The organism is Microbacterium sp. NPDC055312, assembly GCF_053645675.1.
The window spans coordinates 1-56787 of sequence record NZ_JBSHMU010000006.1; the positions used below are offsets into that span (position 1 = coordinate 1).

Annotated in this window: 51 protein-coding genes and 1 tRNA gene; 18 read left to right on the plus strand and 34 right to left on the minus strand. The window is 70.6% G+C overall.

Translation table 11 applies throughout. The annotated features are described in order from the left end of the window. Positions 1–157: 157 nt before the first annotated feature. From ACWIDW_RS12810 to ACWIDW_RS12840, 7 genes are all read right to left on the minus strand, one after another. On the minus strand, positions 158–961 hold the full coding sequence (locus ACWIDW_RS12810; RefSeq protein WP_454125707.1) for a carbon-nitrogen hydrolase family protein: 804 nt from the start codon (positions 959–961) through the stop codon (positions 158–160). 14 nt (positions 962–975) lie between these two features. Beyond that, on the minus strand, positions 976–2388 hold the full coding sequence (locus tag ACWIDW_RS12815) for an MFS transporter (protein WP_454125708.1): 1413 nt from the start codon (positions 2386–2388) through the stop codon (positions 976–978). Positions 2389–2392: 4 nt separating this feature from the next. Next, positions 2393–3889: a glycoside hydrolase family 5 protein gene (locus ACWIDW_RS12820; protein WP_454125709.1), complete on the minus strand. Its 1497-nt coding sequence runs from the start codon at positions 3887–3889 to the stop codon at positions 2393–2395. Between the two features lie 147 nt (positions 3890–4036). Next, positions 4037–4110, minus strand: a tRNA-Met gene (locus ACWIDW_RS12825). A 64-nt stretch (positions 4111–4174) separates the two neighbouring features. Next, positions 4175–4378 (minus strand): DUF1918 domain-containing protein, encoded by a 204-nt coding sequence (locus ACWIDW_RS12830; RefSeq protein ID WP_313356358.1) that lies wholly within the window; start codon positions 4376–4378, stop codon positions 4175–4177. A 125-nt stretch (positions 4379–4503) separates the two neighbouring features. Beyond that, positions 4504–7416 (minus strand): UPF0182 family membrane protein, encoded by a 2913-nt coding sequence (locus ACWIDW_RS12835; protein ID WP_454125710.1) that lies wholly within the window; start codon positions 7414–7416, stop codon positions 4504–4506. Between the two features lie 46 nt (positions 7417–7462). Then, complete coding sequence (locus ACWIDW_RS12840; protein ID WP_454125711.1) at positions 7463–8557, minus strand: YlbL family protein; 1095 nt, start codon at positions 8555–8557, stop codon at positions 7463–7465. Positions 8558–8674: 117 nt separating this feature from the next. Here ACWIDW_RS12840 and ACWIDW_RS12845 point away from each other — a divergent pair, with 117 nt between their 5' ends. Continuing rightward, on the plus strand, positions 8675–10054 hold the full coding sequence (locus ACWIDW_RS12845) for a zinc-dependent metalloprotease (protein WP_454125712.1): 1380 nt from the start codon (positions 8675–8677) through the stop codon (positions 10052–10054). Positions 10055–10884: 830 nt separating this feature from the next. On the opposite strand, the gene ACWIDW_RS12850 is transcribed toward ACWIDW_RS12845, so the two are convergent. Together ACWIDW_RS12850 and nudC are read right to left on the minus strand one after the other, a co-directional pair. Next, positions 10885–12609, minus strand: a complete 1725-nt coding sequence (locus ACWIDW_RS12850) for an ATP-dependent helicase (protein WP_454125713.1) — start codon at positions 12607–12609, stop codon at positions 10885–10887. Next, a complete protein-coding gene (nudC, locus tag ACWIDW_RS12855) occupies positions 12606–13487 on the minus strand; it encodes an NAD(+) diphosphatase (protein WP_454125714.1) in 882 nt (293 codons plus the stop codon). Before nudC ends, ACWIDW_RS12850 begins: the two co-directional genes overlap by 4 nt. Positions 13488–13591: 104 nt before the next feature. On the opposite strand from nudC, the gene ACWIDW_RS12860 reads away from it, so the two are divergent. Next, positions 13592–14980: a phosphotransferase gene (locus ACWIDW_RS12860; protein WP_454125715.1), complete on the plus strand. Its 1389-nt coding sequence runs from the start codon at positions 13592–13594 to the stop codon at positions 14978–14980. On the opposite strand, the gene ACWIDW_RS12865 is transcribed toward ACWIDW_RS12860, so the two are convergent. Both ACWIDW_RS12865 and ACWIDW_RS12870 read right to left on the minus strand, forming a co-directional pair. Next, a complete protein-coding gene (locus ACWIDW_RS12865; RefSeq protein WP_454125812.1) occupies positions 14926–18408 on the minus strand; it encodes a UvrD-helicase domain-containing protein in 3483 nt (1160 codons plus the stop codon). The genes ACWIDW_RS12860 and ACWIDW_RS12865 overlap by 55 nt on opposite strands. Further along, the gene (locus ACWIDW_RS12870) at positions 18405–21638 is read right to left on the minus strand and encodes an ATP-dependent helicase (RefSeq protein ID WP_454125716.1); all 3234 of its coding nucleotides are present in this window, start codon (positions 21636–21638) and stop codon (positions 18405–18407) included. The genes ACWIDW_RS12865 and ACWIDW_RS12870 overlap by 4 nt, the downstream gene beginning before the upstream one ends. A gap of 148 nt (positions 21639–21786) precedes the next feature. On the opposite strand from ACWIDW_RS12870, the gene ACWIDW_RS12875 reads away from it, so the two are divergent. Continuing rightward, positions 21787–22011 (plus strand): DUF3107 domain-containing protein, encoded by a 225-nt coding sequence (locus ACWIDW_RS12875; RefSeq protein ID WP_101187211.1) that lies wholly within the window; start codon positions 21787–21789, stop codon positions 22009–22011. 1 nt (position 22012) lies between these two features. Beyond that, positions 22013–22300 carry a hypothetical protein gene (locus tag ACWIDW_RS12880; RefSeq protein WP_454125717.1) on the plus strand — a complete coding sequence of 96 codons (288 nt, stop codon included), beginning with the start codon at positions 22013–22015 and terminating at the stop codon, positions 22298–22300. 37 nt (positions 22301–22337) lie between these two features. Here ACWIDW_RS12880 and ACWIDW_RS12885 read toward each other — a convergent pair whose 3' ends face one another. Beyond that, positions 22338–23048 (minus strand): ferritin-like fold-containing protein, encoded by a 711-nt coding sequence (locus ACWIDW_RS12885; RefSeq protein WP_454125718.1) that lies wholly within the window; start codon positions 23046–23048, stop codon positions 22338–22340. Positions 23049–23210: 162 nt separating this feature from the next. On the opposite strand from ACWIDW_RS12885, the gene ACWIDW_RS12890 reads away from it, so the two are divergent. Continuing rightward, positions 23211–24731 carry a DEAD/DEAH box helicase gene (locus tag ACWIDW_RS12890; protein ID WP_454125719.1) on the plus strand — a complete coding sequence of 507 codons (1521 nt, stop codon included), beginning with the start codon at positions 23211–23213 and terminating at the stop codon, positions 24729–24731. 72 nt (positions 24732–24803) lie between these two features. On the opposite strand, the gene ACWIDW_RS12895 is transcribed toward ACWIDW_RS12890, so the two are convergent. Beyond that, a complete protein-coding gene (locus ACWIDW_RS12895; RefSeq protein ID WP_454125720.1) occupies positions 24804–25682 on the minus strand; it encodes a PHP domain-containing protein in 879 nt (292 codons plus the stop codon). A gap of 54 nt (positions 25683–25736) precedes the next feature. Here ACWIDW_RS12895 and ACWIDW_RS12900 point away from each other — a divergent pair, with 54 nt between their 5' ends. The 4 genes from ACWIDW_RS12900 (at position 25737) to ACWIDW_RS12915 (ending at position 30084) form a co-directional block, all read left to right on the plus strand. Then, the gene (locus ACWIDW_RS12900; RefSeq protein WP_454125721.1) at positions 25737–26759 is read left to right on the plus strand and encodes an endonuclease/exonuclease/phosphatase family protein; all 1023 of its coding nucleotides are present in this window, start codon (positions 25737–25739) and stop codon (positions 26757–26759) included. 119 nt (positions 26760–26878) lie between these two features. Beyond that, the gene (locus ACWIDW_RS12905) at positions 26879–28378 is read left to right on the plus strand and encodes a S8 family peptidase (protein ID WP_454125722.1); all 1500 of its coding nucleotides are present in this window, start codon (positions 26879–26881) and stop codon (positions 28376–28378) included. Positions 28379–28465: 87 nt separating this feature from the next. Continuing rightward, a complete protein-coding gene (locus ACWIDW_RS12910) occupies positions 28466–29884 on the plus strand; it encodes an aminopeptidase P family protein (protein ID WP_454125723.1) in 1419 nt (472 codons plus the stop codon). Further along, the gene (locus tag ACWIDW_RS12915; protein ID WP_454125724.1) at positions 29860–30084 is read left to right on the plus strand and encodes a hypothetical protein; all 225 of its coding nucleotides are present in this window, start codon (positions 29860–29862) and stop codon (positions 30082–30084) included. Before ACWIDW_RS12910 ends, ACWIDW_RS12915 begins: the two co-directional genes overlap by 25 nt. A gap of 143 nt (positions 30085–30227) precedes the next feature. Here ACWIDW_RS12915 and ACWIDW_RS12920 read toward each other — a convergent pair whose 3' ends face one another. After that, positions 30228–30830 carry a helix-turn-helix transcriptional regulator gene (locus ACWIDW_RS12920; protein WP_454125725.1) on the minus strand — a complete coding sequence of 201 codons (603 nt, stop codon included), beginning with the start codon at positions 30828–30830 and terminating at the stop codon, positions 30228–30230. A gap of 46 nt (positions 30831–30876) precedes the next feature. Between ACWIDW_RS12920 and ACWIDW_RS12925 the strand changes: the two genes are divergently transcribed. Continuing rightward, the gene (locus tag ACWIDW_RS12925) at positions 30877–31554 is read left to right on the plus strand and encodes an alpha/beta fold hydrolase (RefSeq protein WP_454125813.1); all 678 of its coding nucleotides are present in this window, start codon (positions 30877–30879) and stop codon (positions 31552–31554) included. 300 nt (positions 31555–31854) lie between these two features. Here the strand turns inward: ACWIDW_RS12925 and ACWIDW_RS12930 are convergent, their stop codons facing one another. The 4 genes from ACWIDW_RS12930 to ACWIDW_RS12945 are packed head-to-tail and all read right to left on the minus strand — an operon-like array spanning position 31855 to position 34149. Continuing rightward, positions 31855–32001, minus strand: coding sequence for a hypothetical protein (locus tag ACWIDW_RS12930; RefSeq protein ID WP_454125726.1), 147 nt, complete (start codon positions 31999–32001; stop codon positions 31855–31857). After that, positions 31998–32675, minus strand: a complete 678-nt coding sequence (locus tag ACWIDW_RS12935) for an alpha/beta hydrolase family protein (protein WP_454125727.1) — start codon at positions 32673–32675, stop codon at positions 31998–32000. The genes ACWIDW_RS12930 and ACWIDW_RS12935 overlap by 4 nt, the downstream gene beginning before the upstream one ends. Next, the gene (locus ACWIDW_RS12940) at positions 32675–33082 is read right to left on the minus strand and encodes a hypothetical protein (RefSeq protein ID WP_454125728.1); all 408 of its coding nucleotides are present in this window, start codon (positions 33080–33082) and stop codon (positions 32675–32677) included. Before ACWIDW_RS12940 ends, ACWIDW_RS12935 begins: the two co-directional genes overlap by 1 nt. Continuing rightward, complete coding sequence (locus ACWIDW_RS12945) at positions 33079–34149, minus strand: general stress protein (protein WP_454125729.1); 1071 nt, start codon at positions 34147–34149, stop codon at positions 33079–33081. Before ACWIDW_RS12945 ends, ACWIDW_RS12940 begins: the two co-directional genes overlap by 4 nt. 76 nt (positions 34150–34225) lie before the next feature. Between ACWIDW_RS12945 and ACWIDW_RS12950 the strand changes: the two genes are divergently transcribed. The 3 genes from ACWIDW_RS12950 to ACWIDW_RS12960 are packed head-to-tail and all read left to right on the plus strand — an operon-like array spanning position 34226 to position 37123. Beyond that, the gene (locus ACWIDW_RS12950) at positions 34226–35485 is read left to right on the plus strand and encodes a magnesium transporter MgtE N-terminal domain-containing protein (protein WP_454125730.1); all 1260 of its coding nucleotides are present in this window, start codon (positions 34226–34228) and stop codon (positions 35483–35485) included. After that, positions 35485–36015, plus strand: coding sequence for a DUF1003 domain-containing protein (locus tag ACWIDW_RS12955; RefSeq protein WP_454125731.1), 531 nt, complete (start codon positions 35485–35487; stop codon positions 36013–36015). The genes ACWIDW_RS12950 and ACWIDW_RS12955 overlap by 1 nt, the downstream gene beginning before the upstream one ends. Then, complete coding sequence (locus tag ACWIDW_RS12960) at positions 36002–37123, plus strand: Mrp/NBP35 family ATP-binding protein (RefSeq protein ID WP_454125732.1); 1122 nt, start codon at positions 36002–36004, stop codon at positions 37121–37123. Before ACWIDW_RS12955 ends, ACWIDW_RS12960 begins: the two co-directional genes overlap by 14 nt. Positions 37124–37129: 6 nt before the next feature. Here the strand turns inward: ACWIDW_RS12960 and ACWIDW_RS12965 are convergent, their stop codons facing one another. Continuing rightward, positions 37130–37519, minus strand: a complete 390-nt coding sequence (locus ACWIDW_RS12965; protein WP_454125733.1) for a Sec-independent protein translocase TatB — start codon at positions 37517–37519, stop codon at positions 37130–37132. Positions 37520–37605: 86 nt separating this feature from the next. On the opposite strand from ACWIDW_RS12965, the gene ACWIDW_RS12970 reads away from it, so the two are divergent. Beyond that, a complete protein-coding gene (locus ACWIDW_RS12970) occupies positions 37606–38238 on the plus strand; it encodes an O-methyltransferase (RefSeq protein WP_454125734.1) in 633 nt (210 codons plus the stop codon). A 64-nt stretch (positions 38239–38302) separates the two neighbouring features. Here the strand turns inward: ACWIDW_RS12970 and ACWIDW_RS12975 are convergent, their stop codons facing one another. The 3 genes from ACWIDW_RS12975 to dapE form a co-directional block, all read right to left on the minus strand. Then, on the minus strand, positions 38303–38473 hold the full coding sequence (locus ACWIDW_RS12975) for a DUF3117 domain-containing protein (RefSeq protein ID WP_071644972.1): 171 nt from the start codon (positions 38471–38473) through the stop codon (positions 38303–38305). An 80-nt stretch (positions 38474–38553) separates the two neighbouring features. After that, the gene (locus ACWIDW_RS12980; protein ID WP_454125735.1) at positions 38554–39768 is read right to left on the minus strand and encodes a hypothetical protein; all 1215 of its coding nucleotides are present in this window, start codon (positions 39766–39768) and stop codon (positions 38554–38556) included. Then, the gene (dapE, locus tag ACWIDW_RS12985) at positions 39750–40823 is read right to left on the minus strand and encodes a succinyl-diaminopimelate desuccinylase (RefSeq protein WP_454125736.1); all 1074 of its coding nucleotides are present in this window, start codon (positions 40821–40823) and stop codon (positions 39750–39752) included. The genes ACWIDW_RS12980 and dapE overlap by 19 nt, the downstream gene beginning before the upstream one ends. Before the next feature lie 65 nt (positions 40824–40888). Here dapE and dapD point away from each other — a divergent pair, with 65 nt between their 5' ends. Beyond that, positions 40889–41842 carry a 2,3,4,5-tetrahydropyridine-2,6-dicarboxylate N-succinyltransferase gene (dapD, locus tag ACWIDW_RS12990; RefSeq protein ID WP_454125737.1) on the plus strand — a complete coding sequence of 318 codons (954 nt, stop codon included), beginning with the start codon at positions 40889–40891 and terminating at the stop codon, positions 41840–41842. A gap of 198 nt (positions 41843–42040) precedes the next feature. Then, on the plus strand, positions 42041–43546 hold the full coding sequence (locus ACWIDW_RS12995; RefSeq protein WP_454125738.1) for a DEAD/DEAH box helicase: 1506 nt from the start codon (positions 42041–42043) through the stop codon (positions 43544–43546). 120 nt (positions 43547–43666) lie between these two features. Here ACWIDW_RS12995 and ACWIDW_RS13000 read toward each other — a convergent pair whose 3' ends face one another. From ACWIDW_RS13000 to ACWIDW_RS13025, 6 genes are all read right to left on the minus strand, one after another. Further along, positions 43667–44956, minus strand: coding sequence for a citrate synthase (locus ACWIDW_RS13000; protein ID WP_454125739.1), 1290 nt, complete (start codon positions 44954–44956; stop codon positions 43667–43669). 157 nt (positions 44957–45113) lie between these two features. Next, positions 45114–46226: a succinyldiaminopimelate transaminase gene (gene dapC, locus ACWIDW_RS13005; RefSeq protein ID WP_454125740.1), complete on the minus strand. Its 1113-nt coding sequence runs from the start codon at positions 46224–46226 to the stop codon at positions 45114–45116. Further along, positions 46227–46547 carry a ferredoxin gene (gene fdxA, locus ACWIDW_RS13010; RefSeq protein ID WP_452322888.1) on the minus strand — a complete coding sequence of 107 codons (321 nt, stop codon included), beginning with the start codon at positions 46545–46547 and terminating at the stop codon, positions 46227–46229. 19 nt (positions 46548–46566) lie between these two features. Further along, a complete protein-coding gene (locus ACWIDW_RS13015; RefSeq protein ID WP_454125814.1) occupies positions 46567–46959 on the minus strand; it encodes a histidinol dehydrogenase in 393 nt (130 codons plus the stop codon). A gap of 53 nt (positions 46960–47012) precedes the next feature. After that, positions 47013–47327: an AzlD domain-containing protein gene (locus tag ACWIDW_RS13020; RefSeq protein WP_454125741.1), complete on the minus strand. Its 315-nt coding sequence runs from the start codon at positions 47325–47327 to the stop codon at positions 47013–47015. Further along, positions 47324–48052 (minus strand): AzlC family ABC transporter permease, encoded by a 729-nt coding sequence (locus ACWIDW_RS13025; protein ID WP_454125742.1) that lies wholly within the window; start codon positions 48050–48052, stop codon positions 47324–47326. Before ACWIDW_RS13025 ends, ACWIDW_RS13020 begins: the two co-directional genes overlap by 4 nt. 65 nt (positions 48053–48117) lie before the next feature. Between ACWIDW_RS13025 and ACWIDW_RS13030 the strand changes: the two genes are divergently transcribed. Next, entirely contained in the window at positions 48118–48663 is a 546-nt protein-coding gene (locus tag ACWIDW_RS13030) for a helix-turn-helix domain-containing protein (RefSeq protein WP_454125743.1), read from the plus strand. Positions 48664–48680: 17 nt separating this feature from the next. On the opposite strand, the gene ACWIDW_RS13035 is transcribed toward ACWIDW_RS13030, so the two are convergent. Together ACWIDW_RS13035 and typA are read right to left on the minus strand one after the other, a co-directional pair. Then, on the minus strand, positions 48681–49562 hold the full coding sequence (locus ACWIDW_RS13035; protein ID WP_454125744.1) for an aggregation-promoting factor C-terminal-like domain-containing protein: 882 nt from the start codon (positions 49560–49562) through the stop codon (positions 48681–48683). A 265-nt stretch (positions 49563–49827) separates the two neighbouring features. Then, on the minus strand, positions 49828–51738 hold the full coding sequence (typA, locus tag ACWIDW_RS13040) for a translational GTPase TypA (protein ID WP_454125745.1): 1911 nt from the start codon (positions 51736–51738) through the stop codon (positions 49828–49830). A gap of 124 nt (positions 51739–51862) precedes the next feature. Between typA and ACWIDW_RS13045 the strand changes: the two genes are divergently transcribed. Beyond that, positions 51863–52621, plus strand: a complete 759-nt coding sequence (locus ACWIDW_RS13045; RefSeq protein WP_454125746.1) for a CPBP family intramembrane glutamic endopeptidase — start codon at positions 51863–51865, stop codon at positions 52619–52621. Between the two features lie 9 nt (positions 52622–52630). On the opposite strand, the gene ACWIDW_RS13050 is transcribed toward ACWIDW_RS13045, so the two are convergent. Genes ACWIDW_RS13050 through ACWIDW_RS13065 form a run of 4 tightly spaced genes read right to left on the minus strand, consistent with a single transcriptional unit; the run spans position 52631 to position 56703 of the window. Further along, positions 52631–53200 (minus strand): PH domain-containing protein, encoded by a 570-nt coding sequence (locus tag ACWIDW_RS13050; RefSeq protein WP_454125747.1) that lies wholly within the window; start codon positions 53198–53200, stop codon positions 52631–52633. Next, positions 53197–54846 (minus strand): dipeptide ABC transporter ATP-binding protein, encoded by a 1650-nt coding sequence (locus tag ACWIDW_RS13055; RefSeq protein WP_454125748.1) that lies wholly within the window; start codon positions 54844–54846, stop codon positions 53197–53199. The genes ACWIDW_RS13050 and ACWIDW_RS13055 overlap by 4 nt, the downstream gene beginning before the upstream one ends. Next, complete coding sequence (locus ACWIDW_RS13060; RefSeq protein ID WP_454125749.1) at positions 54843–55784, minus strand: ABC transporter permease; 942 nt, start codon at positions 55782–55784, stop codon at positions 54843–54845. Before ACWIDW_RS13060 ends, ACWIDW_RS13055 begins: the two co-directional genes overlap by 4 nt. Continuing rightward, on the minus strand, positions 55771–56703 hold the full coding sequence (locus tag ACWIDW_RS13065; RefSeq protein ID WP_454125750.1) for an ABC transporter permease: 933 nt from the start codon (positions 56701–56703) through the stop codon (positions 55771–55773). The genes ACWIDW_RS13060 and ACWIDW_RS13065 overlap by 14 nt, the downstream gene beginning before the upstream one ends. Positions 56704–56787 lie beyond the last annotated feature (84 nt).

Consider the following 56787-nt stretch of genomic DNA (forward strand, 5'->3'; position numbering starts at 1 on the left):
ACACTCCAGATGTCGGACGCTTCACGCGGATCGGTCCGACATCTGGAGTGTCGGCCCCCGTTTCGTACGCGATCGGGAGGGCGGGCGGCCCGGTTCGTGCGCGGACGGGAGGGTGCGGGCGCGGGGGCGGGCGCGGTTCGCGTGCGCGGGGAGGGGGTCAGCGGGGTACGACGCGGTAGCGGCGCAGCCGCAGTGACGGGTTCGCCTCGCGGGTGCGGGCGATCAGGCCGGGGTCGAGGGATGCCACGGCCACGCCCTGCCCTGCGCTGACGCCGGCGACGACCACGCCCTGCGGGTCGATCACCTGCGAGAAGCCGACGCCGATCGGCGCCGGATGGTCGGCAGCGATCACGTACGCCGTGTTCTCGATCGCGCGAGCTGCGAGCAGCGTGTTCCAGTGGTGCTCCTTGAGCGGGCCGCGCACCCATTCGGCCGGGACGATCAGGGCATCGGCCCCGGCATCCACGAGCGTCCTCGCCACCTCGGGGAACCGCAGGTCGTAGCAGGTCATCAGCCCGAACCGCAGGCCGGCCGCGTCGAACACGGCCGCGTCACCGAGCTCGCCCGGCTCGATCCAGTCCGACTCCCGATGCCCGAACGCGTCGTACAGGTGCTGCTTGCGATAGGTCGCCTGCACACCGGCATCCGTCACGGCGACGACGGTGTTGTGCACCCGGCCGGCGTCGGCGTTCTCGACCATCCCGGCGACGACCACGACGCCGTGCGCGGCGGCGAGCGCGCGCAGCGTCTCGACGAACACGCCGTCGAGACGCTCGGCGTTGCGTGCGAGGGCGTCGTCCATCTCGGGCGTGAAGTAGTTCGAGTACTCCGGCAGCACGACGACATCCGCACCGCGTTCCGCCGCGGTGGCGACGAGCACGGCGATCCGCTCCCGGTTGCGCTCGGGTTCGGCATCCGGAGCGAACTGGCACACGGCGACGAGAGGAGCGGCTGCGGTCATGCTGCCATCCTCCCTCACTCCCGCGGGGCGAGCGCGCGCGTCTCGGGTGCGGAGAAAGCCGTGCGCGCGCCGCGGCGCTCGCGCGAGAACGCACTGAGCTCGGCTTCGACCTTTCGCGTGTACGGCAGGAAGAGCAGCGCGACGGCGCCGACCAGCGCGAAGGCGATCGGCACGAGCGCCGTCGCGATCCGGATGCCCAGCTGCGCACTCTCGGACTGCACGGCCGCGCCCTGGTCGTAGCCGAACGCGCTGATCAGCCAGAGGAACAGCGCGGTCTGACTGCCGCTCAGGGGCGCCGAGATCAGGGCGCGCAGTGCGGCGAACGAACCGGTCTTGCGTGTGCCCGTGGCCCGTTCGTTCTCATCGACCAGCGCGGCCTCCAGCGGAGCCCCGGCGGTCATCATGATGTGCCGCCCGCTCATCAGCACGATGTAGCACAGCAGCGCATGCCACCACTGCGTGGCGAAGAACAGGGCCGCCAGCCCCAGCACGTAGGGCACCAGGCCGATGAACAGGCTCGTCCGGCTGCCGATGCGCTTGATCGCGCGGGCGAACAGCGGCAGCAGCAGAAGCACCACGGCCATGGACCCCACGTCGGTGATGGTCGCCTCGGTGCCCGAGCTGCGGATCACGTGATCCATGAAGTACAGGAAGGCGGTGAAGTACATCCCCATCGGCGCGAGCGCCGTCGTGCCCCACGCGAACCACGCCCAGAACGCTCGCATGCCCAGGATCGAGCGGGCGTCGGCGACGAGCTGACGCCAGGTGACGATCTGCTCCCCCGCGTCGCCCCGCTCGTACAGCTCGGGCGGATCCTTCAGCCGCAGCACCGGAATGAGGTAGAGCAGGGCGTTCAGGGCGACCACGCCCATCAGGATCGTGGCCATCGTGGTGTGCTCGGTGACCGTGTCGCCGACCAGCAGCTGGGTCGCGACGATCGTGGCGAACGCGGAGGTGACGTTGCCGATCCAGGTCTTGCCCACCTCGATGTCGATGCGGTCCTCGCGCGTGGGAGCCGCGAGATAGACGTAGCTCGTGGTGGCGATGAGGTAGAACGTCGACGCGACGTCGAACAGGAACAGCTCGATGAGGAACACCCAGAGCAGGGTCGCCTGCGACCACGACGGGTCGCTCCACGCCATGGCGACGAGACCGAGCAGCATGAACGGCACCGTCGTGCGCATCACCCGCAGGAACTTGCCGCGCCCCGGCTTGTAGCGCATCTTGTCGAGGATGACCCCGAAGACCGGGTCGTTGATGACGTTCCAGATGTTGAAGGCCAGGTAGACCCAGCCGACGTAGGCGGGATCGAGGCCGATGACGTCGGTGTAGAACTTCACGTACACGTTGTGGATGACCACGTTCGACATCCACGTCGCCGGCAGGGGCGTCGACAGCAGCGCCTTCTGGCGGAAGGTGAGGGCCATCGCGCTACCCCACCGTCAGCTCGTACTCGCCCGTCCCCGCGGGCACCGTGATCCAGGCGCCATCGCGCTCGGCACGCACCGGATGCCCGTCGCGCGTCGCCCGCGGCTCTCCGTCCGGCGCGAAGAACACCGAGGGTGCACCGGTGTCGGCGCCCTGCCACCGGGCGTGCAGCGCCCCACCGTCGACCCGCCAGCGCAGCCCGTCGCCGGCGAACGCGACCGGACGCGGCCGGGTCAGGGCCCGGGCCGCCTCGGAGCCCGCGAATCCCTCCTGCCAGCACCAGTACGTCCACGACCAGCCGCGCCGGTCGAACAGATCCTGCAGGGCGGTGGCATGCCCCGCCACGCCGGTGCCCAGATCGAGCGCTCCCCATTCGCCGACGATCACGGGCACCCCGAGCCGTTCGGCGGTCTCGGCGTGCCGGGCGAAGATGGTCGCCGCTCGGGTGTCGCTCGACAGGGAGATCGCCGGGGTGTCGACGGTGAGGTCGTACCCGTGCGGCGAGTACACCTCTCCCGGATCATCGAGCGGCGGCTGCCCCGACGGGATGCCCAGGTTGGCGAAGTAGCCGTGCTCGCGCAGGATCAGTGTGTGCGGGTCGACGGCACGCACGGCTCGGGTGACGCGCGCCATGAGCGGCGCGACGCTCTGCTGCTCGAATTCGGCGACGAGCGGATGCACGGCATCGCCGATCGCGCGGTGCACCGCCTCGTCATCGAGTCGTGCGAGCTGGCGCAGCTTCGCCTCCGGGTCGGCGAAATCGGCCAGCAGCTGCTCGAGATGCTGGCCTGTCGCCTGCGCGAAGGCGCCGATGACCGCGCCGAAGATCTCGGGGGCGGCGCTGCCCGGCGCCGGCTCGTTGAGCAGGTCGTACCCGGCGACGGCGGGATGCGCTCCCAGGCATGCGGCCACGTGCGCCCACATGGCTGCGAAGCGCTCCTGCAGCCCGACGCCGCCCGGCCCCGGGTCGTTGCGCCAGAACGCATCAAGAGCCTCGTGCACGGCGCCACTCGTCAGATACGCGTCGCTCCACAGCTCGGTCGGCTCGAACGGCTGGTCGGTGAGCGTGGCCCAGTGCGGCGCGCCGTCGCTGAAGAGCTGCGAGTAGAGATCCTGATGCGCGTCGAGCACCGCGAGCATCCCCGCCTCGTGGATCAGATCGAGCTGCTCGGCGATCCAGTCGAGGTAGCCGTCGTCGTACTGCCCCGGGCGCGGCTCGACGGCCGCCCAGATCACGCCGAGCCGCACGAGGGTGAATCCGCGCGCCGCGAGATCCGCGATGTCCTCGGCTGTCCAGCTGCCGGTGAACCCCCGCTCGACGAAGTGGCCGTGTTCGCTGCTGCCGCCCTTCGCGACGAGGTTGATGCCGTGCAGCACACGGTGACGCCCGTGGGCGTCGCGCAGTCGCGGTCCGTCGCTGCGCAGCGGCGGGATGCCCAGCCGGGGCGTGAACCCCTCGGCGATGTCGCGGCGGACGGGAAGGCTGATCTCGTCGGGCATGTCGCTCTCCGGCGGACCGCATCGTCCGCGTGCTCATGTCAAGAGTGGGACAGACGTCCCACTTCTCGGAGGCTAGCCTGTCCGCTGCGCGCGGACAAGGGCCGACATGCAGAAGGCCCGATCCTTGCGGACCGGGCCTTCTTCTTGTTGCGGGGGCAGGATTTGAACCTACGACCTCCGGGTTATGAGCCCGGCGAGCTACCGAACTGCTCCACCCCGCGGCACATCAGAAAGCCTAACACGGCTTCAGAGAGAGGGCCAATCGATGGGTGCGCCCCGGGTGTGTCACGGCGCGTCTGGGCCTTGAGGCGCGTGCTCGAGCTCGCAATCCGGGCCGGGAAAGATCAGCGACTCGCCGCCATCGTCGAAGCGCACCAGGTACGGCGGTCCGCCGTCTTCTCCCCGCGCCTCGAGCACCTCACCGCGACGCTCCGCACTGTCGACGTGCGCGCCGTGGATCACGATCCTCGAACCTGCTGCTGCTCGCATCGCGATCGCCCTCCTCGAAGAGAATCCGAATGCTCCCATTGTGCGTGCGGAATCGTCCCGGCGCCAGAGGGCGGGAACGCAGAAGGAGGGCACCCCGACGGGATGCCCTCCTTCTGCGTTCGGCTCTACTTCTTCGCGGCCTCGTCTTCGAGAGCGAGCAGCTTCTCGATGGCGGCGGTGAGCTTCTTGTCCTCGGCGGCGAACTTCTCGAGGTCACCGGACTTCAGCGCTGCTTCGCGCGCCGACAGCGCGGCACGCGCCTCCTCCAGCGCGGTCAACGTCTCGCCGGTGGGCGGAGTGCTGCCCGTGTCGGGCTCGGTCGGGGCATTCGGGTCCGCAGGAGTGTCGGGGGTGGGCTCGACATTGTCATCGCCGCCCGACGCCCCGGCGTTGCCGCCGAAGAGAACGTCGAGCGCTTCGGTCAGCGTGTCCTCGAAGGCCACCCGATCACCGAACGCGACGAGCACCTTGCGCAGGTTCGGCAGCTTCGTCCCCTCGGACGACTGCACGAACACCGGCTGCACGTACAGCAGTCCGCCGCCGACGGGAAGGGTGAGCAGGTTGCCGTACTTCACGTCGGACTTGCCGAGCGTCAGCACGTTCAGCTTGTTGGCGATCTCGGTGTCGGAGTCGAAGGTGTTCTGCACCTGCCCCGGGCCGGGAACCGTGGTGTTGGTGTCGATCTCCAGCAGGCGCAGCTTGCCGTAGTTTTCGGATTTCTCGCCCTTCTTGTTTCCGGCATCCGAATCGACGGCGAGGTAGCCCATCAGCACCTCACGGCTCTCACCCTGCTGCGCGGCGGGGATGAACGTCGAGAACATCGAGAAGCGCGGCTCGTCCTGACCCGGCATCTTCATCGACAGGTAGTACGGCGGCTGCAGGCGGTCCTTGGCGCGCGGGTCGTCCGGCGTCTGCCAGCGGTTGTCCTCCTGCGCGAAGGAGCGCGCGTCGTCGATGTGGTACACCCCGAGCACGTCGCGCTGCACCTTGAACAGGTCGGTCGGGTAGCGCACGTGGCTCATCAGCTCGCCCGACATCTCGCTGATCGGCTCGACGGTCGACGGGTACACCTTCTGCCACGCCTTGAGGATCGGGTCCTCGTCGTCCCACGCGTACAGCTTCACCGAGCCGTCGTACGCGTCGACCGTCGCCTTGACCGAGTTGCGGATGTAGTTGATGTTGTCGAACGAGACGACGGATGCCGGGGTGCGGGAGTCCGCGATGGCATCGCGCAGGCTCACCGTCTTCGAGTACGGGTAGCTGGCGCTGGTGGTGAAGCCGTCGACGATCCAGACGATGCGACCGTCGACGACGCTCGGGTACGGGTCGTTGTCGAGGGTCAGGTAGGGCGCGACCTTCTCGACGCGCTTCTTCGGGTCGCGGTCGTAGAGGATCTGCGACTCGGAGTTCACCAGGTTCGAGAACAGGATCTGCTCGGACTGGAACTTCATCGCGTACAGCAGCTTCACGAACGTGTTTCCGATGCGCGGGCCGCCGTCGCCGGTGAAGGTCGTCTTCGTGTCGCTCGCGCCGTCCTGGCCGCGCGGGTAGTCGATCTCGACGGGGTCGGTGCTCTTGGGCGCGCCGACGATCGAGTACTCCGGCGAGGACTCGCCGAAGTACACCCGCGGCTCGAACTTCTCGGTGTCGCTGAGGAAGCCGGAGGTGGGGATGCCCTGCTCGAGGAACACCGGCTCGCCGTCGCTGGTGCGCTGGTTGCCGGCGAGCGCGACGAGGCCGTAGCCGTGCGTGTACACCGCGGCGCGGTTGTTCCAGCTGTCGCCGCCGCCGAGCTTGGTCAGGTCGAGGTCGCGCACCGAGACGACGGTGTCCTGCGACTTGCCGTCGATCTCGTAGCGGTCGACGTCGAGCTCGGGAGCGAACTGGTAGTACGAGCGGTACTGCTGCAGCTGACGCACGGTCGGGCTGATGATGGCCGGGTCCATGATGCGCACGGATGCCGTGGTGTCGGCGTCCTCGCGCAGCTGCCCCGGCTCGGTGTCGGTCGTCGCGGCGAACGGAGTGACCTCCATGTCGGCGACGCCGTACGCCTCCTTCGTGCTCTCGATGCTGCGGTCGTAGAACTCGGCCTGGTAGGCGTTCTCGTTCGGCTTCACCTGGAAGGTGGTAACGACCCACGGGTAGCCCATGCCGACGACCAGCGACGCGACCACGAACAGCGCGGTGGCGGCCAGCGGGAAACGCCAGCGGCCGATCACGGCCGTCACGAGGAAGAGCACCGCGACGACCGCCGCGATGATCGACAGGATCGCCAGCCCCGGGATGGTCGCGTTGACACCGGTGTACGCGGCGCCCGTGATGCGCCCCTCGGGCTGCACGAGCGTGAGATAGCGGTCGAGCCAGAGGCTCACCGCCTGCACGGCGAGATAGAGCCCGGCGAGCACGGCCAGCTGGATGCGCGCCGGCTTCGAGATGCGCAGCTCACGCTGCCCGATGCGCACCGAACCGTAGAGGTACGACACGAGAGCGGTGATCACGAGGCAGAGCAGCAGCACGGCGGATGCGAAGGCCAGCAGAGCGGAGTAGAACGGCATCGCGAACAGGTAGAAGCCGGTGTCGACGCCGAACTGCGGGTCGAGCGTGTCGGTGGTCACGCCGTTCGCCCACAGCCACACGGTCTTCCAGTTGCCCGCGGCGGCGAAGCCGGCGAACACGCCGAAGAACACCGGCATGCCCCACATCGCGAGGCGGCGCAGCGGCTCGATGACCTCCTGGTAGCGGTCGAGCTGCGAGCTGAGCCGCACGTAGACGGGGCGCAGCCGGTACGCCAGCTGGATGCACAGGAAGATCGGCAGCGCCATGCCGAGGAAGCCCACCGCGAACATCGTGGCGGTGGCGATCCACTGGGTGGTCAGCACCGACGCGAAGTCGAGCTGGTCGAACCAGAGGAACTCGGTGTAGAGCGAGGAGAACACGAAGAACGCCGCGATGATGGCAGCGATGATCGCCACCGAGATCGCGAGTATCCGTCGTGATGTGCTGGGCGTGGCCGGCTGCGGCGCTGAGGTCGAGGTCACCGTTCCATCCTAGGCAGGCCACCTATGACGCGGCCCCGGATGCGGCTCAGGAACCCTTCGCGGTGCAGACGGGAAGCGTCGACGTGTCGCCGCCTTCGGCGACCACCTCGAGGATGTCGAGCGACTCCTCCAGGGTGCCGGTGCGGAACACCTTCAGTCCGTCGGGGATGTGGCCGACGACCTCGTCGCAGTTGCCCTCCGGCGCGAGGAAGACGGTCGCACCGGCATCCCGCGCCCCGTACAGCTTCTGGCGGATGCCGCCGATCGGCCCGACGGTGCCCGCGGCGTCGATGGTGCCGGTGCCGGCGACGTCCTCGCCGCCGTTGAGCTCGCCGGGGGTGAGCGTGTCGATGATCCCCAGGGCGAACATCATGCCGGCGCTGGGGCCGCCCACGTTGTCGAGCTGCAGCCGCACGTCGACGGGGAAGTCGTAGTCGGTGGTGAGGGAGATCCCGATCAGCCACACGTCCTTGCCGCCGGCGTCGGTGGACTTCTCGGGGGTGACCGCGACGGTCTTCTCCTTGCCGTCGCGCTGGATCGTGAGGGTGACCTCTGCTCCCTGTGCCTGCTGGATGGCATCCCGCAGTCCGGTGGCCGAATCGATCGCATGGCCGTCGAGCGCCAGCACCAGGTCGTCGGCGCGCAGCTTCCCGTCCGCCGGGCTGTCGGCCACGGCCTCGACGACACGCACCTTCGCACCGACGTCGTAGCCGAGCTCGGTGAGCGCCGCCGCGGTGGCCTCGTGCTGCGAGTCGACCATCAGGGCGGCGTTCTGCTCGTCGCGCTCGTTCGAGCTCACGCCCTGCGGGAAGACCGTGTCGATCGGCACCACCGCGCGCGTCGGGTCGGTCCACGCCATGGCGAGCTCGAACCACGTGGGTGTGCGCTCGCGGTTGCCGATCACCTGCACCGTCGTGAGGTCGAGCGTTCCGCCGGTGGGGTAGGTCTTGGCGCCGTCGATCTCGATCAGCGGCACCTTGTCACCGTCCGCGCTGCGAGCGGTGCCGAGGGTGTCGTACACCGGACCCGGCCGCTGGATGACGTACGGCGTCGGCACGAAGGTGAGCGCGACCAGCGCGACCAGCGCGATGCTCAACGCCACGATGCCGGTGACCGTGCCGTTGCTGCGGCGTGATGACACGGAACCTCCGGGCGTTCGCGAGCGGCGTACAGCGATCCGCGCGCATCGGGTACGAGCACAGGATCGTGTGACTAGCGTAGAGCGCACACGCTACGGGCATGCTGAGAGGGCTATCGCATGGCAGATGACGATCGGGATCCGTCCGACTTCGAGGAGATGCTCCGGCGCATGATGTCGGGTGGGCAGCTCGACCCGGAGGCGCTGCGCGACGCCCTGTCGGGAATGGGCGGGATGTCGATCGACCCGGCCCAGATGTCGGGATTCATGTCGCAGCTGCAGGGCATGTTCGGCGGCGATCCGTGGCAGAGCGCCCGGCAGAGTGCGCTGCACATCGCGAACCGCGACGGTCTCGGCATCGCCGACGGCTCGCGCGCATCGCTCGCGGATGCCTTCGGGCTGGCGAATCTGTGGCTCGGCGAGGCGACGACGATCTCGGAGCTCGCCTCGGCGCCGCAGGCGATGACCCGCGGCGAGTGGGTCGAGAAGACCCTTCCGGTCTGGAAGGAGATCGCCGACCCCGTGTCGACGTCGATCGCCGATGCCCTCACCGGCGCCCTCGAGACGCAGGTTCCGCCCGAGATGCAGAGCATGGTGCAGGGGGCGGGGCAGCTGATGCGGGGCCTGGGCGCGTCGCTGTTCGCCGCTCAGTTCGGTCAGGTGCTCGGTCGGCTCTCGCTCGAGGTGGTCTCGGGAGGCGATGTCGGCATCCCCGTTCTCCCCGCCGGGACGGCCGCCGTCATCCCGCAGAACATCGCCGATTTCGGTGAGGGCCTCGAGATCCCGGAAGACCAGATCGCGCTGTACCTGGCGGTGCGCGAACTCGCCTACGCGCGGCTGTACCGTCACGCGAAGTGGCTGCACCTGCACGTGCTCTCGCAGATCACCGACTTCGCCCGCGGGGTGACGGTCGACGTCGAGGTGCTCGACGATCTGGCATCCCGGCTCGACCCGACCAACCCCGAAGAGCTGCGCGCGGCGATCGAGGGCGGTGCGCTGCTTCCGGCGCAGACCGAGGCGCAGCGCGAGGCGCTCGCCCGGCTCGAGAACCTGATCGCCACGATCGACGGCTGGGTCGACGTGGTCACCGAGGAGGCGACCTCGCGCCTGCCCGACGGCGCGCGGCTGGCGGAGGCTGCCCGCCGGCGTCGCGCGGTGGGCGGCCCGGCCGAAGACGCCCTGGGCGCGCTCGTCGGGCTGAAGCTGCGCCCCCGGCGCCTGCGCGAGGCGTCGGCGATGTGGCGGTCGGTGACGGATGCCGTCGGCATCGCCGCGCGGGATGCCCTGTGGGACTACCCCGACATCATGCCGCTCGCGTCGGACATCGACGACCCGTCGGCGCTCATCGCGCGCCTGGAGGCCCTGCAGCGCGGGGAGGCCCCGGTGGCGGACGAGCTCGACGAGGCCCTCGCGCGCCTGCTCGACGGGGAGGACTTCGGAAAGGACTCCCCCGAAGGCGACCCCGAGGATGACCGTCCCGAGGGCGACCGTCCCGTCTGACGTCCCGTCTGTCGCGCGGGATCGGGCGCGGCGGGAGTGACCCTGCACAGTCGCCGACGCGCCCGATCCGTCCACAGATCGTCGTTCTCGGCCCCGCAGACGGCTCGCATCGGCACACAATCAGGGCATGAGCCCGATGACGCCGACGACGTTGACCCGTCTGGACCCGCGCTATCCGCTGCTCTGGCGCGATGAGGACACCGTCCAGTTCGGCCTCGAGGACGTCGTGCGCCTCGACGTCGCAGGCTCGTGGGTCGAGCCGCTGCTGAATCGGCTGCGCGCGGGCATCCGGATCAGCTCCTTCGACGTGATCGCGCACGGCGTCGGCGCACCGCGTCACGACGCGCGGCGGATGCTGGCGGCCCTGCGTCCGCTGCTCGTCGAGGATGCGCTGCCGGCGCCGCCGTTCTGGGCCGACGGCATCAACCTCGCCGACGGACGAGGGCAGGAACGGCTCCGTCAGTCTCTGATCGACGAGGGCCTCGACGAGGCCGACCCGCGCTCGCCCGGTGCGGTGGCCGTGGTCATGGTCGGCGGAGCCGCAGCCGCGCTGCAGCTCGCGTCGTACCTGCGCGACGATCTGCCGCACCTTCCGATCGGCTTCGAGCAGGATGCCGCGGCGATCGGCCCCCTCGTCGTGCCGGGGCGCACGCCCTGCCTGTCGTGTCGCGACGCGCATGAGCGCGACCGGGACGAGGCGTGGCCGCGCCTGCATGCGCAGCTCGTGGGCACGACCACGCAGGTGAGCTCGGCGCGGATCGCCCACGCCGCCTCACTCGCGGCGCGCATCCTGCGCACGCCGACGCCGTCGGCAGGGCTGACGGTGCGGGTCAGCCCTGACGGGCGGCACGTCTGGCGGTCGGTGCGACATCACGCAGAATGCCCGTGCCGCGAGCTGTCGTTCCGATCTCCGCCAGGAAGCGCGACGCAGACCGCTCCCCCCGCCCCGCTGACCGCGACCACGACACCGCCAGCGTTCGCGCGGCCCGCGTGATGCCGACGTAGGCGAGACGCCGCTCCTCGTCGATGTTCTCGAACGTCGTCGCGTACGAGATCGGCAGCGAGCCCTCCGCCCACCCGGCCAGCAGCACGTGCGGCCATTCGAGGCCCTTCGCCGCGTGCAGGGTCGACAGGGTGACGGTCTGCAGGGTCGGCTCGTGCTGATCCTTCGCCCGCGCCATCAGCTCGTCGGCGAAGACGCGCAGCGTCGTGCCGGGATGCGCCTCCTCGGCCAGGCGCAGGATGGCGCGGCGCGCCTCCCATCCGTCCCGCTGCGCGCCGCCGGCCTGCGGCGGCTCGTCGGTGAGGCCGAGGCCGCGCAGCACGTCGCGCACGGTCGGCAGGAAACCGGCATCCGTCGGCGCGACCGCGGCCCCCCGCAGCGCGAGCACCGCCTGGCGGACCTCGGGCATGTCGAAGAAGCGCGTGCCGCCGAGCACACTCGTGGCGACACCGCGCGCGGCGAGCGCCTGCTGCAGCACGGCCGACTGGGCGTGCGCGCGGTAGAGCACGGCGATGTCGGAGGCTGCGGCGCCGCCGGCGATGCGACGCACGACGGCGTCGGCGATGCCCGCCGCCTCGTCGGTCTCGCTGTCGTACGCCGTCACGGTGGGCGGCTCCTCGTCGCCCGTGGGCGCGCCTGCGGGTTCCAGAGCCAGCGCACCGGGCCGCCCCTTCATCAGCGCGTTCGCGGCGGCGAGGATCGGCCCCCGCGAGCGGTAGTTCGTCTCGAGCCGCACGACGGTCGCATCATCGAACCGGCGCTCGAACTCGAGCAGGTAGCGCTGCTGCGCGCCGGCGAACGAGTAGATCGTCTGGCTGGCGTCGCCCACCACGCAGATATCGCGCCGGTCGCCGAGCCACAGCTCCAGCAGGCGGTTCTGCAGGGGCGACACGTCCTGGAACTCGTCGACCGTGAAATGCCGGTACTGCTCGTGCACGGCTGCGGCGACCCGCGGCTCGGCCTCGAGCATCCCCGCGCAGGCGAGCAGCACGTCCTCGAAGTCGAGCTGACGCCGTTCGTCCTTGAGCGACTCGTAGGCGCGCTGCAGCTCGAGCAGCTGCTCGAGGCGGATGCCGCTGATCGGCCGCTGCTGCTCGGCGTACTGCTCGATCGACAGCATCGAGACCTTGCGCCACTCGATCTCGGAGGCGATGTCACGCAGCGTCGCCGTACTCGGGCGCAGCCGCATCGCGTCGGCCGCCTGCCCGAGCATCCGGACCTTGTTGTCGATCAGCGAGGGCGCTGAATCCCCCGCGACGGTGGGCCAGAAGAAGTTCAGCTGCTTGAGGGCCGCAGCGTGGAACGTGCGCGCGGAGACCCCGCCGACGCCGAGGGCGCGCAGGCGCCCGCGCAGCTCTCCGGCGGCCTTCGCCGTGAAGGTCACCGCCATCACGCGCTGCGGCGAGTAGGCACCGGTGTCGACGCCGTGCGCGATGCGGTGCGTGATGACCCGCGTCTTGCCCGTTCCCGCTCCGGCGAGCACGGCGACCGGGCCGCGCAGCACCGAGGCCGCCTCGCGCTGGCGGTCGTCGAGGGCGTCCAGCGCGCTCACGCAGACCCCTCACGGTGCCAGTCCTCGATGAGCCGACGGGCGATCGACGATCTGCTCGGCAGCCCGACGGGGCCGTCGCCGGCGAGCGCGCGTCCGATCTCGTCACGCGTCAGCCAGCGCACATCGATGATCTCCTCGCCGTCTGCCGTCACGCTCTCGTCGGCGGCGACGGCGCGGAAGCCGACCATCAGCGAGCGCGGGTACGGCCACGGCTGCGACGAGACGTAGCGCAGCTCGCGCAGGCGCACCCCGGCCTCTTCCGCGAGTTCACGGTGCGCGGTCGACTCCATCGACTCCCCCGCCTCGACGAAGCCCGCGAAGCACGAGTACATGGTGCCGCGCCACGCGGCGTTGGCACCCAGCAGCAGGCGCTCGCCGTCCGGGCTCTCGACCGCGACGATCACCGCGGGGTCGGTGCGCGGGAAGTGATCCGCGCCGCAGGCGGGGCAGTGCCGCGACCAGCCGGCGCTGCGAAGCTCGAGCACGCCGCCGCAGCGGCTGCAGTGCCGCACGTCGACCAGCCACGCGGCCACCGCGACCGCGGTCACAAAGATCTCGGCCTCGAAGGGCTCGAGCAGACCGCCGACCTCGCGCAATCCCAGCCACGTCTCCTCCGGAGCCGCGTCGATGCTCTCGCGCTGCGGCGGGACGGATGCCAGCAGCAGGGCCGCTCCATCGGCATCCCGCCCCAGCAGCGCCCAGTCGGCGTCGCCCACCTGATCGGCGCCGACGCGCACCACGGCCCCGCCGGCGACGCGGAGGCGACGCTCGCGCACGACGACGACCCGGGTCGCCTCCTCGGCGCGCAGCCGATCGATGACGTCGGGTTCTGCGCGCAGCTCAGCGGCCCTGTCGAGGATGTCGGACCTGGTGCTCATGCGCCCTCCTGCTCTCGTGCGCGTCCTCCCGGAACGCGACGTATGCCGCGTCACTCGCGTGGCGTGGACGCCAACTGCGCGGGGGCAGACCTACGCTGGGGAGCATGGCACGCTCTCCTTTCACTCTAGTGGCGGCGGTCACGGCCGCTGTGCCCGGGGCGGAGGTCACGGGCGCTCGCGCTCTGACCGCGGACGGCGACGGGAGGTTCGATTCAGCCATCGCCACACTCGCCGACGGCAGCGAGGTCGTGATCCGGGTCGCCGCCGATGACGCGGCCGCCGTCGAGCTCGCCGAAGAGGCGCTCGCGCTGCGCGCACTGACCGCCGGCGCCAGGGAGATGCTGCCCTTCCGCGTGCCCACCGCGATGGGCGAGACGCGCGTGGGCGAGGCGCGCGCGCTGGTCACCGATCTCATGCCCGGCTTCCAGGTCGAGGCCGCGCACCTTCCCGCCGGACGCGGTGCCGCCGTCTCGATCGGTCAGGCGATCGCCGCCGTGCACGCCCTGCCGCCGTCGGTCGTTCGTGCGGCCGGACTCAGCGTGAGCGATGCCGCAGCGGTGCGCGCCGAGACGGGCCAGCTGGTCGATCGTGCGTCGGCGACCGGTCGTGTGCCGGCCCGTCTCAGCGCGCGCTGGCGGGATGCGGTCGCCGATGACGACCTGTGGCGCTTCGAGAGCGCCGTGACCCTGGGCGGCATCCAGTCGCTCTCGTTCCTGTTCGAAGACGACCCGCACGACGGTCCTCAGGTGGTCGCCGTGCTCGGCTGGCGGGGGCTCTCGGTCGGCGACCCGGCCGAGGACCTCGGCTGGCTTTCCGGCGCCCCGGATGCCGCACCCGACGTGCTCACCGCCTACACGGCCGCGTCGCAGCGCGCGGCCGACGACGCGCTGCGGGCGCGCGCCCGCCTGCACGCCGAGCTCGAATTCGCCCGCTGGCTCGTGCACGGCGACGAGCTGCGCCGGCCCGACATCGTCGACGACGCCGCTGCCCTGATGGAATCGCTCAGCTCGGGTCTGCGCGGCGATGATCTGCGGGTGGCGGCGACGTACACCGGCGGTGTCGATTCGGCTCTCGACGTGCTCGACCGGGTGCCCGCCACCGCCTCGAGCGACATCGACACGTCGATGCAGACCGACGCCTACCGCCCCGAGGACCTCTGGCACGAGGCCGAGCCGGATGAGCCGGGCGACGCCGGCGACACGGCACGGCCCGGATCACCGGTGCCCGGCGAGGATCCCCACGCGGCCGCGCCGACCAGCCCGGGCCACGCGTCGTGGGAGGAGCCCACGCAGGACCTCACCGACATCGCCGGCGTGCGCGGATCGACGCGCAGCGCCGACGGCGTCGCCGCGCCGGGGGATGCCGGACGCGCGGCGGACTCGGATCAGCCGGAATCCGCCGATTCCGACCCCGACTCGGATTCCGACTCCGACGAAGCTCAGCGGGCCGCCCGCGCCGCGCTCCAGCGCTGGACGAGGTCCGACTCCGAGTAGACGCGGTCGTCGCGGATGACGAGGTCGTCCGCGACGTAGAACAGCGCCACGTCGATCTCCTCCAGCGGCACACCGAACCGCCGGTGGTAGGCGAGCCGGTAGAGCGCCAGCTGCAGCATCCGCTCTTCGCGCTCGGCGGCCGTGCGCGGTGCCCGGCCGGTCTTCCAGTCGACGATCTCGATGCGCCCGCCGCGATCCTCGCGGCGGTAGACCGCGTCGAGCTTGCAGATGACGATGTGACCGCCGCCCTCGGCCGCGTCGCCGGCCTCGCCGAACGCGAAGTCGATCTCGATCTCGACCGCGATCGGCTGCAGGGGCGCCCACTCGCTGCGCTCGAACACCGCCCGCAGCTCGGCGAGGGCGCGCTCGTCGTCGCTGCCCAGATGGGTCGCGGGTGCGGCGTCGGCACCGTCGTCGTCGAGCTCCCACAGAGCGCTCTCGACGGTAGAGCTCGCACCGACCAATCCTGAGCGGTGCTCGACCCAAGCGTGGAACAGGGTGCCGATGCGGGTCTGCGTGTAGGGCCGTTCAGGCATCGGCCGTCCGAGGTCGCGCAACGTGCCGCGGTAGTCGGTGACCCAGTCCTTGAACCGCGATGCCGGAACGCGCGTCGGCACCTCGGCGGGGGCGCCCTGCTGCCGCGCCGCGCGCTCGACGAGCAGCCGTCTCAGCTGCTCGGTGGGCTCTGGCAGCGTTGGATCGGCCAGGGCGGCGCGCGCCTCGCGCTCGGCAGCGGCGACGCGGGGGCGCCGGTCGCCCAGGGCATCCATCGGCCACGATCGGGTCATACCCGGACCGTCGTACGGGTTGTCGTCGGGGTCGACGCCGGCGATCGGGTCGAGCCCGAGCACGTCGATCGCGTCGAGCAGATACGGGCTCGCCTGGCGCGGCTTCACCTGACCCGCCCAGTGCGCGCCCGAGAGCAGCAGGTCGCTGCGGGCCCGGGTGAACGCCACGTAGGCGAGACGCCGCTCCTCCTGCTGCTGGTAGTCGCGGTACTCGTTCTTGAACCGGCGCAGCGCGCCGCCGTTCGGATAGGCCTTCGTCACGCCCGCGGCGAGCGCGTCGAGCGCGGCCTTGTGCCGCTTCGCGGGAACGTCGCCCACGGCATCCATCTCGGCCTGCGGGTCCCAGCGGAAGACCGGCAGCGCGTCGCGGTCGCCGCGCAGCGCGAACGGGACCACGCCGAACCCGAACCATCCGGCGGTGTCCTGCGCCCGCCCCGGCAGTTCGCCGTCGACGAGCCGCACGACCGCGACCGCATCCCACTCGAGTCCTTTCGAGCCGTGGATCGTGAGCAGCTGCACCACACCCGGCTCGGGGGGCTCGGGGCGCGGCATGAGCTCGTCGGTGCTCTCGGCCTTGTCGAGCCAGGCGAGCAGGCTGCCGATCGTGCCGCGGTCGTCGGCGCTGAGGAACGCGCGCACCTCGTCGGCGAAGGCGCGCAGCTGCGTGGCGGCGACCCGAGCGGGTCCGCGCGATTCGTTCGCGGCGAGTTCGATGTCGAGTCGCAGCTCGAGCTCGATCAGGCGGATGAGCTCGGGGATGGGCAGGCCGGCGGCACGCCTGAGCCGTTCGAGGATCTCCCCCGCCGCGCGCATCCGCCGGCGCCCCTCCGGCGTGATCGCCGCGACCAGACGGTAGTCGTCGGGGGCGGCGCGCAGGAAGTCGACCGCGTCGATGATCGACACGGCCTCGTCGGCGCCGCGCGATGCGCGCAGCCGCTGCCGCACCTCGTCGGAGAGCGGTGACAGGTCGGCATCGCGTCCGGCAAGGGCGGTCGCGAGGTCGTAGAGCGCCGCCATGTCGGCGACGCCGATCGCGAACCGGGGACCGACGAGCAGACGGATGAGAGCCGAGCCCGCCGTCGGGTCGTGGATCACCCGAAGCATCGAGACGACGTCGACAACCTCCGGCGTCGACAGCAGTCCACCGAGTCCCAGGATGCGGTGCGGGATCCCCTCACGAGCCAGCGCCGCGGCGAACGTCTGCATGTGACGCTTCGAGCGGAACAGGATCGCGCCGGTGTGCGCCCGATCCGGGTCCGACCGTTCGTGCTCGCGCCGCCGCGCTGCGAACCACTCGGCGACGTGCGCTGCCTCGTCGTCGACGGTGTGCGGGAAGACGACGTCGACCCGGCCCCGCCCGGCGCCGGGGCGCGGCGCGAGAGCCGGCACGTCGAGCCCCTCCCTGGCCAGGGGCTCGAGCACGCGATTGGCGACGTCGAGGATGCGTGTGTCGTTGCGCCAGCTCGTCATCAGGCTGTACGTGGTCGCGGGCTCGTCGTGGGCGAACGCACGACTGAACGCGTACAGGTTGTCGGCGCTCGCACCGCGCCAGCCGTAGATCGACTGGTGCGGATCGCCGACCGCCATCACCGCGCTGTCGCGGAACAGAGCGGCGAGGAACCGGGTCTGGATGACAGAGGTGTCCTGGTACTCGTCGAGCAGCACGACGCGATGCTGCTCGCGCAGATCGGCGCGCACATCGGGCGCGCTCTCGACGATGTCGAAGGCCCCGCCGACCTGGTCTGCGAAGTCGAGCACGCCGCGACGCTGCTTCTCGGCCATGTAGTCTCGCACGAGACGGGCGAGCACGGGGATGCTGCGCAGATTCAGTGTTGCGGTGTCGACGTCACGGCTCGTGCGGTACGGCTCGAACGCAGCGGCGTGCTCGGCCGCGATGCGCTCGACGGCGTCGAGGTCGGCACGGTGATCGAGCACCTCGGCGGCGAGTTTCTGCACCGCGTCGATCACCCCGCCCAGCGACCGGTCGATCTCTTCGAGCTCGGGGATGTCGGCGCGCAGCACCACCGCGCGCGCGATCAGCCACGACGCCGATTGGCTGAGCATGGCGGCTTCGGGGTCGCGTCCGATGCGGGCCGCGTGCTCGCGCACGATGCTGTCGGCGAACGCGTTGTAGGTCGACACCCGGGGGCGGATGAGGAGATCCTCGGCCGAGCGCGGCGTGCGGGGGTCCCACCCCGTGCCGTGCTGCTCGGCGAGCTCGTCGAGCACCTGCACCCGCACCGCGTCGCGCTGCGGGCCGGCGACGGCGGCGTGCACCCGCCGCAGCGCGTCGTCGGCGACGATCTCGTCGAGGTGCGGCAGAAGCCCGCGGCGGGCGAAGTGGTCGATCATCTCGAGCCGGATGCCGATGCGCTCGGCCAGCTCACCCGCGGCCTTGCGCGTGAAGGTGAGGCCGAGCACCTCGTCGGGGCGCACCCTGCCGTTCGCGACGAGCCAGACCACGCGACCGGACATCGTCTCGGTCTTGCCGCTGCCCGCCCCCGCGACGACGAGCGCCGGGCTCGGCGGCGCCTCGATCACCCGCTGCTGGGCGTCGGTGGGCACGGGCAGGCCGAGGGCCAGGGCGATGGTCTCGGCCGAGATCGTCGCCGTGCCGGTGAGGGTGCCGCCCGCGGTCACGAGCTCACCGCCGGGACGGTGTGGATGTGGCACGGCGAGACCCGCACCTGGGTGTCGGCGCAGTGCGCCTCGACCTGCGCGGTGAAGCTGCTGGCCGCCATTCCGCGGCCGGCGGCGGTGACCCGCTGCAGGAACGCCGCACGCGCCTCGTCGCCCAGGGTGTGCTGATGCGCGACGCGGTACTGCGCCTTGCCGACGGTCTTCGAGACGATGACCAGCCGGGCGCCGGCGAGCGAGCCCGCCGGCGCCCCGTCGAGCAGTCCCTCCTGCACCGCGACCTGGTACGCGGCGAGCTGCGCGTGCTCACGCACGTTCGCCTCGGTGTCGGGTTCGTACTTGCCGGTCTTCAGATCCACCACGACCACCCGCTCGTCCTCTCCGCTCATCCGCTCCCACTTCTGCCCTCGGGCTGCATCGTGCTCGCCGGCCCCGGCGGGATACACCTCGACGCGGTCGATGACGCCGCTGACCAGCGCCCGCGGCGGCGCGGCACTCGCCCCCGCGGCCGTCTCGCGGCCGGCTGCGCTCACCGCGTCGCCGCCGTCGTCGGCGCGCACGGCGCCGCTGTCGAGATCGACGGTGAACCGGAACGCCGCCTCCGCGCCCACCACCCGGCCGCCGTCTCGCGACACCTCCGCCAGGTACGCACGCAGCCGCTCGAGGTACAGGTCGGCGCGGCGGCGCTCCTTGCGGCCGATCCACGCGGTCTCGAAGTCCAGCTCCGGCCAATGCTCGTCGATGATGGCACGCATGGCGTCGGGGTCGCCGTCGGGCACCCGCTCCATCACCTCGTGCACGATCGTGCCGATGCCCGCCGAGGGCGGCATGACGCTGTCGCCGCCGAGTGCGGAGACGACCCAGTTCAGTCCGCACTCCTCGAAGGCCTCGAGCCGCGAGGGCGACACCCGCACGGGAGCGGCCCGCAGGTCGCGCAGCGGCGCCGTGCTGGAGCTCTCGGTGACCCCGTACCATTCGTCGACGTGCGCGCCCGGCACGCCCTCGTCGGCGAGGATCCGCAGCTGTCCGGCCGCGAACGCGCGCTCCGCAGGGTCGGTCGAGGCCGTCAAAGTGCGCCGGTGGCGTGCGACGAGCCCGCGCAGCGTCAGCGGGTGCGCGAAGCGCACCTCGTCCTCCTCGGCCGGCGGCGGAGGCGGAAGGAACGAGAAGAACGGGCTGGGCGTCATGTCGTCGTCGTCCACCGCCGAGACGACGAGCCGGGTGCGCGCCCGTGAGATCGCGCGCACGAAGAGTCGCAGCTCGTCGTGCAGCGCGGCCCTGCGCCGATCGAGCAGGCCGGGCACGGTCTCGGGCTCGCCGGCGCGTGCGGCCGAGATCGCCTCGGCCAGGCGCCAGGTCTCGAGCATCCCGCCGCGCAGGCGAACGTTCGGCCAGATGCCGTCCTGCACTCCCGCGACGACGACGGCCTCGAACTCGGTGCCGAGGGCGGTCGCCGGTGTCAGCAGGGTCACGAGCCCTGGCCGGTCGGGTGTCGAGAGGGTGTCTTCGGGCACCTCGCTGTCGAGGATGTCGCGGATGAACAGCGCCGGCTTCTCGTTCGGCGTGCGCTCGACGAAGCGCTTCGCGGCGTCGAAGAGCGCGACCAGGCTGTCGAGCGAGCGTGAGATCTCGGCACCGCCGGGCTGATCGGCCGCCGCGCGCCAGGCGGCCTGCAGCGAACCGCCGCCGATCGAGCGCGCGCGGTCCCACACGGTCCACAGCAGTTCGTGGATGGTGCGGCCCGCCGTGCCCTCGTCGTGCAGCATCCGCAGGGTCTCGGCGAACCGCTGGGCGACTCGCGCCTCCGGCGCGTCCACCCGGTCGAACAGGTGCGGGAACTGCATGCCCTCTCTGAGCAGCTCGCGTGCCGGTGTCGATCCGCCCTGCTCGAGTTCGACATGTCGCAGCCGCGCGCGCAGCCGGCGCAGGCCGACCGGGTCGAGACCGCCGAACGGCGAGGTGAGGGCCTCGGCGAGAAGATCGGAGGGGCGCTCGTCGGGAGAGGTCAGTCCGAGCCGCACGATCTCGACGATCTCGCGGACGATCCCCTCGCTGCCCAGCGGACGCGGCACGCCGGCTGCTCGGGTCGGCACCTCGCGGGCAGCCAGCTCCGCTTCGAGCATGACGATCTGGCGGGTGTCGTGCGCGATGACGGCGAGGCGGCTCCACGGGATGCCGTCGGTGAGGTGCCAGTCGCGCAGCACGCCCGCGATGCGGTCGACCTCTTCGTGCGGTGACGGCGCGATCAGGGTGCGCACCCCCGCACCGTCGCTCCCCTCCGGCGGCCGCCGGTGGTCGACGCGGCCGGCGACGCCGATCGCCTGCGTGACGGTGCGGGTCAGGGCGGTCAGCGCAGGACTCTGCCGGTGCGCGGCGTCGAGCACGTGCACGTCGCCGAGCACGCGCGCGAGCTCGGCGAACAGCTGCGGGCTGGCGCCGCGGAAGGCACCCGACGAGATGTCGGGGTCGCCGAACGCGAGCACCGCGACGCCGCGCGAGCGCAGCGCCCGCACCAGCCGCACTCCCCCGCGGGTGAGCTCCTGCGCGTCGTCGATCAGCACGACGCGCAGCCGGGCGAGCGGGCCGAGCGCCACGGGCTGCGCCGTGTGCAGGATCGCGGTGGCCTCGGCGAGCAGCTCGGGCACATCGCGATGCGCGACGCGCATGCCGCCCATCACGTCGCGGTACTCGGAGAGGAAGTCGTCGGCGGCGCGCCAGACCTCGCGGTCGCAGGTGGCGAGCTCGCCGGGCCGGATGCCGAGCTCGGTGCACTCGGCGAGGAAGGCGCGCAGCTCGGAGCGGAACCCCTTCGACCCCCGCACCGCCGGGCTCAGCGAATCGGGCCAGCGACGCATGCCGTCTTCGGCGTCGCCGGCGAGCAGGTCGGCGAGGATGCGGTCCTGGTCGGCGCCGGTGAGCAGGGCGGGCGGTTCGAGCCCGGCGTGCACCATCGCCCCACGCACGAGCTGGAAGGCGAACGACCCGAGCGAACGCGCGAGCGGGCCGGGCGTCGCCTGGTCGATGAGGACGCCGATCCGGTCACGCAGCGCCGTGGCCGCCTGACGGCTGGGGGTGAGCACGAGCACCTCGTCGGCGGACAGGCCGGTGGCGAGCAGGTGCACCACCCGATCGATCAGCGCGGTCGTCTTGCCCGTGCCCGGGGCGCCGATGATGACGCCGGATGCGCCGGCGTCGCCGTTCACGACGGCGAGCTGCGCGGCATCCGGGATCATGCCTCCACGGTATAGCGGCCCGCCGACACCGGGTGCCGAGGCCGACGCGGCACGCCTGTGCGCCCACGGCGAAATCGCGGCCGACCACCGGCCCGCCGTCGGGCCAGCCGGTAGAGTTGCCGGTGTTCGCCCAACCTGAGGAGATCGCGTGGAAATCCGCATCGGCATCATCAACACCGGTCGTGAGCTGAGCTTCGACACCTCCAGCACCGCTGACGAGGTGCGCGCTCAGGTGGTCTCTGCTCTCGAGCAGAACGCCAGCCACATCAGCCTCACCGATGCCAAGGGCAGCTCGTACATCGTGCCGACCGCGAACCTCGCCTACATCGAGCTGGGCACCGAGGAGACCCGCCGGGTCGGCTTCTTCGCCTGACATGTACATCCTGCTCGCGCTGATCGCGGCGTGCTCGCTGGGCGTCGCCCTGCACTTCCTCCTGCCGCAGCGTCCGCTGCGCGGCGTGGCCGTCACACCGGCCGTCACGACCGCGACGACCGCAGCGGTCTACACCATCATGCAGTGGGCGGGCGTCGGCGAGGGCGACGTGTGGCTCTGGGTCATGAGCATCGGCGCGGGCCTCGCGCTGGCCACGGCGGCCACTCTCGTCCTCACGTCGCAGCGCACCCGCCGCGACGCGCTCGAGAAGCAGGCGCTCGGCATCTGACGCGATTCCGCGCCGGATGCCCGGGCGGACCCGGATGCTACGAGGCGAGCCCCATGGCATCCATCCGCCTGGCGTGCGCGCCCATCAGCTCGGTGTACACCGGCTCGATGCGCTGATCGTCGGCGACCAGCCGATCGGGACGCAGCGCGTCGCGGCACACCAGCAGGGTGTCGCCGACGAGACGGCGCCCCCACATCGACAGCAGCGAGCGCCACTCGTCGTCGCTCTCGATCGTCTGCTGGATGATCGACACGATCTCCTCGCCGCGGTCATCCTCACGGAGGATCGCCGCGACCCGTGCTCCGGTCTCGCCGTAGCTGCCGGCCAGCGCCAGATAGAAATCGTCGAGCATCCCGGCGGTGAGGTACACCGCGAGCAGCGTCTCCTCCTGCCGCTCGCCGATGGTCTTGCGTCGGAACTCGTCGAGGTTCTCGCGGAACGGCAGCATGATCTGCGTCGGGTCGTCGCCGCGCTCGGCGATCACCTGCACGATCCCGCGGTGCTTGTCGAGAGCGGCACCGGCGGCGCGCGACAGCGCCTCCTTGCGGGCCAGCTCCTGGGTGCCCCGGATGCCGCGGCTGAGCGTCTCGAAGTACCCGAGCTGCAGGTAGGCGGCCTGCCCGAGGAAGCGGTTCAGCTCGGGGGCGAGCTCGGCGAAGTCGACCCGGGTGGTGCCGCTCGTCTCGCCTCGGCCGCGCAGCTTCAGCGTCCGCCGCTGGGGCGTGCGCTTCCAGAACCAGTTGACCACCCGCCCAGACTACTGGGCGAACGGCGCTCCTCCGGTAGGCTTGTCCCGTCCTGCCATCGGAGCAGGGCCCCGCGCCTGTGGCTGCACTGAGACGGCGTGGATCCGTTACGAGGCGCCCGCGTGGCACACTCCGCGCTCGCGCCGGACAGGCAAGAGAACACTGTGACTTCATTCGCTGATCTGGGAATCGATCAGGACATCATCGACGCGCTGGCCGCGAAGGGGATCGTCGACGCATTCCCAATCCAGGAGCAGACCATCCCGCTGGGCCTTCCCGGGCAGGACATCATCGGTCAGGCCAAGACCGGCACCGGCAAGACCTTCGGCTTCGGCATCCCCGTGGTGCAGCGCCTGGGCAAGGATCCGGAGCACGGCGTCAAGGCGCTCATCGTCGTGCCCACCCGCGAGCTGGCCGTGCAGGTGTACGAAGACATCGACCTGCTCACCTCGAACCGCTCCACCAGCGTGGTCGCGATCTACGGCGGCAAGGCCTACGAGGGTCAGATCGATCAGCTGAAGGCCGGCGCGCAGATCGTCGTCGGCACCCCCGGACGCCTCATCGACCTCGCCAACCAGCGGCTGCTCGACCTGTCGAACGCGACCGAGGTCGTGCTCGACGAGGCCGACAAGATGCTCGATCTCGGCTTCCTCGCCGACATCGAGAAGATCTTCTCGAAGGTGCCGCCCGTGCGGCACACCCAGCTGTTCTCGGCGACCATGCCGGGCCCGATCGTGGCGCTCGCGCGCCGGTTCATGTCGAACCCGATCCACATCCGTGCCACCGATCCCGACGAGGGCCTGACACAGGCGAACATCAAGCACATCGTCTACCGGGCGCACTCGCTCGACAAGGATGAGATCATCGCCCGGATCCTCCAGGCGGAGGGGCGCGGCAAGACGGTCATCTTCACCCGCACCAAGCGCGCCGCGCAGAAGCTCGTCGACGAGCTGAGCGACCGCGGCTTCAACGTCGGCGGCGTGCACGGCGACATGGGCCAGGAGCAGCGCGAGCGCTCGATGGCCGCCTTCAAGGCCGGCAAGCGCGATGTGCTCGTCGCCACCGACGTCGCCGCCCGCGGGATCGACGTCGACGACGTCACGCACGTGATCAACCACACGATCCCCGACGAGGACAAGACGTACCTGCACCGCGCCGGCCGCACCGGCCGCGCGGGCAAGACGGGCATCGCCGTCACCTTCGTCGACTGGGACGACCTGCACAAGTGGGCGCTGATCAACCGTGCTCTCGAATTCGGGCAGCCGGAGCCCGTCGAGACGTACTCGTCGAGCCCGCACCTCTACACCGATCTCGACATCCCGGAGGGCACCAAGGGCCGTCTGGTGACGGCTCCGAAGGCCGAGAAGCCGGCGTCGGAGCGTCGTCAGCGTCAGCCGCAGAAGGCCGCGGAGGCCGCCGCGGAGGCGACCGATGACGGCACGACCAAGCGCCGCCGGCGCCGCCGCCGCGGCTCGGGCGGCGACCAGGTCGGCTCGACCTTCAACGAGGGCACCGAGGGTGCCGAGCCGCAGGCATCCGGATCCCCTTCCTCCCCCGAACGCGAGGCCGACGGCGCGGGCACGCACGACGGCGACGCGACCAGCGAGCACCGCGACGGCAAGCCCGCTCCGCAGCGCCGTCGGCGCCGTCGCCGCTCGGGCGGTGCGGCACCGGCCGGCGCCTGACACACGCTCTGCTCATCGAGGCCTCTCCTGCTCGGCAGGAGGGGCCTCGGTCCTGTGCGGGACGGATGCGCGCTACGGGTAGGTCGGCTCGCTGCCGCTCGCGCGGGCGATGATGCGGGCGACCATCTCGTCGGAGGTGGTGTTCTCGCCCGGACGGTTCGGCTTGCCGGCCATGCCGTGGTAGTCGCTGGAGCCGGTGACGATGAGGTCGTGCTCCGACGCGAGCCGGCGCAGCTCCCTCTTGCCCGGCTCGGTGTTCTCACGGTGGTCGATCTCGAAACCGGCCAGCCCCGCGGCGATCAGCCTCTCGAGGAACGGCACCGGCAGCATCCGATCCCTTCCCATCGTGACCGGGTGGGCGATGACCGCCACTCCGCCCGCCCCGGTGATCAGGCGCACGGCGGTCAGCGGATCGGGCGCGTAGTGCGGCTCGTAGTAGCCGCTGCGCGGATGCAGGATCCCTTCGAACGCCTCGGTGCGATCGACGACGAGGCCGCGGGCGATGAGCGCGTCCGCGATGTGCGGTCGGCCGACCGTGGCATCCGCCGTCGTCTGCTCGAGCACGTCGTCCCAGCGCAGGTCGTAGTCGCGGGCGATGCTGCGGACGATCCGCTCGGCCCGGCCCACCCGATCGGCGCGGATCCGCTCGGCCTCCTCGGCGAGCGCAGGGTCGGTAGGATCGAAGAGGTAGCCGAGCACATGCACGCTGCGCCAGTCGTGCCGTGCCGAGAACTCCATGCCAGGCAGGAACGTCATCCCCCGCTCGGACGCCGCCTCGGCCGCCTCGGCCCAGCCTGTGGTGCGGTCGTGGTCGGTGAGCGCGAGCGTCCGGATGCCGTGCGCGTGCGCCTGGCGCACCACCTCGGTCGGCGACTCGGTGCCGTCGGAATGGTTGGAGTGCAGGTGCAGATCACTCGGCCCCGAGAAGCGGAAGGGGGCGCCTGAGGTCATGATCCGAGCGTACCGCCAGGGTCGTCACAGCCGGCTCCCCTAGGCTTTCGGGCGATGCTACGTCTGATCGGGATCCTTCTTTCGGCGCTGTTCGCCATGGCGACGGCGGTGCTCGTCTGGCCGCAGTTCTTCCGGCTCGAGCTGACCTTCCCCATCACTCAGATCATCGCCTCCCGGGCGGCCCTCGTCGGCGTCTTCCTGCTCGTCGCGCTGGTCGCCGCGCTGCTGCTCTTCGCGAGGCCGCTGCGGGGCTTCGCGGCGTCGATCCTGATCATCGCCCTGCTCGGCGCGGGGGCCAACGGCGTGGTGGGGGCGATGCGCGGCTTCGGGTCGGACGCGCTGCCGCAGAAGACGGACGAGTCGGTGCGGGTGCTGTCGTGGAACACCGCGGGCGCCGCCGTGTCGGCGGACACGATCGCGGGAGTCATCGCCGACCAGCAGATCGATGTCGTCTCACTGCCCGAGACGTCGGAGGAGGTCGGCGAGCAGATCGCCATCACGATGCGCGACGCCGGCCGCCCGATGTGGGTGCATCACGTCAACATCCACCCCGACGTGCCCGACGGACCGCAGGCCTGGCAGACGACGATCCTGATCTCGGCCGACCTCGGCGAGTACTCGGTGATCGACTCGTCGCGCGACGGGTCGAGCAACACCGGCTCGGTGCCGAGCGCCGTGGCGATGCCCGTCGACGGCACGGGCCCCACCATCGTCGCCGTGCACGCGGTGGCACCCCGCCAGAACGCCATGCCGCAGTGGCGGTCGGATCTCGAGTGGATCGCCGACCAGTGCCCCGAGGGCGAGTTCATCCTCGCCGGCGACTTCAATGCGACCCTCGACCACATGGCCTCGTTCGGCGTCGACGGCGGCACGATGGGACGCTGCGCGGATGCCGCGGCGAGCACGGGCAACGGCATGATCGGCACATGGCCGGCCGCCCTTCCGCGCCTGGCCGGCGCGCCGATCGACCACATCATGTCGAGCCCGGAATGGAAAGCGAGCGGCACTCTCGTGCTCGAGGATTCGGGTGGCAGCGACCACCGGGCGCTGGTCGCCCAGCTGGAGCCTGCCCGCTGAGCGAGTCTGAGAGTCGTCTTGGCGAGATCATTGAATCTGCCGTGAGCGGACGCTAGAAAGGTCGGGAGGTCCCCACCCCTCCCGGCTCACAGCCGGTCTTCCGAAGATGAAAGGCCGTCATGACTCCCCAATCCAGACGCCGAACACTGCGCAGCATCGTCGGCACCGCCGCCGTGCTGGGACTCGTCCTCGCGGGCGGACTCAGCGCGAACGCTGCCACCTCCGAGCCCTCGACCCCGGTGCCGATCCTGCCGCCGGACGGCACCGTCATGAGCTACGTCGTCAACATCGGCCAGGCGAATCCCGGTCAGACCCGCAAGGCCGAGAAGGCGGTCGTCGCCGCCGGCGGCGTGGTCGTGCAGAGCTGGCCGCAGATCGGCGTGATCGTCGCGCAGTCCGACCGTGCGGCGTTCCGCGATGCCGTCAGGGTCACCGGCAAGAACGTCGTCGCATCGGTCGGCGCCACGCGCACCGCCGAGGTGAAGGACAAGGTCACCGGTCCCGGCGTACCGTGGGGTCCCGGATCGTCCGGCTGGAACCAGGGCAAGAACAAGCCGGTCAACGGAGACGAGCCGTCGACGCCGATCCCCGGTTCGGGTGACGAGCAGTACACCTCGCTGCAGTGGGACATGCGGATGATCCAGTCCGACCAGGCCAACCTCGTCACCGACGGCAGCCGCAACGTGCTCGTCGGCGTCCTCGACTCGGGAATCGACCCGAACCATGTCGACCTCAAGGCGAACATCGACGTCGCCAACTCGGTCAACTGCACGGTCGGCGGTCGCCCCGACCAGTCCGCGACGGGCTGGTATCCGACCACGTCCGACCACGGCACGCATGTCGCCGGCACGATCGCCGCGGCACGCAACGGCGTCGGCATCGTCGGCGTCGCACCCAACGTGCGCCTGGCGTCGGTGAAGGTCGTCAACGATGACGGATACATCTACCCCGAGTACGCCATCTGCGGTTTCATGTGGGCCGCGCAGCAGGGCATGGACGTCACCAACAACAGCTACTACGTCGACCCGTTCGAGTTCTGGTGCGCTGACCAGGCCGATCAGGGCGCTGTCCAGGAGGCCGTCCGGCGTGCGGTGAACTGGTCGGCCGACAAGGGTGTCGTCAGCGCCGCGGCGGCCGGCAACTCCGCGCTCGATCTGAGCACCAACACGGTCGACAACGGCAGCCCGAACGACGCACCGCAGCCGGTGGCGCGCACGATCAACTCGGGATGCCTCGACCTGCCGGCCCAGCTTCCGGGTGTGGTGACCGTGTCGTCGATCACCGAGTCAGGCCAGCTGTCGTCGTTCTCGAACCGCGGCCTCGGGCAGATCGACGTCGCGGCCCCCGGCTCGCGCATCGCGTCGACTGTCCCCGGCGGCTGGGCGTACAAGAGCGGCACGTCGATGGCTTCGCCCCACGTCGCCGGAGTGCTCGCACTGATGAAGTCGGTGCACCCCGAGCTGACCCCCGCGCAGATGGTCGACAAGCTGCGCGCAGACGCGACGGCCACCCCGTGTTCGCCGCCGCAGAGCAACAGGGGCGCGGCCTGCGTGGGCACGACCGAACTGAACAGCTACTACGGCTACGGCATCGTCGACGCGCTGAAGGCCGTGCAGTGATCTGACCGTCTCGTGACGGCCGAGAACCCCGGGTGATCATCACGATCGCCCGGGGTTCTCGGCGATCAGGAGTGAGAGGATGGATGCATGACCAGCGCAGAGACTGACGCCGCCGTCGAGACCCCCGCCGAGGCTGTCGCAGCGGAGAAGAACCCCCGCAAGCAGCCGTTCCCCCGAGGATTCCTGGACACCATCTCGACCGGATGGGCCGATCGCCCCGAATCCATGCCCGCGCCGCGCGCCCAGGCGCCGTACGCCGCCGCCCGCCGAGCGAAGGTCTCGGCTGCCTTCCCCGGCAAGCGCCTCGTCGTGCCGGCCGGCTCGTTCAAGCAGCGCAGCAACGACACCGACTACCCGTTCCGCGCGCACTCGGCGTTCGTGCACCTGACCGGGTGGGCGAACGAGTCCGAGCCCGATTCGCTGCTCGTCTTCGAGCCGACCGAGAACGGCCACGACATCACCCTCTACTTCCGCGAGCGCGCCGACCGCACCACCAGCGAGTTCTACTCGGATGCCACGATCGGCGAGTTCTGGATCGGGCCGCGCCCGTCGCTCGCCGGCGTCGCGGCGGACCTCGATGTCGCGACCGCGCACGTGGACGCGTTCGTCGCCGGAGACGACGACCTGGTCGTCGACGCCGACGAGGAGCTCACCCGCTTCGTCTCCGAGCTGCGCCTCGTGAAGGACGAGTACGAGATCGCCGAGATGCGCCATGCGGTCGCGGTCACGGCATCCGGATTCGACGACATCATCCGCGACTTCGACCGCGCGATCGCGCACCCGCGCGGGGAGCGGATCGTCGAGGGCGTGTTCCACCAGCGCGCCCGCAGCGACGGGCACTGGGAGGGCTACGACACGATCGCCGCGTCCGGCCACCACGCCTGCTACCTGCACTGGACGCGCAACGACGGTGCGGTCGTGCCGGGCGATCTGATCCTGATCGACGCCGGTGTCGAGGTCGACAGCCAGTACACCGCCGACATCACCCGCACCCTGCCGGTGAACGGAACCTTCTCCGACGTGCAGCGCCGCGTGTACGAGGTCGTGCTCGAGGCCGCGGATGCCGCGTTCGCCGTCGCGAAGCCCGGCGTGCAGTTCCGCGAGGTGCACGAGGCGGCCATGGATGTCATCGCCCGGCGAACCGCCGAATGGGGCCTGCTGCCGGTGACCGCCGACGAGGCGCTCGACGCCGACAAGGGCGGCCAGCACCGCCGGTACATGGTGCACGGCACGTCGCACCACCTCGGCATCGACGTGCACGACTGCGCGCAGGCGCGGCGTGAAATGTACTACGACGGTGTGCTCGAAGAGGGCATGGTCTTCACCATCGAGCCGGGCCTGTACTTCCAGATCGACGACCTGACCGTTCCCGAGGAGCTGCGCGGCATCGGCGTGCGCATCGAGGACGACATCCTGGTGACCGCCGACGGCGCGGAGAACCTGTCGGCCGACATCCCCCGCACGGTCGACGCCGTCGAGGCGTGGATCGCGCGGTTGAAGGGCTGAGCGTGCTGGTCGGGTTCTCGGGAGCGCATCTCCTGATCGTGCTGGTCACCTGGCTGGTCGTGCTCGCGATCGTCGGCGGGGCGCTGTACCTGGTCGTTCGGCTGGCGGTGCTGCACGCGCTGAAGGCGCATACGAGCTGGCTGCGATCGGCTGGTTCGGGTCGGGGCGCGACGCCGACTGCAGGTCCGCCGGGCAGCTGAGGTCGCCGGCGCCGGGTGGCGCGCGCTCGGTCAGCATCCGACTCGACGTCCATCGCGCCATGTTCTCATCCGCAGGCCGAAGCCGGGCGCCCTGCCCCAGAAAGCCGAGCAGACAGTCTCGGCGGGAACGGCTGTACCCCGAGCTAATGGCCGTGACCGTGAACGGGCCGGGCGTTTGCCGGGGGTTCCCCGATTTCCTGGATGGTGTGGCCGCTGCAGGCTGTCCTGGTGACGGTGGCCCGCTCGATGCGCGACACGGCGAACCATCGCATCGCGTCGCGCAGAAGACACCATCCGACCAGATACCACCGGCCGCCCGTCGACGCGAACAGCACGGGTTCGACGTCACGAGCGGTCGTGGCGCCGTCCCGCGACGTGTAGCGGATGTAAAGCACCCTCTGCTCGATCATCGCTTCCTCCAGCGCCGACCGGATGGAGCGCGAGGAAGACGGAAGGGCATTGACCCAGACACGGTGGGCGAGCTCGTCCGCCCGCGATCGGGTTCTGGGGTCGAGGACGTCCATGATCTTGCGGACACCGGCCTTCGCCAGATCGGCGTACGGTGCATCGGGCACGGCGGACACCGCCGCCATGAGCGCCACGGCCTGCGCTGGAGACAAGCTGACGGGAGGCAGCGATCCGCCTTTCGCAAGCCCGTATCCGCCGCCCGGGCCAGGGCGAGACCAGATCGGCGCCCCGCTGTTCTCGAGCGCATCGAGGTCGCGCTTGACCGTGCGCACCGACACCTCGAGCTCTCGCGCCAACCGTTCGGCCGAGACGCCCTGCGCACCGCTGCGATGGGCGTGGGACGAAGTCCTTGAGCACCTCGAGACAGGCCGCACCCACGCCGTGCCGATGACCCTTCCGGGTCTCGACGCAGACGACCCGGCCCGCACGGCAAAGACGATCGACGACCAGGTGGCCGCGATCCGAGCGGTCATCGCCCGGCAGGGCGATCAGCCCGTGGTCCTCGTCGGACATAGCGGAGCCAACGCCCCGATGAGCGTCTTCGTCGACCGGCATCCCGAGCTCGTCGACCGGGTGGTGTGGGTCGATTCCGGTCCCGTGGCGAGCGGCAGTGCCTTCGCCGCCGACTTGCCGGCCGCAGTCGCAGACCTGCCTCTGCCATCATTCGATGACCTCGCCCAGCAGGCGAGCCTTGAAGGCCTGAACGACGAGATGCTGGAGCGCTTCCGGACGAAGGCGGTCCCCGAGCCCGCCCCGGTGCTTCGCCAGTCCGTCGAGCTCACGAACGAGTCCCGCCGCCGCATCCCGACGACACTGGTGTGCTGCTCCATCTCGGGCAAGCAGGTGATGGAGCTGGTCAGGGCCGGCCATCCGATGTTCGTCGAGGTCGCGAACCTCGAGCGTGTCGACGTCGTGGATCTACCCACGGGCCACTGGCCCATGTGGAGCCGCCCCCGGGACCTCGCCGATATCATCGCCTCGGCGGCGTCGACCATCGACTGACTCGCACACGCGAGCCTCCCTGGTCTCGCGAGCCACCGTCCGGCTCTTCGAGGGATCGCGAGCCCCTCGACAGTCGTTACACGTCTGTGACCTTCGAGCGCCCGATTCTGTTCGAATCTGCGTTCGAATGCCGGTGGTCGGGTTCATTCTTGAGTCATGGCCCTCTTCACCGACATCGACGCCTGGGCCGGGATCGACCCGCCGCCCCCACGCTTCCGACCCGCAATCGCCTGACCTGGTGCGACAGAGCATGATTCTGCACCGTCGGCAACGTCGGCAACGTGAGCAACGTGGTGAGCGTCAGGTAGGCGCGCCCGCGGCCCACGACTCGCCGCCCTCCCAGCTCTGCATCCGGACGAAGCCGACCTGCTCGAGCAGCCACGGCCAGCCTGACACCGAGATGCCATCCGCCAGCCACAGCTCGACGTGATGGAACCCGACGCTCACTCTTGCGCCCGCCGCCGCTCGACCTTGTCGATGAACGCCACCACCAGCGGCGCCAGCTCCGCGCCGATGACATCGGCAGGCCGCTTGGCGCCCTTCACCTCGAACGAGTGCCCACCACCGTCGATCCACGTGATCCGGGCATCCCGACACGACGCCACAGCCTCCTCCAGCTGCGACAGCGGCTGCACGAACGGATCATTCGTGCCCTCCACGAACAGCTGCGGCGGACGCACGATGGGCAGGTGCTCGACCCGCGGCTTGTCGGGCCTGCCGGGCGGATGCAGCGGGTATCCGAGATACACGAGCCCATCCACTTCCAGCCCCTCCGCGACGGCCATCGACGCCATCCGGCCGCCGTACGACTTGCCGCACGCCCAGATCGCGGCCTCGGGGCGCTCGGAACGGATCGACGCCACCACGGCTCGCCAGGTGAGCACAGCGTGCGCGGCAGGCCCGGGCATCCGCCGCCCCGCCTCGACGTAGGGGAAGGTGAAGCGCACCGTCGTGAACCCTGCGGCACGAAGAGCCTCGGCGAAACCGATCAGGAACGGGTGATCCATCCCCGCGCCGGCCCCGTGAGCGATCGCGACCACACCGCGGGAAGCTCCGCTCGGCTCCTCCCACGCCGTCGTCACCGTCACCGGTCCCGCCGGCAGCTGCACCGCGACGGCCATCAGACGCTCCGCACGAACGGAAGGCGCACGACCCCACCGCGACGCGCGCGCCGCAGCGCGACGATCACCACGACCAGATGCACGACGCACACGATCCCGTACAGCAGCAGCGGGATGCCCTGCGGCAGAACGCCCGACGCAGCAGCGCTCGGCTGCGTCAGCCGCACGATCCCGAGAGTGAGCTGCACGAGCAGCAGCGCCGTCGACACGATCAGGAACAGGCGGCCCCACGAACGTGCGAGAGCGGCGTTCTGCTTCGCCAGCGGACCCTGGCGCGACAGCGACCCGTAGGCCGCGATCATCCCGCCGCCGGCGGCCAAAGGCCCGAGGAACGGCACCGGAAGCAGCACGAGCAGCCCGAGCGCCCACGCCGAAGCGCCCGTCGCCTGGCCGCTCGAGCCCGTCATCGCGGGTCGGTCGGAGTCGACAGGTCGCTGCCGACGCCGGGCTTCGGCGCAGGCACGGGACCGGCCCCGGGGTCAGCAGGGCCACCCGGCGCGCCGATGCCGGGCTCCGCGCCCGGAAGCGGCGGCTTGGGAGGAACGACCGGGCCGCCGGTCGTACCCGGAGCGGGATCCGGCGCGGGAGCCGGATCGGGCGCAGGACCAGAACCGGGAACGGGATCCGACCCGGGAACAGGATCCGACCCGGGAACAGGATCCGACCCGGGAACAGGATCCGACCCGGGAACAGGATCCGACCCGGGAACAGGATCCGAGCCGGGGACAGGATCAGTGCCCGGAACAGGGCCCGATCCGGGAGCGGCAGGACCCGGGGCGGGCGCAGGATCCGGCGCCGGAGCAGGATCCGCGACGGGCTGCGGCATCGGAGATACCGGGCCCCCCGGCGTCCCGGAACCGGATGCATCCGGCCCCGCCGAACCGCCGCGGCCCGCCGCACCCGCGGAACCACCTTGACCAGCACTCGAGCCACCCTGGCCTGCCGGCGGAACCCGCTCGCCGTACCGCGGCGGCTCGCTGAGGTCGACCGGCGGACGCACCGTCTGCGACCGCTCCGGCCCGACGACGCCCCGCGCCTTGGTCAGCGACGCGGGCTGCACCCGCACCTCGTAGTGGTCGGCGAGCATCTGCGTCATGCTCGCGAAGTCCCGACGGCGACGCACGATCGAGTACGTCACCAGGCTCATGATCATGCCGAGCGCGACACCGATCAGCAGGAAGCCCAGGAAGAGCGAGATCGGAGCATCCGGGGTGCCGAACAGCATGACAGCCGACAGCAGCAGACCGATCAGCACGCCGTTGGTCGCACCCGAGCGCGCCGCAGCCGCGTATCCGAGCTTGCCGGTCACCCGCTCGACCGTGCGCACACCCTCACCGACGATGGCGATGTCACGCGCAGGCACCTCTCCCGCGATCAGCTTCGAGACGATCTTCTGGGCAGCCTCGTAGTCCTTCGTCGAGGCGATCACCTCGCCGAGATCGGTGCCTTTTCCCGGTCGATTCAGCATGCTCATCCGGCCATTGTCCCATCGACCCCTATGCGCCGTCACCCGCCCGGCCGACAGCGCCCTCGCGGACTACGCTTGACGCGTGAGCACACAACGGGTCTTCGTCGCACGACTGGCAGGATGCGCCGTCTTCGACCCCGCCGGCGACCGCCTCGGCAAAGTGCGCGACGTCGTCATCGTGTACCGCAAGACGGCCTCACCGCGGGTCATCGGCCTCGTCGTGGAGATCCCCGGCCGCCGCCACGTCTTCCTCTCGATCGGCCGCGTCACCTCGATCCGCGCCGGCCAGGTCATCACCACCGGCCTCATCAACGTGCGTCGCTTCCAGCCCCGCCCCGGGGAGGTACGCGTGGTCGCCGAGTTCCTCGGCCGCCGGGTCAGCCTCATCGACGGCGGCGCCACGGCCGTGGTCGAAGACGTCGCCATCGAACAGGACCGGCACGGCGAATGGGGAATCACCCAGCTGTTCCTGCGCAAGGCGAAGACCAGCGCCTCGCCGTTCGCCAAGGGCCCGACCACATTCGCCTCGTGGAACGAGGTCGCCGAGCTACGAGAGCCCGGCGAGGCGCAGTCGGCCGAGCAGCTGGTCGCCACCTACTCCGAGCTGCACGCCGCCGACCTCGCCACCACCCTGCTCGACCTGCCCCAGGAGCGACGGATCGAGGTCGCTGAAGAGCTGCCCGACGAACGACTCGCCGACGCGCTCGAGGAGATGCCCGAGAACGACCAGGTCGGCATCCTCGATCGACTGGGCGACGAGCGCGCCGCTGACGTGCTCGACGAGATGGAGCCCGACGACGCCGCCGACCTGCTCGCCCAGCTGCCGCCGGAGCGACTCGAGCACCTGCTCACCCTGATGGACCCGGAAGAGGCCGAGGACGTCCGCAAGCTGCTGCGCTACGGCGCCGACACCGCCGGCGGACTGATGACCCCCGAGCCGATCATCCTGTCGGCCGACGCGACCGTCGCCGAAGCGCTGGCGCTCATCCGTCGCCACGAGCTGCATCCGGCCCTCGCCGCAGCCGTGTTCGTCACGCTGCCGCCGTTCGAGACCCCGACGGGGCGCCTGCTCGGCGTCGTGCACTTCCAGAAGATGCTGCGCTATCCCCCGCACGAGCGGCTCGGCGCGATCCTCGACGAGTCCGTCGAACCGGTCGCCGTCACCGCGTCGGCGGCGGAGGTCGCCCGCATGCTCGCCAGCTACGACCTCGTCTCGCTCCCCGTGATCGACAGCGCGCACCGCCTGGTGGGCGCCATCAGCGTCGATGACGTGCTCGACTACCTGCTGCCCGACGACTGGCGCACCCACGACGCCGACGAGCCGACAGCGGGAATCCGATGATGGCGCGTCCGTCGCGCACCGCGCGCCTCGACACCCCCGGAACCCGGGGAGTCGCGCGGACGCAGGCGCCGTCGCGCGACCGGTTCGGCCGGTTCACCGAGTGGGTCGCCCGCGCGATGGGAACCCCGACCTTCCTCACGATCCTCACCCTGTTCTGCGCACTCTGGATCGGCTACACGATGCTGGCCGAGCAGAACGGGTGGTGGCGCTTCGACTCGGCTGCCCTCGGCTTCACCGCCCTCACACTGATCCTGTCGCTGCAGGCCTCGTACGCCGCTCCCCTCATCCTGCTCGCCCAGAACCGCCAGGACGACCGCGACCGCGTGCAGATCGAGCAGGACCGCCAGCGCGCCGAGCGCAACCTCGCCGACACCGAGTACCTCGCCCGCGAGATCGTCGCGCTGCGGATGGCGCTCGAGGAGCGCTCGAACCAGCAGATCACCCGCGACGCGCTGCGCCAGGAGCTGAAAGCCCTGCTCGCCGACCTGAACGACGAGAGCGCACCGGAGAGCAGTCATGACGCTCGCTGACCGCGTGCGCGCGGCCGTCGCCGCCGTCACCGACCCCGAGCTGCGCCGCCCGATCGGCGACCTCGACATGGTGCGCGACATCGCCGTCGACGGCGCCACGGCGCGGGTCGGGATCGTGCTCACGATCGTCGGATGCCCCGCCGCGCAGCACATCGAGCAGGATGTGCGGGATGCCGCGGCATCCGTGCCCGGCATCGACGAGGTCACCGTCGACGTCGGCGTGATGACCTCCGACGAGCGGCGCGCGCTCACCGAGAAGCTGCGCGCGGGACGCCCCGCCCGGCAGATGCCGTTCGGACCGGACTCGCTGACGCGGGTGATCCTCGTCTCGAGCGGGAAGGGCGGCGTCGGCAAGTCCACCGTCACCGCGAACCTGGCCGTCGCCCTCGCCCGACAGGGCCTCCGGGTCGGGCTGGTGGATGCCGATGTGCACGGCTTCTCGATCCCGGGGCTGCTCGGCATCGCGCCCGGCACGCAGCCCACCCGCATCGACGACCTCATGCTGCCGCCGGTCGCGCACGACGTGAAGACGGTGTCGATCGGCATGTTCCTGCGCGACGGCGAGGCCGTGGTCGCGTGGCGCGGACCGATGCTTCACCGCACCGTGCAGCAGTTCCTCACCGACGTGTTCTTCGGCGACCTCGACGTGCTGCTGATCGACATGCCGCCGGGCACCGGAGACATCGCGATCTCGATCGGCCAGATCCTGCCGCACGCCGAGGTGCTCGTGGTGACCACCCCGCAGCCGGCGGCGGCGGACGTCGCGATCCGCAGCGGGCTCGTCGCCCGGCAGACCGGTCAGCGGGTGATCGGCGTGATCGAGAACATGGCGCCGTTCGCGCTGCCCGACGGCACCGTGCTCGACCTGTTCGGCGAGGGCGGCGGAGCCGAGGTGGCGAGAGCGCTCAGCGCCGACGGCGACGACGTGCCGCTGCTGGCATCCATCCCGCTCAGCCCGGCGCTGCGCCGGGGCGGCGACCACGGGGTGCCGGTGGTTCTCGGGGAGCCCGACGACATCGCGGCACGCGCCATCGTCGATGTCGCGCAGCGGATCGCCCACCGCGGCCGGGGGCTCTCCGGCCGCACGCTTCCGCTGCGGCTCAGCTGAGCGCCGTCAGGTGGCCTCGACGTCGAACGGCGGCGGGGTCTGGCGGGAGAAGTACGTGCGCGTCATGCGCGGCCGCACGGGCGCGACCGGATCGGTGGCGACGGCCGTCGGCGCCGACACCGGCTTCGCCTCGAACTCCGGCTCTTCGAAGAGCGCGTCGCGGATGATCCGGCGCGGGTCGTACTGACGCGGATCGAGCTTGCGCCAGTCGACCTCGTCGATCTCCGGGCCGAGCTCGTCGCGCATCCTGCTTTTCGTGTCGCGGAGGTACTCTCCCGCGCGGCGCACGAACTTCGCGAACGACTCCGCGGCCTTCGGCAGACGCTCGGGGCCGATGATGATGACAGCGATAAGCCCGATCAGCAGCAGCTTGTCGAAGGTCAACCCCAGTTCCATCCCCCCAGGCTACCCGCCGCGCCTCCCGGCGTGATCCGCCGCCGCCGCTTACGCTGGTGAGCACAAGCTTTTCCGAGGAGAGACCCATGAGCGAGCACGACGCGAACGCCCGATTCGCGCGAGAGACGATCGTGGAACCCGCCGCGATCGCACGCGCGCGCGCCCACGCCCTGGAACTCGGAGCCGCCCCGATCAGCGCCGCGGTGGGCGCGCAGAGCGCGGTGCTGGCCGCCGCCAGCGCCGCACGATCGATCCTCGAGATCGGCACCGGCGCCGGAGTCTCCGGCCTGTGGCTGCTGCGCGGAGCGCCGCAGGCGGTGCTGACCACCATCGACAACGAGCGCGAGCACCTGGCAGCCGCTCGCCAGGCGTTCGCCGACGCGCGCATCCCCGCGGTCCGCGGGCGCTTCATCACCGGCCGCGCGGCCGACGTGCTGCCGCGCATGAACGAAGGCGCGTACGACATCGTCTTCATCGACGCCGACGCCGAGAACGTCATCGAGTACGTCGAGCACGGCCTGCGTCTCGTGCGCACCGGCGGCCTCGTGCTCGTGCCGCGCGTGCTGCAGGGCGGCCGCGTCGCCGACCCGGTGCAGCGTGACGCGGTGACCAGCGCCTACCGTTCGCTGGTGCAGGAGACCCAGGAGTCGCAGGCGGTGCTCGCCGCCCTGTCGACCGTCGGCGAGGGGCTGCTGCAGCTCGCCCGCATCGTCGAGTAGACCCCGGCCCGATACAGCAGAGGGGCGGTGGATCCGAAGATCCACCGCCCCTCTCATCGGAAGGTCAGGCGCTCACGACGGCGCCCAGCACGTCGTGAAGCTCCTTCGCCTCTGCGTCGTTCACGGAGACGACCAGACGGCCGCCGCCCTCGAGCGGAACCCGCACGATGATGAGTCGCCCCTCCTTCACGGCCTCCATCGGTCCGTCGCCGGTCCTCGGCTTCATCGCTGCCATCGTGGCACCCTTTCCCTCGGTGGTATGGGTCAAGTTTATCGGTACCCTTCGCCTTCGGCGTTACGCGCGTCACATCCGGGTCACGGGATCTGCCAGAACGTCTGCGCCGAGCCGTACATCGCGAGGATCCAGACCCACTGCAGCAGCAGGCAGACCAGCAGCACCCCCCACCGATACGCCCGCGAGCGCGGCACCGCGAGGGCTCCGGCGAGCGGGGTCAGCGGGAAGAGCAGGCGGAAGGTGCTCGACTGCGGGAAGAACACCGCCAGCAGGTACAGCAGGTAACTCGCACTCCAGAGCCGGATGTCGGGTCCGAGCCGCCGCACGCTGCGCGCACGCAGCAGGGCGTACACCGCGCCGATCACCAGCACCGCGAGGATCGCCCAACCCGCCCATGCTGGCATCCCCCACTGACCGGCCCAGAACTCAGCCCCGCGCACGAAGCCCTCGAAGGGGATGAAATCGCCGGACGCGTCGCTGAGCCAGTTCCGGCGCCACGACAGCTCGGTCTTCAGGTACCCGCCGGGATCGCCCGTGACGATCCCGGTGATCACCGGCCACGAGAAGCCGACCACCGTCGTCAGCGCGCCGAGCGCGACGATGTGCACGATGTCCTTGCCCGGCAGCGGATGCCTGTGACGCGTCACCCACCGCGAGATGCCGTGCAGCCCGAGGAACAGCGCGAACGCCAGTACGCCGGGCCGGGTGAAGCCCATCACCGGGATCACCAGGAACAGCCACCCGTACCGGTGTCGCGACACGAGGTCGAGCGCCACGAGCAGCAGCAGCACGAACAGACTCTCGGCGTACCCGACCTGGAACAGCGCGGCGAGCGGCCCGCTCGCGAAGAACACCACCGCCCACAGCGCCGCGGTCGCCCCGATCCGGGGCCGGAGCAGCCGGAACAGCGCGAGACAGGCGAGATACCCCGACACGAGCGACACCAGCACCGCCCCGGCCGCCCAGTCACCCAGGCCCACCACCCGCGCGAGGTATGCGTACACCGGCATGAACGCCCAGGCGTTCTCGACGACCTCGCCGGTGCCGTTCACCGGCAGCTCGGTCGGATAGCCGAACACCGCGACCGTCCAATACCACTGGGCGTCCCAGCCGACCGCGTAATCGCCCAGCGTCGGCGTCGTACCGAAACGCGATGAGACGCTCGAGCCGACCGCGGCGAGCGCGAAGAGCCCCGTTGTCACCAGCGCCGACAGCAGGTAGATGATCGCGATGCGGGCGGGGACGGGAATGCGCACCCAACCGCGCAGTGCGCCGGTCAGGACGCGGTGAGCCACGCGCGCAGTCCGCGTTCGACGTCCTCGATCTGCTCGACCGGCACGCGCTCCTCATCGTGGTGTGCGAGGTGCGGATCGCCGGGGCCGTAGTTGACGGCGGGAACGCCCATGGCCGAGAACCGCGCGACGTCGGTCCAGCCGTACTTGGCGTGCGCCTCTCCTCCGACGGCGGCGAGGAACTGCTGAGCGATCGGCGCGTCCAGGCCGGGCCGAGCGCCGCCGGCGACATCGAGGACCTCCACCTCGAACCCCGCGAAGGCCGCGCGCACGTGCTCCTCGGCGTCGGCCTCGCTCTTGTTCGGCGCGAAGCGGTAGTTGACCTCGACCTCGCACAGGTCCGGGATGACGTTGCCGGCGACGCCGCCGCGGATGCTGACCGCGTTGAGCCCCTCGCGGTAGCCCAGCCCTTCGACCGTGACCTCGCGGGCCCGGTACTCGGCCAGCCGGGTGAGGATCGGGGCCGCCGCGTGGATCGCGTTCTCGCCGATCCACGAGCGCGCGCTGTGCGCGCGGACACCGTGCACGCGGACGACTGCGCGCAGCGTTCCGTTGCATCCGCCCTCCACGCGCCCGTCGGACGGCTCGCCGAGGATGGCGAAGTCGGCGGCGAAGAGGTCGGGGCGCGCCTGGGCGAGCAGGTTGAGACCGTTCAGCGCGGCGTCCACCTCCTCGTTGTCGTACCACATCCAGGTGATGTCGACCGAGGGGTCGGTGAGCTCGGCTGCCAGCTTGAGCTGCACCGCCACGCCGGCCTTCATGTCGACCGTGCCGCGACCCCACAGGTATCCCGCGCCGTCGATCTCGACGTCGCGGGTGGGCACGTTGCCGTTGATCGGAACGGTGTCGATGTGTCCGGCGATGACCACGCGCTGCGCCCTGCCGAGATCCGTGCGGGCGACGACGGTGTTGCCGTGACGCACCACCTCGAGGTGCGGGTATGCCCGCACCGCCGCCTCGATCTCGTCTGCCAGCAGCGCCTCGCCGCCGGACACGCTCGGGATGTCGCAGATCGTGCGGGTGAGCTCGAGAGAGGATGCAGTCAGATCCAGCGCCATGCGCCCAGCCTAGCCACGCCGACACATCCCACCGCGAATCCGCGTGGCCCCGTACCGTAGAGGGCATGAGCACTGCACGCACGGTCTGGGGCGTCGGCCTGAGCACGATCACGTCCGACGGCACCGTCCTCGACGCCTGGTACCCCGAGCTCGGGCTCGGTGCCCAGGAGCCCGACGATGCCGCAGCGGCGGCATCCGCGTGGGGCGCGTTCGTCGACGACGACGAACGCCGGGGAGTGACGATCGAGTTCGTGCAGCTCGTCGTCGACCTCGACACGCCGGTCGCGTCCACCGCTGACGCGTATCTGCGCCTGCACGCCCTGTCGCACCTGCTGGTGCGTCCCAACGAGCTCAGCCTCGACGGCATCTTCGCGCACCTGCCGACCGTGGCGTGGACCAACGCCGGGCCGATGCATCCGGCCGATGCGGCGGGACTGAGGCCGGTGCTGCAGCGGCACGGCATCCAGGTGCAGGGTCTCGACAAGTTCCCCCGCCTGACCGACTACGTGCAGCCCGCCGGCGTGCGCATCGCCGACGCATCGCGGGTGCGCCTCGGCGCCCACCTCTCCCCCGGCACGACGGTCATGCACGAGGGCTTCGTGAACTTCAACGCCGGCACCCTCGGCGCGTCGATGGTGGAGGGGCGCATCTCGCAGGGCGTCGTGGTCGGCGACGGCAGCGACATCGGCGGCGGCGCATCGATCATGGGCACGCTCTCGGGCGGCGGCCAGCACCGCGTCTCGATCGGCGCGCGCACGCTGCTGGGGGCGAACGCGGGCATCGGGATCTCGCTCGGCGACGACTGCATCGTCGAGGCCGGGCTGTACCTCACCGCGGGAACCAAGGTCGTCGTCGCCGACGCCCCGGCCACGCCGGAGGGCGCGCGGCAGACGATCAAGGCCGCCGAGCTGTCGGGCCGCAGCGGGCTGCTGTTCCGCCGCAACTCGCTGAGCGGCGCGGTCGAGGTCGTGCAGCGCTCGGGCCACGGGGTGACGCTGAACGAGATGCTGCACGCCTGATCACGGTGCACGTTCAGGCCCGCGTCCGCGCCTGCTGTTAGTGTGGGATCCGACGCCCCTCGCGAAGCGAGACGTCTGCGTCGTCGAAATCCTTCCGCACCGGCATCCGGTCGCGGTCACTCGAGCGGCGAAACGATGCGCGATCCCGCGCCGTCGCCCCCTTCCGCAGCCATGCTGCGCCTTCCCGGAGATACTCCTATGCCTTCCTTCCTCGATCTCGGCGTGCCCGCCGCGCTGGCCGACGTTCTGGCCGCCGACGGCAAGACCGAGGCGTTCGCCATCCAGCGCGACACGCTTCCCGACTCGCTCGCCGGCCGTGACCTGCTCGGCCGCGGCCGCACCGGCAGCGGCAAGACCATCGCGTTCGCACTGCCCCTGGTCGCCCGCCTGTCGGCATCCGGCACGCGCCGACAGCCCGGCCGTCCCCGCGGACTCGTGCTCGCGCCGACCCGCGAGCTCGCCACCCAGATCGCCGCGACCATCAAGCCGCTCGCCGAGGCCGTCGGCATGCGCGTCACCACGGTGTTCGGCGGTGTCTCGCAGCGCCCGCAGGAGCAGGCGCTGCGTGCCGGCGTCGACATCGTCGTGGCGTGCCCCGGCCGCCTCGAAGACCTCATGAAGCAGGGCGTCGTCTCGCTCGGCGCCGTCGAGGTCGCCGTGCTCGACGAGGCCGACCACATGGCCGACCTGGGCTTCCTGCCCGGTGTGACCCGCATCCTCTCGGCCACTCCGGCCGGCGGGCAGCGCCTGCTGTTCAGCGCCACCCTCGACCGCGGCATCGACTCGCTCGCGAAGCGGTTCCTCTCCAACCCGGTCAGCCACGAGGTCGACGAGGCGAGCGTGCCGGTCGGTGAGATGACCCACCGCGTGCTCATCGCGTCTGACGCGGATGCCAAGAAGAAGCTCGTCGAGGACCTCGCATCGGGTCTGGGCCGTCGCATCCTGTTCACCCGCACCAAGCACCACGCCAAGAAGCTCGCCAAGCAGCTGACCTCGGCGGGCATCCCGTCGGTCGACCTGCACGGCAACCTCGGGCAGAACGCGCGCGAGCGCAACCTCGCCGCGTTCGGCGCCGACCCCGCGAACGGCGGCGTGCGTGTGCTCGTCGCGACCGACGTCGCCGCGCGCGGCGTGCACGTCGACGACGTCGAGCTGGTCGTGCACGTCGACCCGCCCGTCGAGCACAAGGCGTACCTGCACCGCTCCGGCCGCACCGCCCGTGCGGGTGCCGCCGGCACCGTGGTCACGCTGATGCTGCCCGAGCAGCGCCGCGACGTGAAGGACATCCTGCGCAAGGCGCAGATCACCGTGGGCCTGGAGGACGTCACGCCCGCCATCGTCGACGAGCTCGTCGGCGAGCGCGCCGCGAAGGTCAAGACGGTCCCGGTCGCCCCGCAGCAGAACAAGCCGAAGGCCAAGCCGGCGCAGCAGTCCGGCGGCGAGGCCCGCGCACGCTCCGGCTCGGGCCGCCGTCGCTCGGGTCGCACCGGCGACACGGTGCAGCGCACGGATGCCGGTCGCGAGCGCGCCCGCACGCACGCTCAGAGCAGCCAGCCGCGCTACTCCACCCAGACCGGAGCCCCGGCGGGCCAGCAGCGCCAGGGCGACCACGGCGCCGCGCGCCCGTCGTCGACCGGCCAGCAGCACGGCGCAGGTCGCGCGCGCACCGGATCGCGCCGCGCCAGCCGCCCGCAGGGGCGCTGACGCGCGACTCCACCGAGAGCTCACAAGAGCGGCCCGCCACGGAACTCCGTGGCGGGCCGCTCTTTCGTGCTGAACCCGCTGAGGTTGCCCGACGCGCCCGACAAGCGCCTCCCCCGCGACTCAGCGCGTGGGGAACGAGCGCTCCGGCGAGCCGGTGTACAGCTGCTGCGGCCGACCGATCTTGGTCTGCGGGTCGAGGTTCAGCTCACGCCACTGCGCCAGCCAGCCGGGCAGGCGGCCGATGGCGAACAGCACGGTGAACATGCGCGTGGGGAAGCCCATCGCCTTGTAGATCACACCGGTGTAGAAGTCGACGTTCGGGTACAGCCGGCGCTCTCTGAAGTAGTCGTCGGCGAGCGCGATCTCCTCGAGCTCCTTGGCGAGGTCGAGCAGCGGATCGGTCACGCCGAGCTCGGCGAGTACCTCGTCGGCAGCCTCCTTGACCAGCTTCGCGCGCGGGTCGTAGTTCTTGTAGACGCGGTGCCCGAAGCCCATCAGCTTCACACCGGCCTCCTTGTTCTTCACGCTCTCGACGAAGCGCTGCACGCTCTGGCCCGACTCGCGGATCTGCCCGAGCATGGTCAGCACCGCCTCGTTGGCCCCGCCGTGCAGCGGTCCGGAGAGCGCCTGGATGCCGGCCGAGATCGACGCGAACTGGTTGGCGCCGGTCGAGCCGACCAGACGCACCGTCGACGTCGACGCGTTCTGCTCGTGGTCCTCGTGCAGGATCAGCAGCAGCTCGAGCGCCTTCGACATCACGGGGTTTACCTCGTACGGCTCGCTGTGCACGCCGAAGTTGAGCTTGAGGAAGTTGTCGACGAAGCTCAGCGAGTTGTCGGGGTACAGGAACGCCTGTCCGACGCTCTTCTTGTGCGCGTACGCGGCGATGACCGGCAGCTTGGCGAGCATGCGCACCATGTTCAGCTCGACATGCTCGGGGTTGTGCGGGTCGGTCTGGCCCTCGTAGTAGGTCGACAGCGCGGCGACCGCCGACGACAGCACCGCCATCGGGTGCGCGGTGTGCGGCAGCGCCGAGAAGAAGTGCTTGAGATCCTCGTGCAGCAGGGTGTGCCGGCGGATCTTCTCGTCGAACTCAGCGAGCTCGCTCGCGCTGGGCAGCTCGCCGTAGATCAGCAGCCACGCCACCTCGAGGTAGCTGCAGTTCTTCGCGATCTGCTCGATCGGGTAGCCGCGGTAGCGCAGGATGCCCTGATCTCCGTCGATGAAGGTGACGGCCGACTTGGTGGACGCGGTGTTCACGAAGCCGTAGTCGAGAGCCGTGTACCCGGTCTGACGCGTGAGCGTCGAGAAGTCGATGCTGTCGGTGCCGCTGCTTGCGCGCACGACGGGGAATTCCGCCGTGGTGTCGCCGATCGAAAGTGTCGCCTTCTCGGGCTGAGCTGCGCTCACGCCAACCTCCTGCTGCGTTCGTGTCGTCGTGGGCGATGAGAGACGCACGCAGCGCCGGTCCAGCAGACCACATCGCCTCTACAGCCTAGTCGCGACCGCGGCCTACTGTGACATCCTCCAAGAGGTGCCCCTCATCACCGCGCGGTGCGCACAAAAGTCAGTGATCGGCGGCGATCAGACGCGCTGCCGCCTGCTGCACCCGCTCGAGCGGCGCGGTGAGCGAGAGGCGCACGTGCTGTGCGGAGTGGTCGCCGTAGAAGTGGCCGGGGCCGGCCAGGATGCCGAGGGATGCCAGCCGGTCCATCGACTCCCACGCATCGCGTCCCTCGGTGGCCCACAGGTATAGGCCGGCCTCGGAGCCGTCGATGCGGAACCCCGCCTCGACGAGCGCTGGCCGCAGCACGTCGCGGCGCTGACGGTAGAGCCTCTTCTGCGCGGCGACGTGCTCGTCGTCGCGCAGGGCGACGGCCATCGCGTGCTGCACGGGCGCGGGCGGCATCAGCCCGAGATGCTTGCGCGCGGCGAGGATGTCGCCGATCAGGGTCGAGCAGCCGGCGATGAACGCCGCGCGGTAGCCCGCGAGGTTGGACTGCTTGCTGAGCGAGTAGACGCTGAGCAGGTTCGCACGGCTGCCGTCGGTGACCCGCGGGTCGAGCACCGACGGGATCGCCTCGCTCTGCCAGGGACCGTCCCAGCCGAGTTCGGCGTAGCACTCGTCGCTCGCCAGCACGGCGCCGAGATCGCGCGCCCGGCGCACGGCGGCGCGGAGAGCCTCGACGTCCCAGGTGCGCCCGTCGGGATTTCCGGGGCTGTTGATCCAGATGAGCTTCGCACCCTCGGGCCATTCCGCCGGGTCGTCGGCGGCGACGGCGGTCGCACCTGAGACCGCCGCACCGACCGCGTAGGTCGGGTAGGCGACGCGCGGGTGCACGACGACATCGCCCGCCCCCAGGCCGAGCAGGAGCGGCAGCAGCGCGACGAGCTCTTTCGACCCGATGGTGGGCAGGACGTTCGCCTCGGTGAGGGCGGGCACACCGCGCCGTCGCACGTACCAGTCGACGATGGCCCGGCGCACGTCGCTCGTGCCGACCGTCTGCGGATAGGCGTGCGCGTCGGTCGCCTCGGCGAGTGCCCGGCGGATCACCTCGGGGGTGGGGTCGACCGGCGAGCCGATCGACAGATCGACGAGCCCATCGGGATGCCGGGCCGCCCGCTCGCGGTAGGGAACCACCGCATCCCAGGGGTAGTCCGCGAGATCCCGGACTCCCACTCAGTCCCCCTGCGGCGGCAGGGCGCTGACCACGGGGTGATCGAAGTCGTAGACGCCGACCTTCGACGCGCCACCCGGGGAGCCGATCTCGTCGAAGAACTCCACGTTGGCCTTGTAGTAGTCGGCCCACTCCTCGGGCAGGTCGTCTTCGTAGTAGATCGCCTCGACCGGGCAGACCGGCTCGCAGGCGCCGCAGTCCACGCACTCGTCGGGGTGGATGTACAGCATCCGCTCGCCTTCGTAGATGCAGTCCACGGGGCACTCATCGATGCAGGCGCGGTCCTTGACATCGACGCAGGGAAGAGCGATCACGTACGTCACAGCTTCAGTCTACGACCCCTCAGCGCCCCTCGCCCCGCGATGCGGCGGCACTCGAGGACAGCTCCCGCAGCCGGCGGGTGTCGGGCCAGGCCACGGTCAGCATGACGATCCCCGCCGCGACGTACATCCAGATGTTGCCGAGCGCGGTGTTCGGCACGACGATCGATCCCCCCGGACCACGCTGCGAGATCACCAGAAGTAGCGCCATCATGCCCAGCCCGGCGGCGAGCGCCGCCCAGCGATCGCCGGTGAGCGCGCGCAGCGCGACGAGCAAGGCGGCGCACGCGATGCCGCCCAGGATCATGCCGACGGGGACGGGCCCGATCGTGAAGCTGTGCGCGATGGTCGCAGCGACGCCGTAGACGGCCCCGACCAGGGCCGCGGCCAGCCAGGAGAGGCCTCGGGAGAGCATTCTGCGCACGGAGTCAGCCTACTGCGCGCCGCTCTCCCCCACCTGAGCAGCGCTCACCCGGCGAGACCTGCCATCCGCAGCAGCGCCGCGACAGCGGCGGCGGCGAACACGACGACGAGGAACGACTGCCGCATCCACAGCAGACCGGCGGCGACGAGCACTGCCGGCACCCGGGCATCCACCATCACCGCTTGACCTGCACCCAGACTCTGCACCGCGACCAGCGCACCCAGCAGCGCGACGGTGAGCAGATCCGAGATCCGTGCCGGTCTCGGCGCCTCGAGCAGTCCGGCCGGCACGAGGTATCCGGCCGCCTTCAGCCCGACGCACACGCAGGCGGCGAGCAGCACCGCACTCCAGACGGTCATCGGGATGCCTCCACGGTCGTGTCGGGGCGGCCGAGCCAGTTGAACCAGCCGACCACGATCGCGACGAGCGCGGCGACGAGCACCGGAAGACCGGGCATGAGGAAGGGCGTGAGCCCCGCGGCGACGACGGCGGCAGCCACGCCGACAGCGATCGCCTGGCGCTCCCGCAGCCGGGGCCACAGCAGGGCGAGGAACGCGGCGGCGGCCGCCGCATCCAGACCCCACGCCTTCGGGTCGCCGAGCACGTCCCCGAGCAGGGCGCCCGCGAGCGTGGTGAGGTTCCAGCCGATCAGCACTCCGACCCCGGTGAGCCAGAATCCCAGCCGACGCAGGTGCGGCGTCTCCTGAGAGATCGCGACTGCCGTCGACTCGTCGATGGTGACGTGCGCGGCGGCGGCCCGACGCCAGAAGCCGGTGCCGATGATCGACGACATGCGCATGCCGTAGGCGACGTTGCGCACGCCGAGCAGCGCGGCGGAGGCGACCGCCGAGGGCAGAGCGGCCATGCCGCCCGCGCCGAACACGCCGATGAAGGCGAACTGCGACCCGCCGGTGAACATCAGCAGGCTCAGCACGCAGGTCTGCCAGACGTCGAGTCCGGATGCCACCGACAGGGCGCCGAACGAGATGCCGTACGCGCTGGTGGCGACGGCGACGCCGAGGCCCTCGCGCCACACCTCTCTGAGGGCGTGATTCTGCTCCCGTGTTCGCTCTGCTGAACGCATGGGCATCATTCTGAACATGTCGCTTGGTTCAGTCAAATCGAACGATCGTTTGTCATACTGAACGCATGGACCTGCGCGAACGACTCGCCCTCTCCCTGCGCCGCGAGCGGGAGGGCGCCGGCCTGTCGGTGTCCGAGTTGGCCCGTCGCGCGAGCGTCTCCAAGGCGACCGTCTCGCAGCTCGAGAGCGGCTCGGGAAACCCGAGCGTCGAGACGCTGTGGGCCATCGGCGACGCACTCGGTGTGCCGTTCGCGACCCTCGTCGACGACCGCGCTCCGGCGGCGCGGCTCATCCGCGTCGGAGATCACGCGGGAGTGCCGTCGGCGGCGTCCCCGTATCTCGCGACACTGCTGTCGGCCGCCGCTCCCGGCACGAGGCGCGACATCTACCTCATCCAGGCCGAGCCGGGCGAGCCGAGGCGCTCGCTGCCGCACCACGCGGGAACGACCGAGCACGTCGTGCTGATCAGCGGCGAGGCGCTGGTCGGGCCGGACGACGCGCCTGAGCTGCTGCATCCCGGCGACTACCTGTCGTACGCGGGCGACGCGCCGCACATCTTCGAGGCGCGCAGCCCCGGCACCAGCGCGGTGCTGGTGTCGGAGCTGCGCTGACCAGCCGCGTCAGCGGCTCAGTACCAGTTCACCGCCTGCGAGTGGCCCCAGGCCGCGCACGGCGAGCCGTACACGGTGTCGATGTAGCCGAGACCCCAGGCGATCTGCGTCGCCGCGTTGGTGCGCCAGTCCGCACCCGCCGACGCCATCTTGCTGCCGGGCAGCGACTGCGGGATGCCGGTGGCCCCGCCGTTGGAGTTGTAGGCCTGGTAGTTCCAGCCCGACTCCTTGGTCCACAGCTTCGCGAGGCACGAGAACTCTCCCTCGCCCCAGCCGTAGCGCTCGGCCGCCATGGCGCGCGCGGTCGCCTTCGCGCCCTCGGGGGTGTTGGCCGCGGCCAGACGTGCCTGCTCCTCGGCCGCCTGCCGTGCCGCCTCCTCGGCGGCGATGCGCTCGGCTTCGGCCTTCGCGCGAGCGGCTTCCTCGGCCACACGGACGGCCTCGGCTTCCTTCCCCGCGGTCAGCGCGTTCTGCAGGTCGGCGGTCTTCGATTGCACGACGGTGGTGCCGCTCACGACGTCGGCCGTGAGGTCGGCGACCTCTTCGGACGACAGCTGGTCGGCCTTGGTGAGCTTCTTCACATCGGCGATCAGGTCGCTGAGGTCGACCTCGGTGCGCTCGGTCGGCAGCGCGAAGTCGACCTGGGCGACCACGTTGTTGAGCGACGTGGCGTTCACCAGGGCGATCTTGCCGTCGTCTGCGGCGTCGGCGGCCTGCTCGAGAGCCTGCTCGGAGGGGATGGCGCCGAGCGCCGCGGGAGCGAAGATCGCGCCGGCGGCCGCGGTGGCCGTCAGCACGGCACCGACCGCGACGGCGATGAGCGGACGACGCATGCGCGTGTGAGCGGATGCCAGGTCTGCGACCCGCTGAGACGCGCGGGTGTTCTGGATATCGATCATGGGGTGAGGTTTCGACCTTCGGGTTGTCGACGGCCCGGACCCTCACGGGGCGCGCTCATGGGAGCGACGTTTCCCGGGCACGAGAGACAAGCCTGAGCCCCGCACCTGGACGAAACCCTGCCCTCATCTGCACAGAACGTGCACGCTTCCCGGGAATGACGCCCCGTCGTGCTCGGGAAAGTGTGTTATGCGTTCGTTACCTTACGCGTCCGCAGAACGCCGAAGACCCCGGCACCGGGCCGGGGTCTTCGTGCGGTCGAGCAGGTCAGGCGTTGGCATCCTGACGCTTCAGACGCGACGCCTCACGACCGCGAGTCGTCGCGTCGAGGATCACCTTGCGGATGCGCACGACCTCGGGTGTCACCTCGACGCACTCGTCGTCGCGGGCGAACTCGAGGCTCTCCTCGAGCGAGAGCTCGCGCGGCGGCGTCATCGACTCGAACGTGTCGGCCGTGGCCGAGCGCATGTTGGTGAGCTTCTTCTCCTTGGTGATGTTCACGTCCATGTCGTCGCTGCGGGAGTTCTCGCCGATGACCATGCCCTCGTAGACCTCTTGCGTGGGCTTGACGAAGAACGACATGCGCTCCTGCAGTGCGATCATCGCGAACGGGGTCACGACGCCGGAGCGGTCGGCGACGATCGAGCCGTTCTGCCGCGTGGTGATCTGCCCCGCCCACGGCTCGTAGCCGTGCGAGATGCTGTTCGCGATGCCGGTGCCGCGCGTGGTGGTCATGAACTCGGTGCGGAAGCCGATCAGACCGCGCGCAGGCACGACGAACTCCATGCGCACCCAGCCCGTGCCGTGGTTGGTCATGCCCTCCATGCGGCCCTTGCGGTTCGCGAGCAGCTGCGTGATCGCGCCGAGGTACTCCTCGGGGGCGTCGATGGTGAGGTGCTCGAACGGCTCGTGGGTCTTGCCGTCGATCTGCTTGGTGACGACCTGCGGCTTGCCGACGGTGAGCTCGAAGCCCTCGCGACGCATGTTCTCGACGAGGATGGCCAGCGCCAGCTCGCCGCGGCCCTGCACCTCCCAGGCATCCGGCCGGCCGATGTCGACGACCTTGAGCGACACGTTGCCGATCAGCTCGCGGTCGAGGCGGTCCTTCACCATGCGCGCGGTGAGCTTGTGGCCCTTGACCTTGCCCACCAGGGGCGAGGTGTTCGTGCCGATGGTCATCGAGATGGCCGGGTCGTCGACGTGGATCTGCGGCAGCGGACGCACGTCGTTCGGGTCGGCGATCGTCTCGCCGATCGTGATGTCGGCGAAGCCCGCGATGGCGACGATGTCGCCGGGGCCGGCGGACTCGGCCGGGTAGCGCTCGAGCGCACGCGTCATCAGCAGCTCGGTGATGCGTGCGCTGCTCGTGGTGCCGTCGGCGCGCACCCAGGCGACGGTCTGGCCCTTCTTCAGCGTGCCGTTGAACACACGCAGAAGCGCGAGGCGGCCGAGGAACGGGCTGGAGTCGAGGTTCGTCACCCACGCCTGCAGGGGCGCCTCGTCGTCGTACGACGGCGCCGGGATGTGCTCGAGGATCGCCCCGAACAGCGGTTCGAGGTCGTCGTTGTCGGGCAGCTCGCCGTTGGCGGGGCGGTTGCGCGAGGCGGCGCCGGCGCGGCCGGACGCGTAGACGACGGGCACGTCGAGGAGCGCGTCGACATCGAGATCGGGCACGTCGTCGACGAGATCGGATGCCAGTCCCAGCAGCAGATCCTGCGCCTCGGCCTCGACCTCGGCGATGCGCGCGTCGGGCCGGTCGGTCTTGTTGACCAGGAGGATGACGGGAAGCTTCGCCTCGAGCGCCTTGCGCAGCACGAAGCGGGTCTGCGGCAGCGGGCCCTCGGACGCGTCCACCAGCAGCACGACGCCGTCGACCATCGACAGGCCGCGCTCGACCTCACCGCCGAAGTCGGCGTGGCCCGGGGTGTCGATGACGTTGATCGTGACAGGCGTCTCGGCGTGGACGCCCTGGTACGTGATCGCGGTGTTCTTCGCGAGGATCGTGATGCCCTTCTCGCGTTCCAGATCACCGGAGTCCATGGAGCGCTCTTCGAGGTGCGCGTGCTCGCCGAACGAGCCGGTCTGGCGCAGCATGGCCTCGACGAGCGTGGTCTTGCCGTGGTCGACGTGTGCGACGATCGCGACGTTTCGGAGGTCGGAGCGGAGGGCGTGCGCCATTCAAGAAGTCCAATGCGGATGGGTGTGAGATGGGATGCCGCGTGTGCCGAATGAACGAGAGCGACGTTCCAGAATAGCGCACTGCCGCGGATGCCGCGTGGACGCAGGCCGTAGCATCGGAGACGTGAACCGGACGCGCCTGTGGTGGGAGATCGCGATCGTGCTGGCGCTCGGCCTCGGCCAGTCGGCGGTGTACGCCGTGGTGCAGCTCGCCTACCGGCTCACCGACTCCACTCCCCTGGCCGACCAGACCGCGACCCTTAACCCGTCGCGCAGCGACCGCGAGGTGTTCGACCTCATCTATCAGCTGCTCTCGATCGGCTTCGGGATCGTGCCGGTGCTGCTGGTCTGCTTCCTGCTCTGGCGGTCGCGCCGACCGCATCTCGGAATGCTCGGTCTCGACGGCACGAGAACCGCGCGCGACATCGGCTGGGGCCTCGGCCTGGTGGGCGCGATCGGCATCCCCGGTCTGGGTCTCTACCTCCTCGGCCGTGCACTCGGCTGGTTCGTGGCCGTCGACCCCGCCGGACTCGACGCACACTGGTGGACGGTGCCGATCCTGCTGCTGTCGGCGGCGCGGGCATCCCTCCAGGAGGAGTTCGTGGTGCTCGGCTACCTGTTCGCCCGACTCCGGCAGCTCGGCTGGGGCGTCTGGCCGATCATCATCGCGACGAGCGTGCTGCGCGCGACGTATCACCTGTACCAGGGCCCCGGTGCGTTCGTCGGCAACCTCGCGATGGGACTGCTGTTCGGCTGGCTGTTCGCCCGCACCGGGCGCCTGCTGCCGTTCCTCGTCGCGCACTTCGCGATCGACGCGCTCGTCTTCGTCGGCTACCCGTGGGCGGCCGCGACCTGGCCCGCCGTGTTCGGCCTGCCGGGCTGAGCGGTCGGCTCAGCCGCTGGTGACCAGAACGGCCAGCACGGCCCAGGCGACGATCACGAGCAGGGCGACGATCGCCGGGACGTCCCATCCGCGGCGCACGGGCGGCACCGGGGCGACGGGCGCGGCGTTCGCCTTCGCCTTGCGCAGCGCCGCGACGGCATCGTCGGCGCGCCCGTTGGCGTCCTCCTTGGTGCGGCCGGGGCCGAGCCGCTGCGGCCGGCGCGTGGCCGGACCGCCGAAGCACGTGATCAGCGAGCCGTCGTCGAGGGTGATCTCGATCTGCCAGCGCATCCGGATCTGCGCCACGCGCGCCCAGGGCGCGAAGGTGGTGCGCAGCAGATTCTGCACGAACACGCCGTCGGCCGTCGCGCGCACCCGGGATGCCACGCCGAGAACGTACACGCTCCACAGCACGAGCAGCGGCCACGGGGCCAGCAGCACCGCGGTGACCGCGTCGGCGCGCACCGCGGCGTCGACCAGCAGCACCGCCGAGAGGATCGAGCAGATCACCAGCAGCGCCACCCCGCCCCGGTTGCGGAGCGAGGCGGCGCGGGCTGGTGTCGCGGGCTCGGATGTCACAGACCGACGCCGCCCAGCGGCAGCGACGCGCCCGGGATGGCGTCGAGCAGGCGACGTGTGTACTCCTCCTGCGGGCTGGAGAAGATCGAGTCCACCGTGCCCTGCTCGACGATCCTGCCCTTCTCCATGACGCAGACGAGGTCGGCCGCCACGCGCACGACGGCGAGGTCGTGCGTGATGAACAGGTACGTCAGCCCGAGGTCGTTCTGCAGGTCAGACAGCAGGTGCAGGATCTGATCCTGCACGAGCACGTCGAGAGCCGAGACCGCCTCGTCGAGCACGACGATGTCGGGCTTGAGGGCCAGCGCGCGGGCGATCGCCACGCGCTGACGCTGGCCGCCCGACAACTCGTTCGGGTAGCGCTCGGCAAGCTCCCGCGGCAGCGACACCTGGTCGAGCAGCTCGAGCGAGCGCTTGTGCTGCTCGTCACGTGTGCCGATGCCGTGCACCTGCAGCGGCTCGCTGATGAGGTTGCCGATGCTGCGCAGCGGGTCGAGCGATCCGTACGGATCCTGGAACACCGGCTGCATGCGCCGGCGCAGGGCGAAGACCTCCGCGCGCGACATGGTGCTCGTCGCCTCGCCGTCGATGAGGATCTCACCGTCGGTCGGCTTCTCGAGCTGAAGCAGCATCTTCGCCACGGTCGACTTGCCCGATCCCGATTCACCCACCAGCGCGAGGGTCTTGCCCCGAGGGATCGAGAACGAGACGCCGTCCACGGCGAGGAACTTCTCGCTGCGCAGACCACCGCTGCGGATGGAGTACTGCTTGACGAGGTCGCGCACCTCGACCACGGCGGGTGCCGCGCTCACGGGCTCCTCCGCGCGGGTCGACACGGCGCCGATCCGCTTCGAGGCGAGGCTGGGTGCTGCGGCGACCAGTCGCTGCGTGTACGGGTGCTGCGGCCGCGAGAGGATCTCGTCGCTCGGGCCGGCCTCGACGATCTCGCCCTGGTTCATCACGATGATCCGGTCTGCCCGGTCACCTGCCAGCCCCAGGTCGTGCGTGATCAGCAGCACCGACGTGCCGCGTTCGCTGGTCAGGCTCGCCAGGTGATCGAGGATCACCCGCTGCACCGTCACGTCGAGCGCACTCGTCGGCTCGTCGGCGATCAGCAGCTGAGGGTCGGCGGCCAGGCCGATGCCGATCAGCGCGCGCTGTCGCATGCCGCCCGAGAACTGGTGCGGGAACTGGTGCATGCGGCGCGCCGCGTCGGCGAGACCCGCCTGCTGCAGCACCTCGACGGCGCGGTCGTGCACCTCGCGGCGCCCCTGCGCCAGGCCGTTCGCCCGCACGGCCTCCTTGACCTGGAAGCCGATCGACCACACGGGGTTGAGGTTCGACATCGGGTCCTGGGGGACGTAGCCGATCTCACGACCGCGGATGTGCTCGAGCTCGGCCCGCTTCGCGGTGGTGAGCTCGCGCCCGTCGAGCGTGATGCTGCCGCCGGTGACGTGTCCGGTGCCCGGGAGCAGGCCGATGATGGCCGCCGCGGTGGTGGACTTGCCCGATCCCGACTCGCCCACGATCGCCAGCGTCTCGCCGGCCATCATGTCGAAGCTCACGCCGTGCAGCACTTCGCGGATCTTCTTGCCGCTGCGGAATGCGACGCGCAGGTCGCGCACGCTGAGCAGAGGTTCGGTCATCGCTGAGCCCTCGCCTTCGGGTCGACGGCGTCGCGCAGCAGCTCGCCGAGCGTGACGAATGCCAGCACGGTGACGGTCAGGGCCAGCGACGGCCAGAACAGCGCCATCGGCGCGGTGCGGATGTTGGTCTGTGCCTGGCTGATGTCCAGGCCCCACGACATGGTGCCGCTCAGCCCGACGCCGAGGAACGACAGCGTGGCCTCGGCGACGATGGCGCCGGCGAGCGACAGCGTGGCGACGACGATGACCGGTGCCATGGCGTTGGGCAGCACGTGCACGAGCAGTGTCTTGAACTGCGACAGGCCGATCGACTCGGCGCCCATCACGAAGTCGGCCTGTTTCACCCGGAGCACCTCGGCGCGCATGATGCGCGCCGTGGATGCCCAGGCGAAGCCGCCGATCGCGAGCGCCAGCACGATCTCGTTGCGCTGCGGCAGCACCGACATCACCACGATCGCCGCGATGATGTAGGGGATCGTGAAGAAGATGTCGCCCACGCGCGAGAGCACGGAGTCGAGCCAGCCGCCGTAGAAGCCGGCCAGTGCGCCCATGATGATTCCGAGAACCGTGCTGATCACGGTCGCGAGGGCACCGACGATGAGCGAGGTGCGGGTACCCCAGATCACGCGCGAGTACACATCGCAGCCCTGGCGGGTGAAGCCGAGCGGATGCCCGGACTCGGGCCCCTTGTTGCTCTTGGTCAGCACGCAGCCGTCGGCCGGGGGCACGTTGGTGAACAGGCTCGGCGCGAGGGCGACGATGATCACCAGCAGCACGAACGCGGCCGAGATCCAGAACAGCGGGCGGCGGCGCAGGTCGCGCCACGCGTCAAGCCACAGGTTGCTGGGCTTGGCATCGATGCGCACGACATCGACGGGCACCGACATGGTGTCCGCGGGCGCGACATAGTGGCCGCGGTCGAGGTCAGGTCGAGACATAGCGGATCCTCGGGTCGAGCAGGCCGTAGATGAGATCCACGACGAGGTTGATGAGCACGTACACGACGACGAACACCGTCACGAACGACACGACCGTCGGGTTCTCACCGCGGATGATCGCCTGATAGAGGGTGTTGCCGACGCCGGGCACGTTGAAGATGCCCTCGGTCACCGTCGCACCCACCATGAGGACGCCGAACACGGTGCCGAGGTCGGTGACCATCGGGATGAGGGAGTTGCGCAGCACGTGCACGGGGATGACGCGGCTGCGCGACAGTCCCTTGCTGTACGCCGTGCGCACCCAGTCCTGACCGAGGGTCTCGATCGTGGACGCACGGGTGAGCCGCATGCTCGTGGCGTAGACGCTGAAGCCCAGCACGATGGCCGGCAGCCAGAGATCGCCCCAGTCGTTGCGCGCACCCACCGTGGGTCGGAACCAGCCGAGCTGCACGGCGAGGAAGTACTGCGCGAGGAAAGACAGCACGAAGATCGGCACGGCGATGAAGATCAGAGCCAGCACGAGCATCGAGTTGTCGAACAGGCCACCCTTGTCGAGGGCGGAGAACAGGCCGATGATGATCGCGAGCACGAACGCGATGGCGACCGCCATGACCGCGAGGCGCAGCGTGATCGGGAACGTGCGCGCCAGGATGTCGGAGACGGACTGTCCCGAGAAGCTCGTGCCGAAGTCCAGCCGGAAGATGCCGGCGATGTAGTAGCCGTACTGCACGAGGAACGGCTCATCGAGGTGGTACTCGGCGCGAAGCCGCTCGAGCACCGCCGGGTTCGGCTGCTTGTCGCCGAACAGTCCGGCGATCGGGTCGCCGGGCATGGCGAAGACCATGAAGTAGATCAGCAGGGTGGCTCCGAAGAACACGGGGATCGCCTGCAGGATTCGTCTGAGGATGTAAAAGGCCACCCTCGACCTCCCTTCGGGTACGGGGCGCGGATCACACGCCTCGAGGGCAAAGATAACGAGGCGGTGGTGCGAGCACCACCGCCT

What these genes read in the sequence shown, in the direction of transcription:
- ACWIDW_RS12870 (WP_454125716.1), bottom strand. Translation starts at nt 21,638, where the DNA reads ATGATCCCGGATGCCGCGCAGCTCGCCGTCGTGAACGGCGACGCCGGC.
- ACWIDW_RS13055 (WP_454125748.1), bottom strand. Translation starts at nt 54,846, where the DNA reads ATGACCGAACCTCTGCTCAGCGTGCGCGACCTGCGCGTCGCATTCCGC.
- ACWIDW_RS12860 (WP_454125715.1), top strand. Translation starts at nt 13,592, where the DNA reads ATGGCACGCTCTCCTTTCACTCTAGTGGCGGCGGTCACGGCCGCTGTG.
- ACWIDW_RS12975 (WP_071644972.1), bottom strand. Translation starts at nt 38,473, where the DNA reads ATGGCAGCGATGAAGCCGAGGACCGGCGACGGACCGATGGAGGCCGTG.
- ACWIDW_RS13060 (WP_454125749.1), bottom strand. Translation starts at nt 55,784, where the DNA reads ATGTCTCGACCTGACCTCGACCGCGGCCACTATGTCGCGCCCGCGGAC.
- typA (WP_454125745.1), bottom strand. Translation starts at nt 51,738, where the DNA reads ATGGCGCACGCCCTCCGCTCCGACCTCCGAAACGTCGCGATCGTCGCA.
- ACWIDW_RS12935 (WP_454125727.1), bottom strand. Translation starts at nt 32,675, where the DNA reads ATGGCCGTCGCGGTGCAGCTGCCGGCGGGACCGGTGACGGTGACGACG.
- ACWIDW_RS12900 (WP_454125721.1), top strand. Translation starts at nt 25,737, where the DNA reads ATGCTACGTCTGATCGGGATCCTTCTTTCGGCGCTGTTCGCCATGGCG.
- ACWIDW_RS12810 (WP_454125707.1), bottom strand. Translation starts at nt 961, where the DNA reads ATGACCGCAGCCGCTCCTCTCGTCGCCGTGTGCCAGTTCGCTCCGGAT.
- ACWIDW_RS13025 (WP_454125742.1), bottom strand. Translation starts at nt 48,052, where the DNA reads ATGCGTTCAGCAGAGCGAACACGGGAGCAGAATCACGCCCTCAGAGAG.
- ACWIDW_RS12940 (WP_454125728.1), bottom strand. Translation starts at nt 33,082, where the DNA reads ATGACGGGCTCGAGCGGCCAGGCGACGGGCGCTTCGGCGTGGGCGCTC.
- ACWIDW_RS12820 (WP_454125709.1), bottom strand. Translation starts at nt 3,889, where the DNA reads ATGCCCGACGAGATCAGCCTTCCCGTCCGCCGCGACATCGCCGAGGGG.
- ACWIDW_RS13030 (WP_454125743.1), top strand. Translation starts at nt 48,118, where the DNA reads ATGGACCTGCGCGAACGACTCGCCCTCTCCCTGCGCCGCGAGCGGGAG.
- nudC (WP_454125714.1), bottom strand. Translation starts at nt 13,487, where the DNA reads ATGAGCACCAGGTCCGACATCCTCGACAGGGCCGCTGAGCTGCGCGCA.
- ACWIDW_RS12845 (WP_454125712.1), top strand. Translation starts at nt 8,675, where the DNA reads ATGGCAGATGACGATCGGGATCCGTCCGACTTCGAGGAGATGCTCCGG.
- ACWIDW_RS12995 (WP_454125738.1), top strand. Translation starts at nt 42,041, where the DNA reads ATGCCTTCCTTCCTCGATCTCGGCGTGCCCGCCGCGCTGGCCGACGTT.
- ACWIDW_RS12910 (WP_454125723.1), top strand. Translation starts at nt 28,466, where the DNA reads ATGACCAGCGCAGAGACTGACGCCGCCGTCGAGACCCCCGCCGAGGCT.
- ACWIDW_RS13020 (WP_454125741.1), bottom strand. Translation starts at nt 47,327, where the DNA reads ATGACCGTCTGGAGTGCGGTGCTGCTCGCCGCCTGCGTGTGCGTCGGG.
- ACWIDW_RS12970 (WP_454125734.1), top strand. Translation starts at nt 37,606, where the DNA reads ATGAGCGAGCACGACGCGAACGCCCGATTCGCGCGAGAGACGATCGTG.
- ACWIDW_RS12960 (WP_454125732.1), top strand. Translation starts at nt 36,002, where the DNA reads ATGACGCTCGCTGACCGCGTGCGCGCGGCCGTCGCCGCCGTCACCGAC.
- ACWIDW_RS13015 (WP_454125814.1), bottom strand. Translation starts at nt 46,959, where the DNA reads ATGCTCTCCCGAGGCCTCTCCTGGCTGGCCGCGGCCCTGGTCGGGGCC.
- ACWIDW_RS13035 (WP_454125744.1), bottom strand. Translation starts at nt 49,562, where the DNA reads ATGATCGATATCCAGAACACCCGCGCGTCTCAGCGGGTCGCAGACCTG.
- ACWIDW_RS12830 (WP_313356358.1), bottom strand. Translation starts at nt 4,378, where the DNA reads ATGCGAGCAGCAGCAGGTTCGAGGATCGTGATCCACGGCGCGCACGTC.
- ACWIDW_RS12965 (WP_454125733.1), bottom strand. Translation starts at nt 37,519, where the DNA reads ATGGAACTGGGGTTGACCTTCGACAAGCTGCTGCTGATCGGGCTTATC.
- ACWIDW_RS12815 (WP_454125708.1), bottom strand. Translation starts at nt 2,388, where the DNA reads ATGGCCCTCACCTTCCGCCAGAAGGCGCTGCTGTCGACGCCCCTGCCG.
- ACWIDW_RS12945 (WP_454125729.1), bottom strand. Translation starts at nt 34,149, where the DNA reads ATGAGCATGCTGAATCGACCGGGAAAAGGCACCGATCTCGGCGAGGTG.
- ACWIDW_RS12895 (WP_454125720.1), bottom strand. Translation starts at nt 25,682, where the DNA reads ATGACCTCAGGCGCCCCCTTCCGCTTCTCGGGGCCGAGTGATCTGCAC.
- dapE (WP_454125736.1), bottom strand. Translation starts at nt 40,823, where the DNA reads ATGGCGCTGGATCTGACTGCATCCTCTCTCGAGCTCACCCGCACGATC.
- ACWIDW_RS12955 (WP_454125731.1), top strand. Translation starts at nt 35,485, where the DNA reads ATGGCGCGTCCGTCGCGCACCGCGCGCCTCGACACCCCCGGAACCCGG.
- ACWIDW_RS12905 (WP_454125722.1), top strand. Translation starts at nt 26,879, where the DNA reads ATGACTCCCCAATCCAGACGCCGAACACTGCGCAGCATCGTCGGCACC.
- dapD (WP_454125737.1), top strand. Translation starts at nt 40,889, where the DNA reads ATGAGCACTGCACGCACGGTCTGGGGCGTCGGCCTGAGCACGATCACG.
- ACWIDW_RS12880 (WP_454125717.1), top strand. Translation starts at nt 22,013, where the DNA reads ATGTACATCCTGCTCGCGCTGATCGCGGCGTGCTCGCTGGGCGTCGCC.